Raw genomic sequence first — 57671 nt, 5'->3', positions numbered from 1 at the left:
AGCGGGCCGGGCGCGTGCCCGTGGGCCGGCTGGGCCGCCCCGAGGAGGTCGGCGACGTGGTGGCGTTCCTGGCCAGCGAGCGGGCCTCCTTCATGACCGGCGTCTCCGTCCTGGTGGACGGCGGGGAGAGCCGAGTGATCGCCTGAACCCGGACATGACATGCTTTGAGGCAATTGTCTGGTTATCCGGGAGAGGGCGGGAATGAACAAGCCGGTCATCGTGACGGTCGACGACGACCCGGGGGTCTCGCGCTCCGTGGCCCGCGACCTGCGCCGCCGGTACGGCCACGCCTACCGGATCGTCAGGGCCGACGGCGCCGCGCAGGGCATCGAGAGCGTCCGCGAGATGCGGCTGCGCGGCGACGACGTCGCGGTGGTCCTGGCCGACTACCGGATGCCCGAGATGAACGGCGTGGAGTTCCTGGAACAGGCCATGGACCTGTACCCCCACGCCCGCCGGGTGCTGCTCACCGCCTACGCCGACACCGAGGCGGCGATCCAGGCGATCAACGTGGTGGACCTCGACCACTACCTGCTCAAGCCGTGGGACCCGCCGGAGGAGAAGTTCTACCCGGTGCTGGACGCCCAGCTCGACGCCTGGCAGCGGACCGACCGGCGGGCCGCCGACGAGCTGCGCGTGGTGGGGGCGCGCTGGTCGGCCCGCTCCTACCGGGTCCGCGACTTCCTGGCCCGCAACCAGGTCCCCTACCGCTGGCTGCTCGCCGACGAGCCCGAGGGCGCGCAGCTGCTGGCCGCGGCCGGGCAGGACGAGAGCCCGGCGGCCCTGCCGCTGGTCGTCACCGCGCAGGGCGCGGTGCTCGCCGCGCCGACCACCGCCGCGCTCGCCTCGGCCGTGGGCCTGTCCACCGCCCCCGCCACCGACTTCTACGACCTGGTCGTCATCGGCGGCGGCCCCGGCGGGCTGGGCGCGGCGGTCTACGGCGCCTCGGAGGGGCTGCGCACCGTGCTGGTGGAGAAGCACGCCTCCGGCGGGCAGGCCGGCCAGAGCTCCCGCATCGAGAACTACCTGGGCTTCCCCGACGGCGTCTCCGGCGCCCAGCTCGCCGACCGGGCCCGCCGCCAGGCGCTGAAGTTCGGCGCCGAGCTGCTCACCGCCCGCACGGCCACCAGCCTGGAGGTCCGGGGCCAGGCCCGGGTGGTCGGCTTCGCCGACGGCGGCAGCATCGCCGCGCACACGGTGATCCTGGCGACCGGCGTCTCCTACCGGCGGCTGACCGCCCCCGGCCTGGACGACTTCACCGGCGCCGGCGTCTACTACGGCGCGGCGGTGACCGAGGCGCCGGAGTGCCGCGGCTGCGACGTCTACATCGTCGGCGCGGCGAACTCGGCCGGGCAGGGCGCCGTCCACCTGTCGGGATACGCCGACCGGGTGCACCTGATCGTCCGCGGCGACGGGCTGGAGAGCTCCATGTCGCACTACCTGATCGAGCAGATCGCGCAGATCCCGAACATCGAGGTGCACACCGGGACCGAGGTGGTCGCCGCCGAGGGCGGGGAACACCTGGAGCGGCTCACCCTCAAGGGCTCTGACGGCGAGCGCACGGTCGACGCCGAGTGGCTGTTCGTCTTCATCGGCGCCGCACCGCACACCGACTGGCTGGGCGACGCGGTCGAGCGCGACGAGCGGGGCTTCGTGCTGACCGGCCCCGACCTGACCGCCGTCGGGAGCCGGCCCCGCAACTGGCCGCTCCGGCGGGAGCCGTACCACCTGGAGACCAGCGTGCCGGGCGTCTTCGCCGCCGGCGACGTGCGCGCCGACTCGATCAAGCGGGTCGCCTCGGCGGTCGGCGAGGGGGCGATGGCCGTGGCACTCGTGCACCGCTACCTGGAGAAGGCATGATCGACCCCGATGTGCTCCGCGGTCTGTTCCTCTTCGAGGGGCTGGAGGAGGACCGGCTCGCGTGGCTGGCCGCCCACGCCCATGAGCGCGAGGCCGCCGCGGGCGAGCTGATCGTACGGCAGGGCGACCCGGCCGACTGCTTCATCGTGCTCATCGAGGGCGAGGTGGTCATGGTCACCGAGACCCCCGCCGGGCCGGTCTCGCTGACCCCCACCTCCCAGCCCGGGGTCTACGCCGGGGCCACCTCCGCCTACCTCGGCGAGCGCGCCCCGGCCTCCTACACCCACTCGCTCCGCGCCACCAGGCCCTCCCGGTTCATGGAACTGCCCGCCGGGAAGTTCGGCCGGATGATGACCGAGTGGTTCCCGATGGCGGTGCACCTGCTGGACGGGGTGCGCCTGGGCGGGCTGGCGCAGCGGGAGCTCATCGACCGGCGGCAGCGGCTGACGGCGCTCGGCACGATCACCGCGGGTCTCACGCACGAGCTCAACAACCCGGCGGCGGCGGCCGTGCGCGCCGTGGGCGAGCTCCGGGAGAAGGTCGCGTCCTCGCGGCGGCGGCTGGCCGAGCTGGCCGAGGCGGGCATCCCCCCGGACCGGCTGCGCGCCCTGATCGACATGGAGGAGCGGTGCTCCACCGGCGCGGCGGGCCTGCCCCCGCGCTCCCCTCTGGAGATCTCCGACGCCGAGGACGAACTGGGCGACGCGCTGGAGGAGGCGGGGGTCGGCGGCGGCTGGGAGGTCGCACCGCCGCTGGTCGCCGCCGGCTTCGGACCGGCGGGGCTGGAGAAGGTGCGGAGCGCGGCCGGGCCGGAGCACCTGGGGGCGGCGGTGCACTGGCTGGCGGAGGCGGTCGAGATCTCCCAGATGCTGGACGAGGTGACCGACGCGACCGGGCGGATCTCCTCGCTGCTGGCCTCGGCCAAGCAGTACTCCCAGATGGACCGCGCGCCGTACCGGACGGTGGACGTGCGGGAGCTGCTGGACAGCACGCTCACCATGTTCCGCGGCAAGATCCCGCCCGGGATCGGCGTGGCCACCGACTACGACCCCGCCCTGCCGCCGATCCCCGCCTACGCCGGGGAGCTCAACCAGGTGTGGACCAACCTGATCCACAACGCGCTGGACGCCATGGCGGGCGAGGGCACCCTGACCGTCCGCACCCGGCTGGAGCACGGGACCACCGCGCTGGTCGAGATCTGCGACACCGGTCCCGGCGTCCCGGAGGAGCTCCGGGAGCGGATCTTCGAGCCGTTCTTCACCACCAAGCCCGCCGGCGCGGGCACCGGCCTGGGGCTGGACATCTCCTTCCGCATCGTCGCCGGCCGGCACGGCGGCGACCTGCGGGTGGAATCGGCACCCGGCGACACCCGCTTCCAGGTCCGCCTCCCGGCCGCCGAGCAGCCGGAGACCGGGGAGGTCCCGGCCGCCGGGCGGCCGGAGCGGGCCGCCCCGCCGGTGGAGCAGACGGCGTAGCCGGCGCGTCCCCCGCCCCGCCGGAAGGCGACCGGCGGGACAGGGTGCGTCCTCACCGGAAGGCGTGGGCGTGGCGCCGGGCCCACTCGTCGAAACCGCGCGGCGGGCGGCCCAGGATCTGCTCCGTGTGCGGGCTGATCCGCCGCTCTTCCGGGGTCGGGTCGCCGAGGATGTCCAGGGTCCCGTCGGCCACCGGCTCCGGCATGAACCGCACCATCTGCGCGCGGGCCTCCGCACGCGTCTGGTCGACGAACCGGACCGGCCGGCCCAGTGCCTCGCCGATGATCCCGGCCCGCTGCCGGGGCGTGGTCAGGGCCGGCCCCGTCAGTTCGTAGATCCGGCCGGCGTGCCGGTCCTCCCGCAGGACGGCGGCCGCGACCTCGCCGATGTCGGCCGGATCGACGACCGGCAGGCCGACGTCGCCGAACGGCGCGGCCACCGTCCCCCGGGTCCGCACCGACTCCGCCCACGCGTAGGCGTTGGACGCGAAGCCGCCCGGCCGCAGGATCGTCCACGCCGCGCCGGAGCGCCGGACGGCGTCCTCGATGCCGCGCAGCGGCGCGTGCGAGACGGACCGCGGGCGCGTCCCGGCGGCCTGCGAGGAGAGCAGGACCAGGCGCGCGACTCCGCCGGCTTTCGCGACGTCGAGGATCGCGCCCGGGTCCAGATGCGCGCCGGCCCCCGCGACCAGCAGGAACAGCGCGCGGGCTCCGTCCACCACCGGTCGCAGGGTCTCCGGCTCGGCCAGATCGGCCTGCCGGTACCGCACCCCCTCCGGCACGGACACCGGCGACGTTCCCCGGGACACCGCGGTCACCCGCTCGCCGGCCGCGGACAGCGCCTCCACGAGCACCCTGCCGACGTTCCCGGTGGCCCCTGTTACCACGATCATGAAAGGTTCCTCCTCCTTCTCCGACGCCGCCCGCGCCTGCGCGGGCGGCCGCCGCCGGTCCGACCGCTTCGGCGGCGACTCCGGGAAGTTAGCATCGCCGGTATAGTAGGTACCTACAGGAAAGTGACTATGCTCAAGGGGCCCACATGCACGGCGAGCGGACAGCCTGGACGCCCTCGGCACCGGTCGACCCCGAGCAGGCCTGCCCCGTCGCCCCGGTCGTGGACATCGTCTTCAGCCGGTGGACCACCCCGATCCTGTGGACGCTGAACTACCAGGGACGGCAGCGCTTCGTCGAACTGCAGCGACGGATCACCACCATCACGCCGAAGGTCCTGACCCAGCGGCTCCGGCAACTCGAACGCGACGGACTCGTCGTGCGCACCTACCACCCCGAGGTCCCGCCCCGGGTCGAGTACGAGATCAGCGACCTCGGCCGCAGTCTCGCCCCGCTCTTCGCCCAGCTCGCCGAGTGGGCCACGGCTCACCTCGGCGACGTGGAACGGGCACGGCACGCCTACGACGACACCGGCACGGCGGCGGCACCGCAGCACACGCCTCGGCGATGAGGCGTCCCGCCGCGCTCCGCCCTCTCACAGGTGGGCGTTGGGCTCGCGGGCGAGATCGGCCAGCTCGGGCAGTTCCACCACGGTGACGCCCGCCGCCGTGAGCTCCTCGACGCCGTGGCAGTCGGCGAGGAGCACGGGCTCCCGCCAGGCCAGCACGACCCGCCGGATCCCGCTGCCGATGATCAGCCGGGTGCAGGTCCGGGGGCGGGAGCGGCGCACGCTGCACGGCTCCAGGCTGCTGTAGACCGTGGCGCCGGGCAGCCGGGGGTCACCTGCCGCGATCTTGGCGAGCGCGGCCTCCTCGGCGTGCACGTGGGGGTCGCCGCCCTCCCGGGAGTGGCCGCGCGCGAGCTCGGTGCCGTCGGCGGCGACCACGACGGCGCCGACGGAGAAGGCCGCCGGCGAGGGCGGGCAGAGCCGGGCCAGCTCGCAGGCCAGCCGGAGCCAGTCGCGGTCGTTCACCGGTCCCCCCGCTCCGGGGACCTCTCCCGGCGGATCAGGTATCTCAGCAGGACGACGTCGCCGAGCGCGCGGACCTCCGCGAGGTCCATCCGCCGCAGGGGGCCCTGCGGGAAGCGTCCGCCGCCGACGAACCGCGGCGCGGCGGGGTCGCCGACGAAGAACGGCGCGACGGCGAGCTGGATCTCGTCGGCGAGGTCCTCCAGGAGGAACCGGGTGTGCACCGAGCCCCCTCCCTCCACCATGAGCCGCCGGACCCCGCGCCCGGCCAGGTCGCGCAGGACCCGGCGGAGGTCCACGGGATCTCCCGCGTCGACCACGGTGGCGGCCGCGCCGAGCCGGGAGGCGAGCCCCTCCACCGCCCCCGACGCCGCGTACACGATCTTCTCCGCGTCCCCGGCGGTGAAGAACCGGCCCGCCGGGTCGAGGTCCCCCGTCGCGGTCAGCGTCACCTTGGCGGGGCAGGCCGGCAGGCCGCGCGCCACCCGCTCCCGCCGCCGGACCGGCGAGCGGACCAGCAGCCGGGGATCGTCCCGGCGCACGGTGCCCGCCCCGACCATGATCGCGTCGCAGCCGGCCCGGACCTCGTCGACCCGGTCGAAGTCCTCGTCCCCGGAGAGCAGCAGCCGCTCGGGGGCGCCGTCGTCGATGTGGCCGTCGACGGACATCGCGCAGCTGAGCAGCACGTAGGGGCGCCCGGCCGGTCCTTCCCGGCCGTCCGGCCCGCCCGATCCGCTCACGGCCCCCTCCCCCGAGTCCGTCGGAGGACGCACGCGCCCTCACCGGCAGTCGGCCGCGATGCTACGCCACGGGGGAGCCGGCGCACCGGCCGGGGTCGGCGCCACACCGCGTGGGCGGTACGCCACGTGAGCGTCACGCCGCGTGGGCGGTGCACCGCGTGAGCGTCACGCCACGTGGGCGGTACGGCGCGTGGGCGGTACGGCGCGCTCCCGATCGCTCCTCGATCACTTCCCGATCACTTCCCGTCGTCCCGTCCGGCGATCCGGCGCAGAGCCAGCAGCAGGCCGATCTGCTGTCCGCGGACGGCCGTACCCGCCCCCGGGTCCTCCCGCAGCTCCTTCACGAGCGCCGCGCAGAGCAGGAGCATGACGATCACGAACGGCAGCGAGACCAGGATCGTGGCCTGCTGCAGTGCCTTCAGCCCACCGGCCAGCAGCAGTACCATCGCCACCGCCCCGACCAGCACACCCCACATCACCACCAGGGGTCTGGGCGGCCGGAGTGAGCCCTCGGTGGACAGGGACCCGAGCACCAGGGAGGCCGCGTCGGCCCCGCTGACGAAGTAGAGCGCCACCAGGACCACCGCGATCACCGTGGTGAACAGGTCCAGCGGCAGGTTGTCGAGCAGCGTGAACATCGCCGCCTCGGAGCCCTCGGCGACGGCGCGGGTGAAGTCCGCCTCGCCCGACTGCTGGAGCCACACGGCGCTGCCCCCGCTGATCGCGAACCAGAGCAGGCTGGCTCCCGACGGGATGAGCAGCACGCCGACGACGAACTCGCGGATGGTCCGGCCGCGGGAGATCCGGGCGATGAAGGCGCCCACGAACGGCGCCCAGGACATCCACCACGCCCAGTAGAAGATGGTCCACTCCCCGAGCCAGGCCTTGTCCATGAACGCGCCCGTCCGTGAGGACATCGGGATCAGGTCGCTCAGATAGCCGCCGAGCGAGGCGGGGATCAGGTCGAGGACCGCGACCGTCGGGCCGAAGACGAAGATGAGCACGGCCAGCAGGGCCGCCAGGTGGACGTTGACGGTACTGAGCCACCGTACGCCGCCGTGCACCCCGGTGGCCGCGGAGACGACGAACGCGGCGGTCAGCACGATGATGACGATCACCTCCAGCCTCCGCCCGCCGATCCCGAACAGCTCGTTGAGGCCGTACTCCACCTGGAGCGCACCCAGGCCCAGGCTCGTGGCGGTGCCGAAGACGGTGGCGAGCATGGCCAGCAGGTCCAGCGCCCGCCCCGCGTTCGGCCGGGGCGTGCCGCCGAACAGCGGGGAGAACGCGGCGCTGAACTGGTTGCCCCGGCCCTTGCGGAAGGTGGAGTAGGCCAGGGCCATGCCCGTGACCGCGTAGACGGCCCAGGGGTGCAGGGTCCAGTGGAACAGGGAGTACTCCATCGCGGTGCGTGCGGCCTGGAGCGATCCCGGCACGAGATCCAGGTCGGGCGGCGGTCTGAGCAGGTGGGTCACCGGCTCGGCGACGCCGTAGAACATCAGCCCGATGCCCATCCCCGAGCTGAACATCATCGCGGTCCAGGCCAGGTTGGTGAACTCGGGGGTGTCGTCGTCCCCGCCCAGGCGGATCCGGCCGAAGCGGCCGAGCGCGAGCACGACGGCCAGGACCAGGAAGAAGTCGGCGGCCAGCACGAACAGCCAGCCGAGGTTCTCCAGCACCCAGGCGAGCGCGGTGTCACCGGCCGCGGCGAGCGATTCGGTGAAGACCGCGCCCCAGAGCACCACCGCCACCAGCAGGCCCATGGCGGCGGACAACAGCGGAACGTCGGGCTTTCGCGTGCGCATGGGACCCCCGAGGACGCTCACACAGAGTGATAACGATCCTGCCCTGCGTCAAAGCTCGCGAACCGTGACAACCGTCCCCCCGGGTGAGACCGTCGAACAGGCGACGGCGCTCGGAGGGGGACTGCATGGTTCCGGGATACCGCGAGGTTCGAGAGCTCGGCACCGGGAGCGGCGGCCGGGTGGTGCTGGCCACCTACACCGGCACGGGCGCCTACGTGGCCATCAAGTACCTGGACGCCGCGCTGCGGGACGACGGGCGGTTCACGGCGCGCTTCCGCGAGGAGGCGCGCGTCATGGTCGAGCTCGACGACCCGAACATCGTCAGGCTCTACGAGTACTACGAGGACGTGCTCGAAGCCGCCGTCGTCATGGAGTTGGTCGACGGCGTCCCGCTGCGCGGGATCCTCCGCGACCACGGCGCGATGGATCCCGAGGCGGCGCTGGCCGTGTTCAAGGGCGCCCTGCTGGGCCTGGCCCGGGCCCACTCGGCGGGCGTCCTGCACCGCGACCTCCGGCCGGAGAACGTACTGGTCCAGGCCGACGGGACCGGCAGGCTCACGGACTTCGGCATGGCCGCCCCCGGTACGGCCGGCGTCCCGGGCTACACGGCGCCCGAGCGGCGGGCCGGGGAGCCGGCGGGCGCGGCGGCCGACCTCTACGCGGCCTCCTGCGTGTTCTTCGAGTGCCTCACCGGGCGCCGGCCGTACCGGGCCGATCCCCTGACCGCGCCGGTGCCGTTGGAGGAGGTGCCCGCTCCGGTGCGGGGGCTGGTCGCGCACGGTATGGCCGACGACCCCAGGAACCGGCCGCCGACGGCCCGGGCGTTCGCCGCGGAGCTGGAGGTGGCCGCGCTGTCGGCCTACGGCCCGGAATGGGAGCGGCGCGGACGGCGGCGCCTGGCCGAGCTGGCCACCCTGCTCGCGCTGGCCTTCCCGCTGGCCCGGACGGCGCCGGGCACCGGGCCGGGGGCCGCGCCGGGGAGCGGCGCCCCGGCCGCGCGGGACACGGCCGGCCGGGTGGGCGGGCCGCGGCGTCCGCGGCTGCGCGCCAGGTTCCTGGCGGGGGCGGGCGCGGCGGCCTTCGCCGTCACCGCCGCCCTCGTCGCCGCGGGCCGCCCGGCCGGTCCGCTCGCCTCGGACAAGGTCTTCACCCCGCCTCCGGAGACGCCCGTGACCGGCCGGGAGCCCGCCGCGCGCTCCGGCGGGCCCGGATCCTCCGGGGCCTCGGACGCCCCGGCCCCGTCGCGGGACGCCGCCGGCGGCCGGGGCGCGCCCTCCCGGCGCGCCTCCGCCCCCGCGGCCCCCTCCGCCTCCGGTCTCCCCCGGCCCCCGCGCCTCCCCTCCACCGCGCCGTCACGCCCGGAGCCGGAGGCCTCCCGGCCCCCGGCTCCACCCCGGAGCGACGCCCCCGGCCCGTCCCCCTCCCGGAGCGACGCCCCCGGCCCGTCCCGGAGTCCGGAGCCCGGTCCCACCTCTCCCGGCGACCCGGCGCCGGGTCCGAGCGGCGCGCAGACCCCGCCCGCGCCGCCGCACGCGGTCGGCGAACTGGCCGTCACCGGGATCGACCCGGACGGGGCGACGATCAGCGTCCGCGCGTCGACCACGGCGGGCGTCGTGCTGACGGTCCGGTTCTCCGAGGGCCCGGCCGAGGACCGGCCGGTGGAGGCCCCGATGCGCGCCCTCATGCTCAGCGGCTCCACCGCTTATCTCCCCGTCGTCCCGCACGCCTTCACCGCCCCGCCCTGCGGCCGGACCGTCCTGTGGCGGGTCACGGCCGAGACCCGGCCCCAGGCCCCCGGCGGCGCGCGGAGCCGTACGGTGGCGGTCACCGGCGCGCCGTGCCCGGAGGCCGCCGGACCGGGCTCCGGGCCGCCCGAGGATCTGCCCGAGGACGTCTCGGAGGACGTCCCTGAGGACGCGCGGGAGGAGGCGGCCGGGGATGCGCCGGAGGACCCGGCGGGCCCGTCCGGCGCGCCCTGAGACGGCGACCGGTGGAACGGCGCCCCGGGTCCCGTCCCGGGGTCCGCGGCCGCGCCTTGCAGGCCAACCAAGCGCGCGCTAGGTTGGTGGCCGGTGACGCACCCCGCCCGTCGGGCGCCCGCCGTCCCGGCGGGACGGCCGCCCGGTCCGGCGCACGAGGCGGCACGAGCCCGAGAAGGAGCGTGGAATGGGTCTGCTGGACGGCAAGGTCGCCCTGGTCACGGGTGGCGCGCGGGGCATGGGGGAGGCGCACGTGCGGCTCTTCCTCGACGAGGGCGCGCGGGTCGTCTTCGGAGACGTGCTCGCCGACGAGGGCAAGGCGCTCGCCGAGGAGACCGGAGCGCTCTTCGTCCCCCAGGACGTGACGGACCCGGCCGACTGGGAGCGGGCGGTCGGCGCCGCCGTCGAGGCGCACGGCAGGCTCGACGTCCTGGTCAACAACGCCGGGATCCTCAGGTTCCGCCGGATCGCCGACATGACGCTCCAGGAGTACGAGCAGGTCATCGACGTGAACCTCAAGGGCACCTGGCTGGGCGTCAAGTCGGTGATCGAGCCGATGAAGGCCGCCGGCGGCGGCTCGATCGTGAACATCTCCTCGGTCGAGGGCTTCATCGGCGCCGAGGGCATGTCCGCCTACGCCGCCTCGAAGTTCGGCGTGCGCGGCGTCACCAAGGCCGCCGCCCGCGAGCTCGCCCGCTTCGGGATCCGGGTCAACTCCGTCCACCCCGGGTCGATCGACACGCCCATGGTCAGGACACCGGAGGTCGCCGCCGAGGTGGACGGCGAGGCGTTCTTCAAGTCCATGGTGATCAAGCGGTTCGCCCGGCCGGTCGAGGTCTCGCACGTGGTGGCCTTCCTGGCCTCCGACCGGGCGAGCTACTGCACGGGCAGCGAGTTCACGGTGGACGGGGGCATGCTCACCGGCGCCGGCTACTGAACCGCCCCGCCCCTCCCGGCGGCGCCGCACCGGCGCGGGGACCAGGGCGGGCGCCCCCGGCCCCGGCGCCGGACCGGCGCGCACGGGCCCGCCATCGGGTCCTACCGCTCCCGGACCGGTGCTTGACCGGACTTTGACCCGGTCTCATCGCCCGCCCCCCGGCCGAGCCACCCGGCGGGGGTGACGAACAGCCCGCTCGCCTCGGCCAGCGCAGTGCCGTCCGGAAGGGCGATGCGGCCCTCGGCCCAGGTCTTGCGCCCTTCCGACCCCGTGTACTCCGCGGTGGCGACCAGCGGCTCGCCGTACGGCACCGGCCTGCGGTAGCGCAGGGTCAGCGTCCCGGTCACGCCGGGGAAACCGGCCGCCGCCACGGCCTCGCCCAGCAGGTGGTCGAGGATCATCGCGCTGACGCCGCCGTGCACCGAGGCGGGCGGGCCCGCGTGGACCGGTCGGAAGCTCAGCTCGGCGCGGACCGTGCGCTCCGGGGTGACCCGGACGACCAGCGGGAGGGCGTGCGGGTTGGCGGAGCCGGTGACCGCGTTGCCCACGTTCCTGGGGACGCCTCCGGGACCGAGCTCGAACGACCGGGGGGACTCGCGCCGCAGCGCGCCGAGCCGCTCCGTGAGGGCGGCCAGTTCGGCGGCGACGGCGGCGACCTCACTCTCCGGGACGTCCGTCAGCACGACCGCGTCGGCCAGGGCGCGGGCCCGGCGGCTGAGTTCGACCAGGGCGGCGAGGCGGGCCTCGGCGTCCTCCGTGGGGGTGACGTCGATCGTCATGGCAGCATATTAGAACACGTTCTATAGAATCTCATTCGGATCCGGCCGGGACTTCGCCACGCCCGGGTTACGTAGATTTTTTCGTTGGACCGGTTTACCGGAAGAAATCCCCAAAAGCCCGCTGACGTCGGACTTTCTGCCCCCCAGGGCGTCCCCGCGGGCTTGATGTCCGCTTGGGGTGGTCTTGACCTGTCCTTATCTGCGGGTAGCCTCCCTCGTCACGGAAGACCACCGACCAATGGTGCCGCCACACGCACCCCGCTCCTCTCCCCTGAGGTGCGCGCGTGAACGCGCCATCGTCCGACCTGACCTCCCGTAAGCCCGGTCGCGGGGCGGCGCGACCATGCCCCCATGGCTTGCGGAGGGTCCCCCACTTCCATATGACACCTGAGATCGAAAAGTTCATCGAGCTGCTCGAGAGCCAGCTCGGCTACGCCGAGAAGAGCAGCGGCTACACCAAGTTCGGCGACTGGTACGGCAGCACCGTCGACATCGACGAGGACTTCGCCAACGCCCCCTGGTGCGACATGTACCTGTCGTGGGCGGCCAAGAAGCTCGGTTACGAGGACTGGATCGGCCAGTTCGCCTACACCGTGTACCACGCCCAGTGGTTCAAGGAGCAGGACGCCTGGGGGACCACCCCCAAGCCCGGCGCCATCGTCTTCTTCGACTGGACGGGCACGAACAAGATCAGCCATATCGACCACGTCGGGATCGTCACCCGGGTGGACGGCGGGACCATCCACACCATCGAGGGCAACATCGACGGCGGCGTCGCCAAGCGCAAGGAGCGCGACACCAGCAAGGTCGTCGGCTACGGCTACCCGGAGAAGATCAAGGCCCGGCTGGACAGGGAGGCCGCCGAGAAGCAGGCGGTCAACACCTCCGCCGACGTGTCAGGGGGCAACTCCGTCTTCCTGGAGCCCCCGACCAGCCTGTTCTCCGTCATCCCCGCCCCGGTCCCCCTCCCCTTCGGTAAGGAGGACGCCTCGTCCGAGAAGGCCGTCCAGGCCGCGGCCGAGCCCGCCCGGAAGGCGCAGGCCGCCCAGCCCCCCCGGAAGGCCACCCCGAAGGCCGGCACGGAGAAGGCGCCCGCGAAGGCCGCGGCCGCCCCGGAGGAGACCGCTTCCTCCGGCACGACCGCCGAGGCCGCCGCCACGGCCCCGGTCACGGCCTCCGCCCCCGCTCCGGCCGCCGCCGGCCGTACCGCCCCGGGCAAGCACGCCAAGCCCGCCGCCGCCGACACCCAGGCGATCGCCACGGCTCCGGCCGCCGCCGGCGGCCTGACCCCCGCCACCCCCGACCTGTCGAGCCCCACCGTGCTGGCCCCGGTCCTGCTCGCCGCCGCCGCGATCATCGCCCACACCAAGATCAAGCAGTCGGGGCTTCGCCTGGCCTTCTCCACCGGAGGCTCCGAGCGCCCGTCCCGCCGCGCCGCCGGTTCCCACCGCACCGGGGGCCGCCGCCGCGCACCCGGCCGCCGCAGGCTCACCGCGGGCGCCCCGCTCACCCGGAGGTCCTTCGCCTCGCAGGAGTTCTCCGCCGCCCGCGAGACGCCCGCCACCAGTGGGGTCCCCGTCCTCCCCTCCGTGCCCGAGACCACCGTGGCAGCCGGGCTCGCGCCGGTCCCGACCTCCGAGTTCCCCTCGGTCACGACCCCCGTGGCCCGCATCGAGGAGACGGTCTCCGCCGAGCGGCCCCGCCTCCCCTACCAGGGCAGGCGCCGCCTCCGGGAACGCCCGGTGGTGGAGTCCTCGACCTTCGTCCAGGACGCGCCGCTGCGCGGCCGCCGCCACCGCAGAGCGGAGTCCTCGACCTTCGTCCAGGACGCGCCGCTGCGCGGCCGCCGCCACCGCCGGACCGAGCCGGCCGTCAGCACGACCATCCCGGCCGCCCTGCCCGCCGAACACGGCGACCTGCTCGCCCCCGCCGGTCCGGACCTCCTCGACGCCCCGCCCTCCGGCGGGTACCGGGGCCGTCGACGCCGGGAGGCCGTACCGGTCTGACCGGCCCGCCGGGACGGCGGGGCGCTCCCCGGCCCGTCCCGGCGGCGGGGCGGACCGGGGACGCTCACGCGTGGGCGGGTCCGGACCCGCGCACGTTCAGCATGATCGAGTAGACGGAGGTCGAGGCGGTCACGAACAGCCAGTTCCGCTTCAGCCCGCCGAAGACCAGGTTGGAGGTCTTCTCCGGGAGGCGGAGCCTGCCGATGAGGGTGCCGTCCGGGGCGAGGCAGTGCACGCCCTCGTGCGTGGCGGCCCAGATCCGGCCGGTGTCGTCGAGCCTGATCCCGTCCAGCCCTCCCGCGGCGCACTCGGCGAGCACCGCGCCGCCCGACAGGGTGCCGTCGTCGCGCACGTCGAAGGACCTCAGGTGCCCGCGCCTGGTGTCGGCGACGTAGAGCAGCCTTTCGTCGGGGGAGAAGGCCAGCCCGTTGGGCCTGGCGAAGTCGCCTGCCACGACGCGGACCTCGCCGGTGATCGGATCGACGCGGTAGACGTTGTCCGCGCCGATCTCGCTGTCCGCCCGGTGCCCCTCGTAGTCGCTGGTGATGCCGTAGGAGGGGTCGGTGAACCAGATCGAGCCGTCGGACCTGACCACCACGTCGTTGGGGCTGTTGAGCCGCCTGCCCTCCCAGCGGTCGGCGATCACGGTGATCGAGCCGTCGTGTTCGGTGCGCGTGACCCGGCGGTTGCCCTGTTCGCAGGAGACCAGCCGGCCCAGCGTGTCGAGGGTGTGGCCGTTGGTGTGGCCCGCGGGGGCGCGGAAGGGGCCGACCGCACCGGTCAGCTCGTCCCACCGGAGCATCCGGTCGTTGGGGATGTCGCTCCAGAGCAGATAGCGGCCCGCGGGAACGTAGACGGGTCCCTCGGCCCACCGGCAGCCCCGGTGGATCCGCTCGACGCGCTCGTCCCCGCCGACCGCGGCGAAGCGCTCGTCCAGGACGTCGAACTCGGCGGGAATGGTTTCGGTCATGAGAAGAGCAAAGCTGACCGAATGCCATCATGTCAAACAGGATTTGATCTTGATATGATCCTGTCGTGGACGATGTAGACAAGATGCTGATCGGCCTTCTCCAGGAGGACGCCACCCAGTCGTACGCCGCGCTCGGCGCGGCCGTGGGCCTGTCGGGCGGCGCGGCGCACGAGCGGGTCAGGAAGCTGCGCGAGCGCGGGCTGATCCGGCGCACCACCGTGGAGATCGACGCCGCGGCGGCCGGCCGGCCGGTGCTGGCCTACGTGATGGTCGACGGGAACACCTGGATGGGCGGCACCGCCGAGGCGCTCCGGGCCATCCCCGAGATCGAGGAGGCGCACGTGATCGCAGGCCCGGCCTCGCTCCTGGTCAAGGTCCGCACGTCGAGCACCCGGGAGCTGCAGGAGGTGCTGCGCAGGGTGTTCGGGGTCGACGGGGTCTCGGCGACGCAGACGGTCGTCGTGCTCGAGACCTTCTTCGAGCGCGGCGTCCACGTCCCGGGACCCCAGCGGCCGGGGTGAGCCGGCCAGCCCCCGGCACGGCGCCCCTCCGGCGCGGGCGGCCCCGGTCCGGCGCCGCTCAGGCGCGTGCACCGCTCAAGCGCCGCACCGCTCAGGCGCGCGCGGCGCCGACGAGATCCCGCTCCCGGCCCTGGCCCGGGTCCTCCTCGTCGTGGCCCTCGATGGAGAGGTCGGGCAGGATCCGGTCCAGCCAGGCCGGGCACCACCAGTTGTAGCGGCCGAGCAGGACCATGGTCGCCGGGACCAGGAAGCCCCGGATGATCGTGGCGTCCACCGCCACCGCCACCGCCAGGCCGACGCCGAAGATCTTGACCATGGGGTCGGGGTAGGCGATGAAGGCGACGAACACGGAAACCATGATCAACGCTGCCGAGGTGATCACCCGGCCGGTCGAGCCCAGCCCCTCCGCCACGGCCCTGCGGTTGTCGCCGTGCCTCAGGTAGGCCTGCCGCACGGCGGTCAGCAGGAACACCTCGTAGTCCATCGACAGGCCGAACAGCACCGCGAACAGCATCAGCGGGATGTAGCTGTCGATCGGCACCGAGAAGAACAGCGTGGTCAGGTAGGACATGTCCACGCCGGCCGGCGGGTCCATGCCGACCAGCCCGCTGCCCAGCCCGAGGGAGAAGACCAGGGAGAGCGCGCCGAAGGCGGCGCCGAGCGAGACCAGGTTCATCAGCGCGGCCTTGATCGCCACCACCGGGGAGCGGAACGCCAGGAGCAGCAGCAGCGCGCTGAGCAGCACCACGACGCCGACGACCGTCGGAGTGCGGTCGGCGATCCTGGCGCCGGCGTCGGCCATCCCCGCCACCTCGCCGCCCACGTGCACGCTCGCCCCCTCGATGCGCAGCCCGCGCACCGCCTTGACGACGTCCAGGGCCCGGGGGTCGCTGGGCGCGAACTCCGGGACGACCTGGAGCATCACGGCGGTCCCCGCGGAGTTGAGCACCGGCTCGCCCGCGTGCGCCACGCCCTCGACCGCGCCGACCCGCTCCTTGAGCGTCCGGAGTACGGCGGGCGCGGGCTCCCGGTCGGCGACCGGCTCCCGCAGATCGGCGACCACGACCAGCGGCCCGTTGCTGCCCGGCCCGAACCCGGCCTGCATGAGCTCGTAGGAGCGGCGGGCGTCGGTGCCCCGGTCGCCGTAGCCCTCGTCGAGCGGGCCCAGCTTGAGCGCGAGGGCCGGCGCGGTGAGCGCGGCCAGCACCGCGACGCTGAGCGCGAGCACGCGCCAGGGCCGCCGGGAGACCCACCTGCCCAGCCCCGTCCAGCCCGAGGAGCCGTCCGCGGGCCGGCGGCGGCCCGCCAGCGGCAGGCGCAGCGCGTCGACCCGGTGACCGAGCAGGCCCAGCAGGGCCGGGACCAGGGTGATCGAGGTGAGCACCGCGCAGACGACCGAGATGCCGGTGATCCAGCCGAGTGTCTGCAGCATCGGGAACCCGCCGAGCAGCAGCGCGCTGAGCGCGATGATCACCGTGCCGCCGGCGAAGACCACGGCGCCGCCCGAGCCCGCGGCCGTCCGGCGGACCGCGTCGCGCACCGCCAGCCCGTCGTCCAGCAGCTTGCGGTGCCTGCTCAGCAGGAAGAGCGCGTAGTCGATGCCGACGCCGAGCCCGATCATCGTCGCCATGATCGAGGCCTGCTTGGGCACGTCCACGAGGTGGCCGAGCAGGCTGATCACGCCCAGACCGGTCGCGATGCTGACCAGGGCGGTGAAGATCGGGATCATCGCGGCGACCAGCGTTCCGAAGGCGAACAGCAGGACGAGCAGCGCGCAGGCGACGCCGATGACCTCGCTGGCGCCGGTCTTGATCTCCTTGTCGGCGGGCGTCCCCGAGTCGGCGGGCACCGCCTCGATGCCCAGCCGCCGGACGGGCTCGGCCGCGGCGGACAGCGCCCTGGTGGTCTCGGCCAGCCGGGAGACGTCGTGGCCCTCCAGCCGGACCGTGATCAGGCCGATCTGCAGGCTGGGGGCCAGGCCGCCGATCCGGTAGGGCGTCAGCACCTCGGTGACGTGCGGGACCCGCCGGATCGCGTCCACGGCGCGCTGCACGGCGCTCTTGCGCCGCTCGTCGACCAGCGGGCCGTCGGCGGAGTAGAGCACGATCTGGACGGTGCCGCCCCGCTCGTAGCCGGGACCGAAGCCGTCGCGCATCAGGTCGTGGGCGCGCTGCGCGTCCGTGCCGGGGATCGCGACGTTGTTGTTGACCGGCCCGGGGAACAGCAGCGACCCCGCGGTCAGCGCCGCCGCCAGCAGGATCCAGAGTGCCAGCACGACCGCACCGCGCCGTGCGCACCATCCACCCAGTCGCCCCAGCAACCCAGACATCGGGACCGCCCTATTGAGATCTCAGTCGTACACGCGGGGCACCGCCCGGCACCGGTATGTACGGGAGTGCTTACCGAAAGCCTAGGGGTGAACCTCCCGCAGCATCCTCTGTGACGGATAAATGAGACGATGGCCACATCGGGTCAGGAACGCCGTTTCCGCTCACGGGGTCTCCGCGGATCCCGGGATCGCCGAACCCGCCGTGCTCGTCGGCTCGGCGGGCTCCCCGGGGTCCGGCGCGGCGGTCGGCTCCTCCCCCGGACCGGGCCCGCTCTGCGCCCCGACCCCGACGGTGATCACCACCGTGGCGCCCGGCCGGACGCACCCGCCCGGGCCCGCGCTCTGCGCCAGGACCGTCCCGGCCCGCGCCCCGTCCACCAGCCGCGCCCGCGCCCGTACGGCGAAGCCCGCCGCGGCCAGCGCACTGCGCGCGTCCGCCTCGGCCGAGCCGACCACCGAGGGCACCTCCGCCCCGCGCCGCGACACCGTGATCGCGACCGCGTCGCCCGAGGAGGCACGCTCGCCCGCCCCCGGTCTGGTCGCGACCACCTGCCCGGAGGGCCGGTCCGAGCAGAGCGCCGTCACCGCCCCGGCACCCAGCCCCGCCGCCCGGAGCACCTCCCCGGCCGCCTTCCTGCGCAGTCCCACCAGCTCGGGGACGGGCACGCCCGCCGAGACCCTCAGCCGGACCCTGGTGCCCCTGGCCACCAGGGTCCGCGCCTCCGGCAGGCTCCCGAGCACCCGGCCGATCCGTTCCGCGGAGTCGACCTGGACGACGCTCCCCGCGGCCAGCCCGGCGCGTTCGAGGACACGGCGCGCCTCGGAACGCTCCAGGCCCGCCACCGCCGGCACCGCGACCCCTCCGGCCGGGACCGTGGCCGGTCCCCCCGCGCCGGGGATGTTCCTGGCCGGCACGGTGTCGTGCTCCCTGCGGGGGACCGCCGGACCGGACTCCGTACTGGTCTCCGCCCGCTCCGCGAGGACCGACGCCCCGGACTCCGCCGGCGGCACCGGCGTCCACCCTCCCCCGGCGGGTCCCCCGTTCCCGCTCAGGGCCGGGACCAGCACCCCCACCAGTACGGCGGCGCTGACCAGAAGCGATCCGGAGACCGCCACCGACGCCCTGGTGGCCGCCCTGCCGGGGTGCGTGCGCGTCCCGGCGGGTTCCTCCTCCGCGAGGCTCCGCACGGCCCCGGTCTCCCGCCAGGGAGCGGGGATCGCGCTCGCCGGGACGGCGCTCGCCGGGAACGGGCTCGCGGGAAACGGGCGGGCGGAGACCGAGCGGATGGAGACGGGCCCGGCCGGGACGGAACGGACGGGGACCCCGTCCAGGGGGAGCGGCCGCTCTCCCGTCCCCCGCCCCTCTCCCCCGCTGCCCCCGCCGGCCCGGGCGGCGGCGCCGTCCTCACCGCCCGGGCCGGCGGAGGCGGGGCCGTCCCCGCCGTCCCCGCCGGCCTCGGCACCGGCTGCGGGCCCGGTGCCGTCGCCGGGGTCGGCGCCGTCACCGTCGCCGAGCAGCGTGAGCAGGAGCTCGCGGCTCGTGGGCCGGTTGCGGGGGTCCTTGTCCAGGCAGGCGGCGACCAGCGCGGCGAGCCAGCCGTCGAGGTCGCCCAGCTCCGGCTGCGCGGTGAGGATGCGGTGCAGCACGGCCGCGATCGAGTCCTGCCCGAACGGCGCCTGGGCGTTGGCCGCGAAGCACATGGTCGCTCCCCAGGAGAAGACGTCGGCGGCCGGGTCGATCTCGGCCCCCTCCACCTGCTCCGGCGCCATGTAGGCGGGGGTGCCCGCGCCGCGCCCGCTCTGGGTGGCCGCCGCGTCCAGCGCCCGGGCCAGCCCGAAGTCGATGACCCGGGGCCCGTCGGGACCGAGCAGCACGTTCTGCGGTTTGAAGTCCCGGTGGACGATCCCCGCCCGGTGGATCGCGGTGAGCGCGGTGGCCGTGCCGATCGCCAGCCGCTCCAGCGCGCCGTCCCTCCGCGGCCCGCCGACGGCGACCTCCCGGTGCAGGGACGGCCCGTCGACGAACTCGCTGACGATGTAGGGGCGGTCGTCGGCCAGCCCCGCGTCGATCACCTGCGCGGTGCAGAACCGGGCCACCTGCTTGGCCAGGCCCACCTCGCGCAGGAACGCCTCCCGCTCGTCGGTGATCCGGCCGTGCAGCAGCTTGACCGCGTACGGCTCGGGAGCGGTGTCGGGACGCATCCCGAGGTACACCGATCCCTGGCCGCCCTCGCCCAGACGGCCGACGATCGCGTACGCGCCCAGCCTTTCGGGATCCCCCGGTCTGAGCGGCTGCGCATACGGCACACGGGCCTCCCCTCGCCGCCACTCCTCCACTCAGGAGAAGGCATCCCCCGCAGTCGCCGCAAGTCAATCCCCCGTGCCCATGACCGTGACACTCATGTGATGCTCAGGCCAGGCCCATCTCCGACAGGGCCAGGTCCATGAAGGCGCCGATCGGCTCGTCCACCGCGCCGACCCGGTGCAGGGCGGCCATCCCGAGGTAGACGCTGTAGCCGGCGACCGCGCGCCCCCGGGCGAGGTCCGGCGGCTGCCCGGCCTCCTCCAGCGTCGCCCCCATGAACTCCAGCCGCCGCATGCTCACCCGCCGGGCCGTCTCGGCGGCGAGCGGGTCGTCGGCCGCGCTGACGAGCTGGAAGGCGACCTTGGAGTCCGCCGGGTCGCCGAAGGCGAACTCCAGCAGCGTGCGCATGCGCAGCACCGGGTCGGAGACCTGCAGCAGCCCTTCGATGATCTCCTCGGTGCCGGACTCCCAGAGCGCCAGCGCCGCCTCGACCAGCGCCCGGCGGTTGGCGAAGTGCCAGTAGAAGCTGCCCTTCGTGGTGCCGAGCCGTACGGCCACCGGCTCCACCGCCACCGCCGCCAGGCCGCCCTCGGCCAGCGCCTCCAGCGCCGCCCTCGCCCAGTCCCCCGCATTCAGCCGACCCACCCGCACAGTCTTCCATACGGGGGCGTACAGTCGGACCGTACGCAACCGTATGGAGGAACCCCGTGGTGTACAACATGCACGAACGCCTCATCCCCGCCTCGCCCGAACGCGTCTGGGACCTGCTCATGGGGCTCGGCGGCGAGGGCGACCGGCTCTGGCCCCAGGAGAAGGGCCGCTTCCACCTCCCCGAGGGCGTGCGCCCCGGCGCCCCCGTCGAGCACGGGCCGATGCACTACCGCGTCGGCGCCGTCGAGCCCCGCCGCCGCCTGTGGTTCGACACCCGGGAGATGACCGGCGGGCACGGCTTCACCCTCCACCCCGCCGAGGGCGGCACCCTCGTCCGGCACGAGATCAAGGGCCGGACCACCGGCCTGTTCCGGCTCCTGTGGCCGGTGCTCATCCGCTGGCAGCACGACGCGGTGCTCGAACGGCTCCTCGACAACCTGGAGCGCGAGGCCGGGCGCGCCGTCGCGGGGTGACCCCCGGGCCGCCGGCCCCCCGGCCCGGCGGGCGGGGCGCCCCGGCGCGAGCCGGTAACCTGGCCGGGTGCTGGAAGAGATCGCGGCGACCCGCTACGTCACGCCCCTGCGGGAGGGCGGATCGCTGCCCGGTGTGATGGAGGCCGACGACCTCGGCACCTACGCCGTGAAGTTCCGGGGCGCCGGGCAGGGCCGCCGGGTGCTCGTCGCGGAGGTCCTCTGCGCCGAGCTGGCCAGGCGGCTCGGCTTCCGCACCCCCGAGCTCAAGGTGATCGACGTCGACCCGCAGCTCGGCGCCCGCGAGCCCGACGAGGAGATCCAGGACCTGCTCAAGGCCAGTGCCGGGCGCAACCTCGCCGTCGACTTCCTGCCCGGCGCGCTCGGCTTCGAGCCGCTCGCCTGGCCGCCGGACCCCGCCCTCGCCTCCCGGCTGCTCTGGTTCGACGCGCTGATCCACAACGTCGACCGCAGCTGGCGCAACCCCAACCTGCTGCTCTGGCACGGCGACGTCTGGCTGATCGACCACGGCGCGGCCCTGTGGTTCCACCACAACTGGCGCACCGCCGACCCCCAGCGCGGCTTCGACGCCGGCGACCACGTCCTGGCCCCCTTCGCCACCGAGATGGCCGCCGCCGACGCCGAGCTGAGCGAGCTGATCACCCCGGACCTGCTCGACGCCGTGACGGGCGAGGTGCCCGGCGAGTGGCTGGAGGACGAGCCCGGGTTCGCCGACGCGCAGGCCGTACGGCGGGCCTACGCCGAGCACCTGCTGGCCCGCGCGCACGGCCCGAGGGCCTGGCTGCCCGGGCCCGCCGCCGGACCGCCGCAGGACCGGCGGGAGCAGAAGACCGGCTCGATCGGCACGTTCTGGAAGGGCGCCCGGTGAAAGACGTCTACGAGTACGCCGTCATCCGGGTCGTCCCGCGCGTCGAGCGCGGCGAGCTGATCAACGCGGGCGTGCTGCTGTACTGCCAGCCGCGCGGCTACCTGTGCGCCCGCGTGGAGCTGGACGAGCCGCGGCTGCGCGCCCTGGACACCCGCACCGACGTCGAGGCGGTACGGCACGCGCTCGACGCCTACCGGCTCTCCTGCACCGAGGACGCGGGCCCGCTGGCCGCGGAGTCGCTCGGCAGCCGGTTCCGCTGGCTGACCGCGCCGCGCAGCACCATCGTGCAGGCCGGCCCGGTCCACGCGGGCCTCACCGCCGACCCCGAGGCCGAGCTGGACCACCTGATGTCCCGCCTGGTCCGCGCGGCCTGAGCATGTCCCGCCGGCTCCGCCCGGTTTGAGCATGCCCCGCCCGATCCGCGCGGCCTGAGCGCAGCGGCGGGGCGGATCCCGCCGGCGCCTAGAACAGCACCGACATGAAGGTGCCGACCTCCGTGAAGCCCGCCTTCCGGTAGGCGGCCCGGGCGGGGGCGTTGTAGTCGTTGACGTACAGCGAGACCACCGGGGCGAAGCAGGCGAGGGCCTGCTCGACCACCGCGGCCATGCCGGTCGCCGCGTGCCCCCGGCCGCGCCAGGCGGGATCGACCCAGACCCCCTGGATCTGGCAGGCCTGCGGGGTGACCGCGCCGATCTCGGCCTTGAAGACGACGGTGCCGTCGTCGATCCTGGCGTAGGAGCGGCCGATCCGGATCAGCTCCGCCACCCGCGACCGGTAGAGCGCGCCGCCGTCGCCCGCCTCGGGCGAGATGCCCACCTCCTCGGTGAACATCGCCACGCAGGCGGGGAACAGGGTCTCGAACTCCTCCGGCCGCACGCGCCGCACCAGCGGGTCGGACGGGATCGGGGAGGGTGCGGCGGTGGCCATCAGCGGCTGGGCCCAGCGGACCGCGCGGGCGGGTCCCCAGTAGGGCTCCAGCCGTTCCCAGAGCGGCTCGACCGCGTCGGCCGGGCCGACGATGGAGGAGCAGCGGCGGCCCTGCCGCCGGGCCCGGTCGGCGAAGGCGTGCACGGCCTCGGGACCGGCGTGCACCGGGACGAGGTTGGCTCCGGCGTAGCAGAGCGAGGTCAGGCCGCCGCGCGGCCCGAACCCCCACATCTGGCCGCCGAGCCGGGCCGGATTGAGTCCGACGGACCGGACCCTGGAGGCGACGAACACATTGGCGACGGGGTCGGTGTCGAGAAGCGCCAGGACCTCGTCGCGATCGTTGTCGTCGAGCACGCGCGACGCCGTTGTGCGCAGCATCACGGGCCCAGCCTACGCGAGACCCCCGGGTTTGACAGGACCGGCTCGCAGATCGGTATCTACCTGCCCAGATCCGCAGTCATCGGTATACGTTCGGCCTGAGTCGCGGGCTGGGGTCCGGGACCGGCGGCGCAGCGCGCGTCGACCCCCGCCCCGGTGCGCCCGGCGCGCCCGGGCAGCGTCCCGTCCCGCAGGTAGGCGGCCAGGTGCCCGTCCACGCAGCGGTTGCCCTCGAAGAGCGCGACGCCGTGGTCGCCGCCGCCCTCGACCACCAGCCGGGAGCGGGTGAGGATCCGGCGCAGCTCCAGCGCGCCGGGGTAGGGCGTGGCGGCGTCGCGCCGGGACTGGATCAGCAGCGCGCCCGGCAGGGCCCGGTCCTGCCGGATCCGCACCGGGACGCCGCCCCGCCCGGGCCAGAACGCGCACGGCGCGTTGTACCAGGCGTTCTGCCAGGCGAGGAAGGGCGCCCTGGCGTGGATCGCGGCGGTGTCGGTCCGCCACCTGTTCCAGTCGCGGGGCCAGGGCGCGTCCGCGCACTCCGTCGCGAGGTAGACGGCGTAGCCGTTCTCGGTCGCGGCGTCGTTCTTTGCGTGCTTGCGGTAGGCCGCCAGCAGCGGCGCGGTGTCGCCCCGCCTGACGTACGCGGAGAAGGCCCGGGCGAGCTCCGGCCAGATCATGTCGGAGTAGCCGCCGACGGTGTAGAGGTCGTCGAACTCGCTGGGGCCGACCACGCCGCCCGCCGGGCGGGTGCGCAGCCGCTCCCGGGTGGCGTACCAGGCGAAGGAGGCGGCCTTGGTCGTCGCGCCCAGCCGGTAGACGCGGTTGTGGCGGGCCGTCCACGCCAGGAAGTCGCGGTGCCGCCGGTCGAAGTAGGCGTTCTGCTTGAGGTTGGAGGCGTACCAGATCCCGCGGGGGTCGACCACGCTGTCCAGGACCAGCCGCTTGACCCGCCGGGGGAAGAGCGTCGCGTAGACCGCGCCGAGGTAGGTCCCGTAGGAGTAGCCCAGGTAGCTGATCCGGGGCTCGCCCAGCGCCGCCCTGATCATGTCCATGTCCCGGGCGGAGTTCTCCGTGGTCAGGTGGGGCAGGAACCAGCTCCACCGCCTTTCGCACGCCTCGGCGTACTCACGGGCCCGGCCGACCAGCACGGCCTCCTCCTGCGCGGTCTTCGGGACGTAGTCCGGGCGCGGCGGCGCGTAGTACTCGCCCGGGTCCACGCACCGCAGCGCGGGCGTGCTCTCCCCCACCCCGCGCGGGTCGAAACCGATCACGTCGAACCGGTCCGCCAGCCCGCCGGGGAGCGCCGCCGCGACGTACTTGGCCAGGTCCCGGCCGGAGGCGCCGGGCCCTCCGGGGTTGACCAGCAGGACGCCCAGGTGGTTCCCGCTCCGCGGGGTCCTCCCCTTGATGCGGTTCAGCGCGATGCCGACCGTCCGGTCCGGCCGCCGGTAGTCGAGCGGCACCCTGAGCGTGGCGCACTCCACCGCCGGGGCCGCCGAGGCGCTCCCGCGCCCCGCACCCGCCCCCTCGCAGGCCCCCCACACGAGGTCCTGCCTGACGTGCGCCATCGCCTGAGGCGGCACCCCGACGGCCACGACGAGCATCCCGACGCCCGCGACAACCCCGACGACCCTCTTCACTGGGACTCCCTCTCCTCGATCGGCAGGGAGATCGTCCCCCGGAGAGTCGCCGCACCACCGGCCACCAGGCCGGATGCTTACCATCGCCTAGTCAATTGATTGCGGCGCGCGGCCGTCCGGCCGGCCCCGGACGCGACACGGGCCGGAGACACCCCGAAGGACCGGGGCGTCCCGGACGATCCTGCGGGACACCGCGGGACACCGCGGGGTCGGCGCAGGGTCAGCGCACGACGACCTCGGGGCCGGGGGCGTCGTCGTCGAGGTCGACCTCGACGCCCATCTCCTCGGCCAGCCGCAGGGCCTCCTCGATCAGGGTCTCCACGATCTGCGACTCGGGGACGGTCTTGATGACCTCGCCCTTGACGAAGATCTGGCCCTTGCCGTTGCCGGAGGCCACACCCAGGTCCGCCTCGCGGGCCTCGCCGGGGCCGTTGACGACGCAGCCCATGACCGCCACGCGCAGCGGGACCTTCAGCCCCTCCAGCCCGGCCTGGACCTGCTCGGCCAGGGTGTAGACGTCGACCTGGGCCCGGCCGCAGGACGGGCAGGAGACGATCTCCAGGCCGCGCTCGCGCAGGTTCAGCGACTCCAGGATCCCGATGCCGACCTTGATCTCCTCCACCGGCGGGGCCGACAGCGACACCCGGATGGTGTCGCCGATGCCCTCGGCCAGCAGGGCGCCGAACGCCACGGCCGACTTGATCGTGCCCTGGAACGCCGGGCCCGCCTCGGTGACGCCGAGGTGGAGCGGGTAGTCGCACCTGGCCGCGAGCAGCCGGTAGGCCTGGATCATCACGACCGGGTCGTTGTGCTTGACCGAGATCTTGATGTCCCGGAAGCCGTGCTCCTCGAAGAGCGAGCACTCCCACAGCGCCGACTCCACCAGCGCCTCGGGGGTCGCCTTGCCGTACTTCTGCAGCAGGCGCGGGTCGAGCGAGCCGGCGTTGACGCCGATCCGGATCGGCACCCCGTGGTCGGCGGCGGCGCGCGCGATCTCGCCGACCTTGTCGTCGAACTTCTTGATGTTGCCCGGGTTGACCCGGACCGCCGCGCAGCCCGCCTCGATCGCGGCGAAGACGTACTTCGGCTGGAAGTGGATGTCGGCGATCACCGGGATCTGCGACTTCTTCGCGATGATCGGCAGCGCCTCGGCGTCGTCCTGGGACGGCACGGCGACCCGGACGATCTGGCAGCCCGCGGCGGTCAGCGCGGCGATCTGCTGCAGGGTGGCGTTGACGTCGGCGGTGACCGTGGTGGTCATCGACTGCACCGAGACCGGCGCGTCACCGCCCACCGGCACGGAACCGACCATGATCTGACGGGAACGGCGTCGCTCGGCGATCGGCTTGGTCCTCACCGAGGGGATACCGAGAGCCACAGAAGTCATTTTCCCAGCCTTTTTGAAAAGTCGACGGCCGCTCCAGTCTAGGCAGTCGCGGTGAGCTCCCGCGCCCGGATCCGCGCCCACCCGTCGGCGGCGAGCACCTCCTCGACCGAACCGGCCTCGCCGGGGACGTGCTCGGCGACGACCGCGGCCACGGTGTCCACGATGCCGGGGAACGGCAGCCGCCCGCCCAGGAACGCCTCCACGCAGACCTCGTTGGCCGCGTTGTAGACCGCCGGGGCCGTGCCGCCCGCGGCGCCGACGTGCCGGGCGAGCGCGACCGCGGGGAAGGCCTCGTCGTCCAGCGGCTCGAAGGTCCAGGTGTGGGCCCGGGTCCAGTCGACGGCGGGGGCCGCTCCGGCGACCCGCTCGGGCCAGCCGAGGGCGAGCGCGATGGGCAGCCGCATGTCCGGCGGGCTGGCCTGGGCGATGACCGACCCGTCGGTGAACTCCACCATGGAGTGCACGACCGACTGCGGGTGGACCACGACGTCGATCCGGTCGAAGCCGACGTCGAAGAGCAGGTGGGCCTCGATGACCTCCAGGCCCTTGTTGACGAGTGTGGCCGAGTTCACGGTGATGACCGGCCCCATCGACCAGGTCGGGTGGGCCAGGGCCTGCTCCGGCGTCACCCCGCCGAGCTCCGCGCGGGACCGGCCGCGGAACGGCCCGCCGCTGGCGGTGACGACCAGCTTCCGTACGGCGGAGGCGTCGGGGCCGGTGGGGCCGGCCGCCCACAGGCACTGGGCGAGCGCGGCGTGCTCGGAGTCGACCGGGAGCAGCTGCCCGGGCTTGGCCAGGCGCTTGACCAGCGGCCCGCCGACGATCAGCGACTCCTTGTTGGCCAGCGCGAGCGTCCGGCCCGCCTCCAGCGCGGCCAGCGTCGAGGTCAGCCCGAGCGCGCCGGTGATGCCGTTGAGCACGGTGTCGCACGGCCAGGCCGCCGCCTCGGCGACCCCCTCGGGCCCGGCCAGGACCGTCGCGGTCACCCCGCGGGCGGCCAGGGCCTCCTTCAGCGCGGGCAGGGCCGCCGGGTCGGCCACGGCCACCGCCTCGGGCCGGAACTCGGCCGCCTGGCGGGCCAGCAGGTCGATCCGGCCGCCTCCGGCGGCCAGCGCCGCCACCCGGAACCTGCCGGGGTTGCGGGCGATGACGTCGAGGGACTGGGTCCCGATGGAGCCGGTCGAGCCGAGCAGGACGACGGAGCGGGTGATGTCTGTCTGCACCGTCCCATTCTGACGGCCGTCCGGCGTGCGGCGAACCGGTCGGAATCCGTGACCGGAGAAACACGCGATGAAAATCGTGATTTACGTCCGAATTCCGCCATATCAATAGTTGTAAATCTTGAGAAATGCGGATATCTGGCGCACTAGCTTCCCGAGTCAGCATCCAGGTCTCGGGAGGTACACATGCGCCGCACGGCACGCCTCGTCCCCCTTCTCGCCCTCGTCTCGGGAGGCGCCCTGCTGCCCCCGGCCGCCGCCCACGCCGCCGGGGGCCCCGCCGCGGCGCCCGCGACCCCCGCCCCCGTCGAGGAGGAGGCCGCCGGCACGGGGACCGAGCAGCGCGCCGTGCGGCGCTACTGGACCGAGGCGAAGATGGAGGCGGCCCGGCCACTCGACGCCCTCGCCCCCCGGAAGAAGGGCGTCCGGCTCACCGGCTCCGCGGCCGCCGCGCAGTCCGCGGCCGCCCCGGCCTCCGTTCCCCCGACCGCCCCGGGCGGGCGGGACGCCGCGGACGGCAGGGGCACGACCGGCGACGGGAGCACGGCCGCCGGCAGGGGCACGACCGGTGACAGGGGCACGGCGACCACCCCGGCCCGGGCGGCCCGCGCCGTCGACGGCTCCCCCTGGACCCGCGGCGGAGCCGTCACCGGGACCGCCGGGCGGGTCTTCTTCACCTACCAGGGGCGGAACGCCTCCTGCTCCGGCAACGCGGTGACCAGCGAGAACAGGAGCACGGTGATCACCGCCGGGCACTGCGTGAAGATGGGCGGCGCGTTCCACACCAACTGGGTCTTCGTGCCGGGCTACGACGGCGGCGAGCGGCCGCACGGCACCTGGGTCGCCACCGCGCTCTACACCACCCCGCAGTGGAACGACGCCGAGGACATCGACCACGACGTGGCCGCCGCCGTGGTGGCCCCGCTGAACGGGCGGTACCTGACCGACGTGGTCGGCGGCCAGGGCGTCGCCTTCAACCAGGCCCGCAGGCGGCAGATGCACGCCTTCGGCTACCCCGCCGCCGCCCCCTACGACGGCTCGGAGCTGGTCTACTGCAGCGGCCGGGCGTTCGACGACTTCCTGATGTCCCGCGACCTCGGGCTGAACTGCGACATGACGGGCGGGTCGAGCGGCGGGCCGTGGTTCCTCGACTTCGACGAGGCCACCGGGCTGGGCACGCTGAACTCGGTGAACAGCTTCAAGTACGGCTTCGCGAGCGGCTGGATGTTCGGCCCCTACTTCGGCGTGGAGGCCCAGGCCGTCTACCGGGCCGCCCAGGGCACCGACGCTCCTTGACGCGCTCCCCGGCCTGAAGGCCGGAGCACTGCGGACGAGCCTGGTGGCTTCACGCAAAGTAGCCACGTGGAAACCTTGGGTAGTGCAAACTCGGGGCCATGACCCCGAGCCTCGCCCTGCTTGCGGCCGCCCCCCTCGTCATCGGGCTGACGGGCGCCCCCCTCACCGGCGCGACCACCACCGAGCACGGACGCGGCCTCGCCGGCGCCGGCGTGGTGGCCGCGGCCCTCCTCCGGCCTCCCGCGCACACCCCCGGCAGGGCCCTCCGGACCGCAGGGGGCACCGGCGGTCCCGACATCGTCGAGCACGCGGCCGCCCGCAGCGCGGCGGAGCAGCGGCGCGTGCTCGGTTACTGGACCCCCCGCCGGATGGCGGAGGCCGTCCCGCTCGGCCTCCTCGATACGCTCACCGGCGCCCTGGGCCCGGTCACGGCGCTCACCAGGCGGCCCGTCGGCGCGCCGGGCCCCGCAGGCGCCGCGGCCCCGGCCGGCTCGGCCCCGCATCGGCCGACCGACTCGGCGGGGCCGGCCGGCGCCGCGGGACCGGTCCGCGCGCTACCGGGCCGACAGGAGCCGGCCGCGGGACCGGCCGCCGCGCGCCACCGGGCCGCCCCCGCCGGAGCCCCCGCCCGCCGCCGGGCCGCCGCCCCGGCCACCGCCGTGACCAGCGGGGCCCGCTGGACCGCGGGCGGCGCGGTGCGCAGCACCACCGGACGCGTGTTCCTCACCCTCAACGGGGTCGACTTCGTCTGCTCGGCGAGCTCGGTGCGGAGCGGGAACCGCGACCTCGTCGTCACCGCCGGGCACTGCGTCAAGGACGGGACCGGCGCGTGGGCGGAGAACTGGACCTTCGTGCCCGGCTACGACCAGGGCAGCCAGCCGTACGGGCGCTTCACCGCCCGCCGCATGTTCGTCGCGGGCCCCTGGTCGCGCAGCGCGGACGACAGCCACGACCTCGCCATGGTCGCGCTCAACACCAGGAACGGCAGGCACCTCGCCGACGTGGCGGGCGCACAGGAGATCGCCTTCGGCACGGCCCGCGGCCGCCACGCCTACGGCTTCGGCTTCCCCGTCGACCCGCCCTACGACGGCGAGCACATGATCTACTGCGCCGGCCCGGTCCGCGAGGACCCGTACGGCCAGACCCGCGACCAGGGCCTGCGCTGCAACATGACGGCCGGGTCCAGCGGCGGCCCCTGGTTCAACGACTTCGACCCCGCGACCGGCCGCGGCACCATCACCTCGGTGAGCAGCTTCAAGTACAGCGACGACCACGGCACGATGTACGGCCCCTACTTCGGCGACACCGCCAAGGAGCTCTACCTCACGGCCCAGCGGTCCTGACCCGCTCCTCCGCTCCGGCCCCGTACGGCCCCGCGCTCCGGAGCGCGGGGCCGTACGTCCTGCGGATCGAACCCGGGATCCCGGGCACGGCCCTACAGGCTCAGCCCGGTCAGGACCATGACCTTCTCGTAGGTGTAGTCGGCCATCGCCGAGCGGACGCCCTCGCGGCCGACCCCGGACTCCTTGACGCCGCCGTAGGGCATCTGGTCGGCGCGGTAGGACGGCACGTCCCCGATGACCACGCCGCCGACCTCCAGCTCCCGGTTGGCCCGGAAGGCCAGGTCGAGGCTCCGGGTGAACACGCCGGCCTGCAGGCCGTACTTCGAGTCGTTGACCGCGGCGAAGGCCTCGTCCGGCCCGGAGACGCCCTGCACGACCATCACGGGGCCGAAGACCTCCTCGCAGGAGACCCTGGCCCCGGCGGGCGCGTCGGCCAGGACGGTCGGGGCGACGGTGGCGCCGTCGCGGGTGCCCCCGGTCAGCACGCGGGCCCCGCCGGCGACGGCCTCGGCGACCCACTGCTCGACCCGCTCGGCGGCCTCGACGGAGACCAGCGGCCCGACCTGGGTCTTCTCGTCGGCCGGGTCCCCCGTCACCAGCGCCTCGACGGCCGGGACCAGCCGGGCCAGGAAGTCGTCCCGCACCGACTCCTCGACGATCACCCGCTGGACCGCGATGCAGCTCTGCCCGGCCTGGTAGTTGGAGAACAGCGCCACCCGGGAGGCGGCCCAGTCGAGGTCGGCGTCGGCCAGGACGACCGCGGCGGCGTTCCCGCCGAGCTCCAGGGTGACGTGCTTGCGCGGCACACTTTCCATGATCGCGTAGCCGACCGGGCCTGAGCCGGTGAACGAGACCACCGGCAGGCGCGGGTCCTCGACCAGCGCGGCGGCGCGCTCGTTGGGCACCGGGAGCACGGAGAACATGCCCGCGGGCAGGTCCGTCTCGGCGAGGATCTCACCGAGCAGCAGCGCCGAGAGCGGCGTCGCGGGGGCGGGCTTGACGACGACCGGGGCGCCGACGGCGATGGCCGGGGCGACCTTGTGGGCGACCAGGTTGAGCGGGAAGTTGAACGGCGTGATCGCCAGGATCGGCCCGCGCGGGACGCGGGAGACGTAGGCGAGGCGACCGGCCGCGGCGGGCTCGGTGTCCAGGCGCATCGCCTCACCGCCGGAGCGGCGGGTCTCCTCGGCGGCGAAGCGGAAGGTGGAGACCGCGCGGCCGACCTCGCCCCGGGCCCAGAAGACCGGCTTGCCGTTCTCCTCGGTGATCAGGCGGGCGATCTCGTCGGCGCGCTCGGCCAGGCGGCGCGAGACGTGGGCCAGGGCCTCGGCCCGCACGTGGACGGGGAGGGCCGCGGCCTCCTTGCGCACGGCCTCCGCCGCGGCGACGGCCTCCTCGACCTGGTCCGGGGTCGGCACGGAGCAGACGCCGACGACGCGGCCGTCATGCGAGTTGGTCACGGTGAGCTCGGCGTCCCCGGTGGCGGGGCGTCCGGCGAGCCAGAAGGGGCGCACGTCCATACCTCCGACGCTATGCCACCCGGCCGGGTCCGGCGCCCCTCCACTCCGCACAAGGCCTCCCGGCGGACGCGCCGATCCGGATAAAATGACCCATCCTGATTCCCTCCTTAAAACAGGTTTATTCGCGATATTTCTCTCCGGCTAGCGGTTTGAACGATCTTCACCATGGCTAAGTCATCCGGTGCGAGTCCCCCCGAGCGGAAAGGCGTGGCCCCATTGACCTCCTCGGCCCCGCTCGGGCTCCAGGGCGCCTACCTCTCCGGTGACCGCGCCGCACAGGACGAGCTCCGCGCCAAGCTCCTCGACGTGGCGAACCACCTCCTGCTCACCATCGGCCCGGAGAGCCTTTCGATGCGGCGCATCGCCGCCGAGGCGGGCTGCTCCACCACCGTCATCTACACCATGTTCGGCAGCAAGGAGGGCCTGGCCGAGGCGCTCTACCTGGAGGGCTTCGAGCGCTTCCGGCGCCGGCTGGAGGCCGTGCCCGCGCATCCGGACTCGCTGGAGCGCCTCACCGCGCTGGGCACCGCCTACCGGGAGGCCGCTCTGGCCGAGCCGGGTTACTACAGCCTGATGTTCGAGCGGGCCATCCCCGGTTTCACCCCCAGCGAGCGGGCCAGGACCCTGGCCCGGGCGGCGCTCAACATCTTCGACCGGGTGATCGCCGACTGCATCTCGGCCGGTCAGCTCGTCCCCACCCAGCCCCGCAGGATCGCCGACGCGCTCTGGTCCGCGGCCCAGGGGGCGATCAGCTTGGAACGTGCCGGGCACCTGCGCGACGGCTCCGCCTTCGACGCCGCCACCCGGGCCATCATCCACCGCTACCTCGCGACCGGCACCGGCCGTCCGGACCCGCCGGGCGCCGTCTAGCCACCGGACGGCCGGGACACCCCGACCCGCCGGACACCGTCCGGCCACCGGACACCGAGGCGTCGGACACCCGCTCTCCGGGCCCCGGCGCCGGCCCGCTAGACGCTCAGCGCCACCCACAGCTCGGCGCGGACCGCGGGGTCGTCCAGGTCGCGGCCGAGCAGCTCGGCGACCCGGCGCATGCGGTAGCGCAGGGTGTGCCGGTGCACCCCCAGCCGCTGGGCCGCCGCGTCCCAGTGCCCGTTGCAGGCCAGGTAGGCGCGAAGCGACTCCACCAGGTCGGCGCGGGAGCCGTACTCCCGGAGCGGGGCGAGCAGCGCCGAGGAGAACGCCGCAGCCACGTCGGCGTCCAGCAGTGCCAGCAGCCCCCGGCCCGCCAGGTCGGCGAAGCGCACGACCGGGCCGGCCGGGCCCCGGGCCGAGGCGAGCGCCCGGTCGGCCTGCTCGATCCCGGTCCGCAGCTCCTCCGGGCCCACCGGCGCGCCGACCCCGAGCGGGCAGGCCCCGGCCCGGGCGGCGAGGGCCGCGGCCGCCTCCTCCGCCCCGGCCGCGGGGACGAGGACCAGCACCCGGTCGCCGTCGGCCACCGCGACCTCCTCCCCCGCCGCCTCCAGCGCCGCCTCGCGGTCGCCTCCGGCGGCCAGCACCACCAGCGGCCCGTCGGGGAACCGGTCGCCCAGCCGCTCCAGCGTCTCCCGGCCGGCCTCCACCTGGCCGGCCAGCAGCAGCCGGAGCGCCGCGGCGCGGACCCGGCGCTCGGCGGCCAGGTGCTCGCGGCCGTGCTCCAGCGCGAGGGTGAGCAGGGAGCCCGCCGCGTTGACCACGGTGTGCTCGACCGGTGTGAACGGCTTGCCGAGGCCGACCGCGAAGAACCCCCCGGTGCGGCGCGCGCCGACCGGCTGGACGACGACGTGCTCCCCGGGGGTGGAGAAGGCGAGGCTGGCGGGGCTCCCGCCCTCCCGCGCGCGCCCGCGCAGGCGGCCGAGCTCGGGCAGGATCCCGCCGACGGCGGCCGCGCCCCGCCCCGCCGCGTGCCGTACGGCTCCCGCCTCGTCGAGCAGGACCGCCCAGCCGCCCAGCTCGCGGGCGAGGCGGTCGACCACGGCCCGAGCCCCCTCGGGCCGCAGCGCCGCTCGGGTCAGGCGGCCCTGCGCGGCGAAGGCCCGGGTGATCTCCTCGTACTGCTCGGCGGCGAGCAGGTCGCTGACCGCCTTGCCGATCGCGACGAACGGGGTCTCGCGCGGCACCTCCAGCAGCGGCAGCCCCGCCCGGTCCGCGGCGGCCAGCAGCTCGGCGGGGATCTCCCCGTGCCCCAGTCCGACGCCGAACCCCAGTCCGCTGACCCCGCGGGCGACCAGGCGCCCGACGTACGGCCCGGCGCCCGCGGCGTCCAGCCGCATGCCGGTGGTCAGCACCAGCTCGCCGCCCTCCAGGAACGGGGTGGGGTCCTCCAGCTCGCTGACCGCGACCCAGCGCACCGGCCGGTCGAGCGCGTCGCGGCCGGTGAGCACGGAGAGGCCGAGCGGCGCCCGGTGCACGACGGTGCGGAGCGTCGGAGCCACGGCGACCTTCCCCTTTTGTACGTCACGGCCATACGGGTCCCGGCGATTTTGCCATAGTGCATCATCGGCACGTCGGCCCGGCCCGCATACCGTCACAGCATGAGCACCGTCACCCAGGGCGGCCCGTCCCTCCCCCAGGAGCGCCGCGTCGTCACCGAGATCCCCGGCCCGAGGTCCCGCGAGCTGTTCGCGCGCAAGCAGTCGGCCGTCCCGCCGGGCATCGGCACGACGCTGCCGGTCTTCGTGACCCGCGCGGGCGGCGGCGTCGTCGTCGACGCCGACGGCAACTCCCTGATCGACTTCGGCTCGGGCATCGCGGTGACGAGTGTCGGCAACTCCGCGCCGCGCGTGGTCGAGCGGGTGCGGCGGCAGGCCGCGGACTTCACGCACACCTGCTTCATGGTCACCCCGTACGAGTCGTACGTGCAGGTCGCCGAGAAGCTCAACGAGATCACCCCCGGCGACCACGCCAAGCGCACCTTCCTGCTCAACAGCGGCGCCGAGGCCGTGGAGAACGCGGTCAAGGTCGCCCGGCACGCCACCGGCCGCCCCGCGGTCGTGGTCTTCGACCACGGCTACCACGGCCGGACCCTGCTGACGATGTCCCTGACGGCGAAGAACATGCCGTACAAGCACCGCTTCGGCCCGTTCGCCCCCGAGGTCTACCGGGTGCCGCTGGCCTACCCGTTCCGCTGGCCCACGGGCGCGGAGAACTGCGCCGAGGAGGCGGCGGCGCAGGCCATCGACCAGATCGACAAGCAGGTCGGCGCCGGGAACGTGGCGGCGGTCGTGATCGAGCCGATCGCCGGCGAGGGCGGCTTCATCGAGCCGGCCAAGGGCTTCCTGCCGCGGATCGCCGAGTACTGCCGGGCCAACGGCATCGTCTTCATCGCCGACGAGGTGCAGACCGGCTTCGCCCGCACCGGCCACATGTTCGCCTGCGAGGACGAGGGCATCGTCCCCGACATCATCGTCACCGCCAAGGGCATCGCGGGCGGCCTGCCGCTGGCCGCCGTCACCGGCCGGGCCGAGATCCTCGACAGGGTGCACGTGGGCGGCCTGGGCGGCACCTACGGCGGCAACCCGCTGGCCTGCGAGGCCGCGCTCGGGGTGCTGGAGACCATCGAGGCCGAGGACCTGGTCGGGAAGGCCCGCCGGATCGGCGAGGTCATGCTGCCCCGGCTGCGGGCCCTCGCCGAGCGCGCCCCGATCGTCGGCGACGTGCGCGGCCGGGGCGCCATGACCGCCATCGAGCTGGTCGTCCCGGGCACCCTGGAGCCGCACCCCACCGCCGCGGCCGAGATCGCCCGGCGCTGCCACGCCGAGGGCCTGCTCGTGCTGACCGCGGGCACCTACGGCAACGTGCTGCGTTTCCTGCCTCCGCTGGTCATGCCCGAGCACCTGCTCCAGGAGGCGCTGGAGATCCTGGAGAAGGCGGTCTGCGAGGTCTGACCGTTTATCACGATCCAAAAGGGGCACCCGGCTTGATGCCGTGTGCCCCTTTTTGTCGTCGCTCAACCCGCTCCCGGAAGGCGATTTAACCGCAGCTTGGGACTCAGCAAAGCGATCACTGAGGGTGGCGAGGTTATAACGGTTCCGACGGGAGACTGCGTGATCAGGACGGGAAGCGCGATGCACTGGAGGCCGACCGCGACGGCACGGCTCATTATGTTCGACCCGGAGGGCCTGACCCCCGCCCAGTGCGAGGGGGACGCCTGCGTGGCCTGCCACAAGAGGTGGCCCCGCCCCAGGGTCCGGATCGGCCGCCTCCCCAGCGAAGCGGTCGTGCTCGCCTGCCCGGACTGCGCCGAGGCGCTGCTCCCGCAGCGGGCGGGCAACGTCTACCCGCTGTCCCGCAGCGTGGCCTTCTCCTGACGGGCCCGGGACGAACCGGGAGAAGGCGGCGCCCTCCCCCGCCGGAGCGGGGAAGGGCGCGGTGGCGCGCAGGGCCTACTTGGTGAAGCCGACCGCGGTCCAGTCCTTCGGGTCGGCGAAACCGAAGGAGCCGTAGTTGGCCAGGTTCTTCTTGGTCCCGTAGATGTCCGGACGCTGGTACAGCGGGATGGTGTGGACCAGGTCCCAGATCAGCTTGTCGGCCTGGTTGCCCAGCTCGATCGCCTTCTGCGGGTCCATCTCACCGGCCGCCTGCTCGATCAGGACGTCGAGCTCGGGGGTGCCGGTGCGCGGGAAGTTGCTGCCGTAGTTGTCCGGCCCCGTCGGCGTCCTGTAGATCTGCGGCAGGGCGCCGTTCGGGAACGGCGTGCCCAGCCAGGAGAACGGCACCAGGTCGAAGTTGCCGGGGATGATGTAGTCGTCGAAGAACTTGTCGTCCGGGACCGCCTCCACGGTGACCTTGACGCCGATCTCCTTCAGCATCGCCTGGGTGAGCTCACCCTCCTGCTTGGCCACGGGCAGCGAGGCCGGGACGGTGAAGCGGACGGCGAACTCCTTGCCGTCCTTCTTGCGGTACTCGCCCTCCTGCTTCCAGCCGGCGGCCTCCAGCAGCTGCTTGGCCTTTTCCGGGTTGTACTTGCCGACCTCGCCGGAGTTGTCCACGTAGCCCTTGTGGGTGTTCATGTACAGGTGGTTGCCGAGCGTCTGGATCGGCCAGTCCATGTCCTTGAGGTCGGACGCGGCGATCGTCTCGCGGTTGATGCCCATCGCGACGGCCTGGCGGACCGACTTGTCCTTCAGCAGCTCGCTGGAGCCGTTGACGGTGATGTGGCGCCAGTTCGGGGCCGCGGCCTTGCGGATGTCGGAGTTCGCCACCTCCTTGACCCGCTTGAGGCCGGCGGCGTCACCCGCGGCGATCTCGACCGCGTCGAGCTCGCCGTTGACGAAGGCGTTGATCGTCGCGCCGGTCTCCATGGCGCGGAAGATCACCTTGTCGAGCTTGGCCTTGCGGCCCCACCACTTGTCGTCGCGGACCAGGGTGACGGCCTTGGTGGTCTCGTTGATGGACTCGACCTTGAACGGGCCGGCGGTGACGGGGATCTTGCCGACCCAGCCCTTGTTGAAGACCTCGGGGTCGTCGTTGGTGGAGGCCGGGTAGAGCGGCGCGAACATGCCCTTCCAGTCCGGGTACTGCTTGGCGAAGGTCACCACGACGTCTTTGTCGGTGGCGCCCTTCTCCACGGACTTCACGCGGTCGTAGCCGTCGGTCGAGGAGACCTGGTACTTCTTCTCCTTGCCGTTCAGGGCCTTCCACTGCGCCTGGAAGTCCTTGTAGGTGATCGGCGTCCCGTCCGACCAGGTCGCCTTCTCGTGGATCTTGTAGGTGACGACCTGGGTCTCGCCCTGCAGCTCCATCTTCCACTCGGTGACGTAGTCCGGGTGGTTGACGACGTCGGCCTTGTCGTCGGAGCGGAAGGCGCTCGGCATGAGCGCCTCCATCACCTGGTCGGTGTTGTCGTGGGTGCCGTTGACCTGGTTGTAGTTCCAGTTCGCCTGCCAGGAGCTGGTGGCCAGGGTCACGGTGCCGCCCTCGGCGACCTGCTCGTAGGCGACCGGGTTGATGGAGATGCCCGGCAGCTGGGCGGCGGCCTGCTGGGCCTCCTTGGCGGCCTCGGTCGAGCCGGCCTTGGGCTTGTCGGCACCGCCGCCGCAGGCGGTGAGGGCCATGGCCAGGAGCGCGGCCCCGGCGGCGGCCTTGTGGGCGACCTTCACGTGTTCCTCCAGGGAATCTCTACGGACGCGGGGCCGGGACGGCCTCGACGCCTTCGGGGTAGTGGCAGGCGGCGCCGTGGTCGGCGCCGGACGCGAGCCGTACGACGGAGGGCTCCTCCTCCGCGCACCTGCGCGCCTCCGGCTCGCCCAGCAGGGCGCGCTTCGGGCAGCGGGTGCGGAACCTGCACCCCGACGGCGGGTCCGCCGGGCTGGGCAGGTCGCCCTCGAGCAGGATGCGCGTGCGCGTGCGCTCCTTCTCGGGGTCGGGCAGCGGGATCGCCGAGAGCAGCGCCCGCGTGTAGGGGTGCGCCGGCGCGCCGTACACCTCGTCGACCTCGCCGATCTCGGCGATCTTCCCGAGGTACATGACCGCGACGCGGTCGGCGATGTGCCGGACCACCGACAGGTCGTGCGCGACGAACAGGTAGGACAGGCCCAGGCGGACCTTCAGGTCCTCCAGCAGGTTGATCACGCCCGCCTGGATGGAGACGTCCAGTGCCGAGACCGGCTCGTCCAGCACGATCAGCTTCGGTTCCAGCGCCAGGGCGCGGGCGATGCCGATGCGCTGGCGCTGGCCGCCGGAGAAGCGCTGCGGGTAGCGCTCGGCGTGCTCGGGCGCCAGGCCCACCAGGGTGAGCAGCTCGGCCACCCTGCTCTTGACGGCCTTGGCGTCCTTGCGGCCGTGCGCGCGCAGCGGCTCGGCGAGGATGTCGCCGACCGGCATGCGCGGGTCGAGCGCGGCCATCGGGTCCTGGAAGACGATCTGCAGGTCCTGGCGCAGTCCCCTGCGCTCGGCCTTGGCGAGCTTCGCGCTGTCCTTGCCGAGCACCACGACCGTGCCGCCCTGCGGGGCCGACAGCTGCATGATCTGCTGGAGCGTGGTCGTCTTGCCGCAGCCGGACTCGCCGACCAGGGCCAGCGTCTCGCCCTCGCGGACGTCGAAGCTGATCCCGTCCACCGCGTACACGGTGCCGACCCGGCGCTTGAACACCGCGCCCTTCATCAGCGGGTAGTGCCGGATCAGGTCGCCGACCTGGAGCACGGTCTCCCGCTCCTCGCGCGGCCCGGGCTCCTCCGCCTCGGCCGCCGGCTCCGGCACCGGGTAGACGTCCGCGCCGTCCAGGCCCTTGAGGTCGATCTCGTGCGCGCGGATGCACGCCGCCATTCGGCCGCCGGCGCCGATCCGCTCCAGTTCCGGCTCGGCGTCGTCGCACGCGTCGACCCTGAGCGGGCAGCGCGGCGCGAACGGGCACCCCGGCGGGAGGGCCGCGGGCGACGGCGGGTTGCCCTCGATCGGGATCAGCCGCGCGGTCGGCCGGTCCATCCGCGGGATCGAGGCGAGCAGGCCCATCGTGTACGGCATGCGCGGGCGGTAGTAGATCTCGTCCACGGCGCCCAGCTCGACCGGCTTTCCGGCGTACATCACCAGCACCCGGTCGGCCAGCCCGGCGACCACGCCGAGATCGTGGGTGATCATGACGATCGCGGCGCCGGTCTCCCGCTGCGCGGTCTTGAGGACCTCCAGCACCTGCGCCTGGATCGTCACGTCGAGCGCGGTGGTCGGCTCGTCGCAGATCAGCACGTCGGGGTCGTTGGCGATGGCCATGGCGATCATCGCGCGCTGGCGCATGCCCCCGGAGAACTCGTGCGGGAACGCCTTGGCCCGCGCGTGCGGGTGCGGGATGCCGACCAGGTCGAGCAGCTCCACCGCCCGCTTGGCGGCGGCGTCCCCGCTCACCTTCTGGTGCACGCGCACGGCCTCGGCGATCTGGTCGCCGATCGTGTAGACCGGGGTGAAGGCGGAGAGCGGGTCCTGGAAGATCATGCCGATGCCCTTGCCGCGGAGCCGGGTCAGCTCCTCCTCCGGCGCACCGATCAGTTCCCGGCCGTGCAGCCGCACCGAGCCGCTGACCTCGGCGCCCTCCGGGAGCAGGCCCATCACGGCGAGCGAGGTCACCGACTTGCCGGAACCCGACTCGCCGACGATGCCGAGGATCTCGCCCCGGTCGAGCCGGTAGCTCACGCCGCGCACGGCCTTGACGCCGCCGCGGAAGGTGACGTTGAGGTCGCTGACCTCGAGGACGGGCGCGCCGCGCCCGGTGGTCGGCTCGTTCACTGGTTGCTCCCCGGGTCGAGGGCGTCGCGCAGGCCGTCGCCGACGAGGTTGACGCTGAGGACGAGCAGCACGAGCAGGCCCGCCGGGAAGGCGAAGAGCCACGGGTAGCCGATGGCCTTGGCGCTGCCGTCCGCGATGAGCGTGCCGAGCGAGACGTCGGGCGGCTGGATGCCGAAGCCGAAGAACGACAGCGCCGCCTCGCCGATGATCGCCGCGCTGACGTTGAGCGTGGCGTCGATGATCAGAAGTGAGGAGATGTTCGGCAGGATGTGCCGCAGGATGATCTTCCAGGCGGGGATGCCCATGTACCGCGCGGCCGCCACGAACTCGCGCTCCCGCAGGGAGAGCGTCATGCTCCGCACCATCCGGGAGGTGATCATCCAGGAGAAGAGCGCGAGCAGGACCACGAACCAGAGCCAGGATCCGCCCTTGAGCCGGGGCGAGACGATCGCGATGATCAGGAAGCTCGGCAGCACGAGCAGCAGGTCCGTCGCCCACATCAGGGCCTTGTCCACCCAGCCGCCGACGTAGCCGGCGGTGGCGCCGACCAGGGCGGCCAGGCCGGTGGAGAAGAGCGCGACGAGGAAGCCGATGACGATCGACTTCTGCATGCCGCGCAGTGTGACCGCGTAGACGTCCTGGCCGATCTGGGTGGTGCCCCACCAGTGGCCGTCCTCGTCGAACGAGGGCGGCTCCATGAAGGCCAGGAAGTCCTTGTCGGTCCAGTCGTGCGGGCTGAGGAAGGGGCCGGCGTAGGCCAGCAGCAGGAGCAGGGCCAGCGCCAGCAGGCCGTAGCGGGACTGCGGGTTCCGCAGCATGCGGGCAAGAACGATCTTGGAACGCATCCCTAGCTCACCCGCACCCGGGGGTCGATGGCGGACACGATCAGGTCCGACAGGAAGCCCGCGACCAGGACGCAGACGGCGGCGAACAGGCTCACCGCGGCGACCGAGTTGACGTCGTGGCTCTGGATCGAGTCGACCAGCCAGGCGCCCATGCCGTGCCAGCCGAAGATCTTCTCGGTGAAGGTCGCGCCGGTCAGCATCGTGCCGAACGAGAAGGCGAAGTAGGTCGCGACGGGGACCAGCGAGGTCCGCAGCGCGTGCCTGAACAGCGCGTTCCTGCGGCTGAGCCCCTTGGCGCGGGCGGTGCGGATGAAGTCCTGGCCCAGTACGTCGAGCATCATGTTCCGCTGGATCCGGCTGTAGTAGGCGATCTGACCGAGGGTGAGGGAGATCGTCGGCAGGATCAGGTGGTTGAGCCGGTTGGTGAGCTGCTCCCAGCCGCTCAGTGCCGGGTTGTACTCGCCGGTGTACTCCAGGAGGGTGAAGCCCAGGACGCCGTTGAGCCCGGCCGCGGCGACGGTGAGGAGCGTGGCGAGCACGAAGACGGGGATCGCCATGACGACGAACGCGCCCACCCCGATCGCCCGGTCGCTGATCCTGTACTGCTTGACCGCGGCGTAGGCGCCGACGCTCACCCCGACCGCGGCCCCGAGGATCGTGCCGACCAGCAGCAGCCGCAGGCTCACCCCGACCCGGCGGCCCAGTTCCTCGTTGACCGGCTTGCCGTCCCAGGTCCTGCCCAGGTCGCCCGTGGCGACTCCGGCGACCCAGGTGACGTAGCGCTGGAAGACCGGCGTCTTGTCGTTGAGGTTGTACTGCTCCAGCGTCGCGTCGATGACGGCCTCGGCCACCGGCGGCTGACGGCCCTCGTACTTGTAGCGCGGGTTCAGGCTCGTCGCGGCGAGGAAGTAGGCCATGCTCGCGGCGATCGCCACCAGCAGCACATTGCTGACCAGCCGTTTGAACAGGTAGGCGCCCATCATCCTCCCCTCGGGGAACGTGCGGGAGTGCGCGGGGCGTCGGGCGGCCCGATAACCGAGCACGCCAAAATCGCCATTAACGCACGGTTTGTACCGGGTTAAGGGATTTAGTCCGGGATAAGCGAAACCATACCTGCGCCCGAGGGGCGGGCCAGAGCAAGTGCCATAACAATTGACGACACATATGTTCGCTTTTCGTAACATATGTCTTGATTTAGTGACATAAAGCAGCGCGCCCGATGACCGCCGCAGGAACGGCGCAGGTGAACGGCCCAGGTGAACGGCCCCGGCGCGAGCCGCTTCCGTGGAGACGACGAGGGGCGGCCTCCGGAGGTCCGGAGGCCGCCCCTCGGGCGATCACGTGCGGGCGGTCAGGCGGAGAGCAGCACCTCGCGGCTCTCCACGGGCTCGCGGATCGGCTCGACCTTCGCCTCGTCGCGCATCCCCCACGGCGAGCCGTAGGCGTTGAGCAGCTCCAGGAACGGCACGGCGTCGAACGCCTCCGGCCCGAGCACACCCGTGCCCGACCACACGCCGGTGGCCAGCAGCTCCAGCGCGACCACGGGGTGCACGGCCGTCTGCCAGACCACGGCCTGGCAGCCGTACTCGCTCATGGACCACTCGTTGTCGACCACGTGGTACAGGTAGACCTCGCGCGGCTCGCCGTCCTTGCCGACGCCCTTCACCCAGGTGCCGGCGCAGGTCTTGCCGCGCATCCGGTCGCCGAGGGTGGCCGGATCGGGCAGCCTGGCCGCGACCACGTCGCGCGGCGAGGCCTCGACCCCGCCCACCTTGATCTTGTCAGCGCTGTCCAGGCCGAGCTTGCGCAGGGTCTTCAGCACGCTGATGAACTCCTCGCCGAGGCCGTACTTGAACGTCACCCGCCGGGCGTCGATCCAGCGCGGCACGAGCAGGACCTCCTCGTGCTCGACGTTCACGCACTCCACGGGGCCGATGCCCTCGGGGAAGTCGAACACCTCCGGCTCGCTGAACGGCTCGGTGGTGCGCCAGGCCCCGTCCTCCCAGACCACCGGCGGGTTGAGGCACTCCTCGATGGTCGTCCAGATGGAGAAGGTCGGCGCGAAGTCGTAGCCGTCCACCACCAGGTTGGACCCGTCGCGGACGCCGATCTCGTCGATGCTCGAGAACAGGTGGTCGGCGGCGTAGCGGGCGAAGACGTCGGCCAGGCCCGGCTCCACGCCCATGCCCACCAGCGCCAGGGAGCCCCTGGCCCGCCACTCGCCGTCGAGGGCGAACTGCTCGTCGCCCAGCTTCACGCCCGGCAGTTCGTACGGCCGGAGCGGATGGGGGCGCGACAGCGACATCGCCATGTCCAGGTAGCGCGCCCCGGTGTTCAGCGCGGCCCGGAACAGCGGCATGGTGAAGCGCGGGTCCACCGCGTTGAAGAGCACGTCGCAGCGATGCTCGGTGAGAGCGGCCTCGACCGCTCCCTGGTCGGAGGCGTCCAGCGCGACGGCGCTGAAACGCGGGTCTCCGATCTTGGCCACGACCTCGGCGGCCCGGCTCTGTTTAGAGTCCGCCACCACGATGTGTTCGAAGAAATCTCGGCGCGCGGCGATCGGGACGACGGCGGAGCCGACGCCGCCGGCCCCCACAAGAAGGATTCTCATGGCGGGACTCTATCCACTGACTGGTCGACCAGTCGATAGCGGGGGCGGAGTTTTCCCACCGAATCCACGGTTGAAAATGGTGATCACCGCGAAAACCGTCGTGATCCGGGCGTCCGGCCCGGGCAGGGAGTCCGGGAGCAGGTCCGGGCGCTCCGGCGCGGGTGTCGTCCGGACAGGGAGCGGGGCGCCCCGGTGCCGGGGGAAGCACGCGGGAGCGCCCCTGAAGCAGGCGCGCCCGGCGGGGGAACCGGACAGCGCCCGCGGCTCGTCAATCGCCGACCGGGAAGTCCCCGTCTACTTCACGAGGGCCTTCCAACGGCTCGCCCAATCGGCGTAGTCAGTGCATTCCCCGCCCACGCCGCCGCAATCGCGCGATGGGCGAACGGCAAAGAAAACCCCCTCCGGCCGCTTCCCGTCCCGGGCGTCGTGGACGTCGCAGACGTGGCGGGCGCGGCCCGTGCAGGCCTCGGGGTTGGCCGGAGCCAGCCCGGTCCAGGCGGCGGCCCACCGCTGCGCCTCGGCGGAGCTCATCCAGTCGAGCCATTTGTAGGCGCAGTTCGGGCTCGCGGCGGCGGCGGAGATCATCCAGGAGTCGGCCCAGCCGGTCGCCGGCGCCTTGCCGAACGTCTCCAGCGGCCTGCCCGCGCGCTCGAAGAGGTCGGCGTGGTACGGCCAGGCCTGGGCCAGGCGCACGGAGCCGCCCGCGACCGCCCGGACCACCTCGACCGGGTCCTTCCAGTAGACCCGGTCCGGCCCGTCCCGCTCGGCGAGCAGCCCGACCGCCGCGTCGAGCTGGGCGGGGGTGAGCTGGAACGGGTCGGAGACGTCCAGGTCCCGCCCGGCCCCGGCGAGCGCCAGCGCGGCGTCGGCGATGCTCAGCGGGTCGTCCCTGATCGCCACGGGACTGGTCGTGTAGAGGTCTCCGGGACCGTCGTAGCCGCCGTCACGGGCACCGTCGCGGGACCCGGCGTGGACGACCCGGTTGACCCCCCACAGGTAGGGGACGCCGTAGACCTCGTCCTTCCGGCGCAGCCCGGGCAGCTCGCGCAGCCACCCGGGGATGTCGTCGTACGCCTCGATCAGCGAGGTGTCCACCGGCGCGACGCTTCCGCCGGCCATGAGCGCCCCGGCCAGCTCCGGCGGAGGCGAGACGACGTCGTAGGAGCCGTCCTCGAACCTGGCGGCCATCTCCTCGCCCGTCCGCACCCGGTCCAGCGCCACGACCCGGCATCCGGTCCGCTTCTCGTACGGGGTGACCCAGTCGACCTTCGTGCTCGTCCCGCCGTACTCGACGCGGCCCTGCAGCGCCAGCACGCGCAGGGTGCCCTCCGACTCGCCGATCGACGCCGAGGGCGAGGGCGAGGGGCTCGCGGCAGGCGAGCCGGTGGGCTTCGCGGTGGCCGTCACACTGGGCGTCGCCGGGGCCGCGGGCGTCACCGCCGGACCGGCCGCGAGCCGGACGGCCGGCGACCCCGTGCCGGCGCAGGCCGCGAGCGCCAGGAGACCCGTGCCCGCCATCCCCGCCAGCCTCGTACGGCGGAGCCGGTCCCTACCCACGATGCCCCCTCGAACGCCGCTGCCGACCTGCTCGGAGCCTACCGGCCGCGGCCCCGTCGCGGGCCGGGAGGACCGCCGGGGACTACACGCTGGTCGGGAAGCCGAGGTTGACCCCGCCGTGGCTCGGGTCGAGCCAGCGCGAGGTGACGACCTTGCCCCGGGTGTAGAAGTGCACGCCCTCGGTGCCGTGGACGTGCGTGTCCCCGAAGAGCGAGGCCTTCCAGCCGCCGAAGCTGTAGAACGCCGTCGGCACCGGGATCGGCACGTTGATGCCGACCATGCCGGCCTCCACCTCGTTCTGGAAGCGCCGGGCGGCGCCGCCGTCGTTGGTGAAGATCGCGGTGCCGTTGCCGTACTCGCCCCCGTTGATCAGCGCCAGGCCCTCCTCGTAGGAGGAGACCCGCACCACCGCCAGCACCGGGCCGAAGATCTCCTCGGTGTGCACCCGGGATCCGGGCGGGACGCGGTCGAGCACGGTGGGCCCGAGCCAGAAGCCGGGGGTCTCCGCCGCGGCGCCGCCGCCCAGGACCGGCGTCAGCCTGCCGTCCACCACCAGCTCCGCGCCCTCGGCGACGCCCACCTCCAGGTAGGAGGCCACCTTGTCGCGGTGGGCGGCGGTGACCAGCGGGCCCATCTCGGAGCGGGGGTCGTCACCGGGGCCGACGGTCAGCTTCCCCACCCGGGAGACGATCTTCTCCACGAGCTCGTCGCCGACCGGGTCCACCGCCAGCACGACGGAGATCGCCATGCAGCGCTCGCCGGCCGAGCCGAAGCCCGCCGAGACCGCGGAGTCGGCGACGAGGTCGAGGTCGGCGTCGGGCAGGACCAGCATGTGGTTCTTGGCCCCGCCGAGCGCCTGGACCCGCTTGCCGGCGGCGGTCCCGGTCTCGTAGACGTGGCGGGCGACCGGGGTCGAGCCGACGAACGAGACGGCCTTGACGTCCGGGTGCTCCAGCAGCCGGTCCACCGCCTCCTTGTCCCCCTGGACCACGTTGAAGACCCCGTCCGGCAGTCCCGCCTCCGTCCAGAGCCGGGCCAGCAGCAGCGAGGCCGACGGGTCGCGCTCCGACGGCTTGAGCACGAAGGTGTTGCCGCAGGCGATCGCGACGGGGAACATCCACATCGGGACCATGGCCGGGAAGTTGAACGGGGTGATCCCGGCGACCACGCCCAGCGGCTGGCGGATCGAGTAGGAGTCGACCCGTGTGGAGACGCCCTCGGAGAAGCCGCCCTTGAGCAGGTGCGGGACGCCGCAGGCGAACTCCACGACCTCCAGCCCCCGGGCGACCTCGCCCAGCGCGTCGGAGTGGACCTTGCCGTGCTCGGCGCTGATCAGCGCGGCGAGCTCGTCGCGGTGGGCGTGCACCAGCTCGCGGAAGCGGAACAGCACCTGCGACCGCTTCACCAGCGAGGTGTCCCGCCAGCCGGGGTGGGCCGCGGCGGCCGCCGCCACGGCCGCGTCGACCTCGGCGGCCGAGGCGAGCCGTACCCGCCCGGCGACCTCGCCCCTGGCCGGGTCGAAGATGTCCGCCGTGCGGCCGGCGCCCTCGACGGCGGTTCCGTTGATCCAGTGAGTGACGTTCTTCACGATCCCGTGCTCCCTGCGCGCCCTGCGGCGCGCCTCCTCCCGCGCCCTGCGGCGCGATGCCTCCCGCACGCCTGTCCGGCACGGCGCTCCCGCGTACCGGCGTGCGGCGTCCTGCCCGTGTGCGGCGTCCTGCCTGCGCGCCTACGGCGCGGCGACCTCCGCGGCGACGGTCTCGAGCGCGGCGACGACGATCCCGAGGCCCTCGGCGGCCTCCTCCGCCGTCAGGGTGAGCGGCGGGGCCATGCGCAGCACGTTGCCGTACAGGCCGCCCTTGCCCACGAGCAGACCCGCCTTCCTGCTCTCCTCCATGAACCGGGCCGCGAGCGCCGGGGCGGGCGCGCCGGTGGCCGGGTCGACCAGCTCGACGGCGAACATCAGGCCCTTGCCGCGCACGTCCCCGACGATCGGCAGGCGGGGCGCGGCCTCGCGCAGGCCGTCGATGATCAGCGCGCCGGTCCGGGCCGCGTTCGCCTGCAGGTCGTGGTCGAGCACGTAGTCGAGGGTCGCGTTGGCCGCGGCCATGGAGACCGGGTTGCCGCCGAAGGTGGCCAGGCCGGTCGCGTGCAGGGCGTCCATCAGCTCGCCGCGGGCGACGACGCCGCCGACCGCGAAGCCGTTGCCGAGCCCCTTGGCGAAGGTCATCATGTCCGGCGTGACCCTGTGGTCCTGGATGCCGAAGAACGCCGAACCGGTACGGCCCCAGCCGGTCTGCACCTCGTCGGAGATGAACAGGATCCCCTCGGCGTCCAGGACCTCCTTGTAGGCCGCGAACAACCCGTCGGGCGCCATGGTGAACCCGCCCACGCCCTGGATCGGCTCGGCGATCAGCGCGGCGACGTCGCCGCCGGCGGCGGTGGCGAGCACGTGGCGCAGGTCCTCGACGCAGGCCGCGATGTAGTCGGCGTCCGACATGCCGCGGAACTGGGCGAGGTGCCGGTCCGCGCCGTGCAGGAAGTGCACGTTCAGCGGCGAGAGCGAGTTGTTCTTCCACGCCCGGTTGCCCGTCACGCCGACCGCGCCGAAGCTGCGGCCGTGGTAGCTCTGCCGCATGGCGAGCACCTGGTCGGACCTGCGCGCGTAGGTGGCCAGCAGCAGCGCCGTCTCGTTCGCCTCGGTGCCGGAGTTGGTGAAGAAGACCTTCGCGTCCTCGATGCCGGAGAGCCGGGCGATCTTCTCCGCCAGCTCGACCTGCCCGCGGAGCAGGTAGACGGTGGAGGTGTGCACCACGCCGGTGGCGAGCTGCCGCTCGACGGCCTCGCGCACCTCGGGCACGTCGTAGCCGATCATGTTGGTCAGGATGCCCGCGAAGAAGTCCAGGTAGGTCTTCCCCGACGCGTCGACGACCCGGTTGCCCTTGCCGCCGACGATCTCGATGGGCTCGTTGTAGTAGAGGGCCAGCCAGTTGGGCATGACCGCCCGGTGACGCGCGAGAAGGTCCGACATGCATCGAGTATCCCTGCCCGCGCTCACCGCTCCTACCGGCAGACTGTCGGGGAAACCGGCGGTCGCCCGTCAGGGTGTAAACCCCGCGCCCACCCCCTGCTCCTCCCCTTCCGCCTCGGCCCGGGCCCCCGCCCTCGGCGCGGGACGGACCACCGCCAGGGCCAGGGCCGCGGCCGCGGCGCAGAAGCCGATGCCGACCCAGGAGCCGAAGGACATGGCCGAGACGAACGCCTCCCGCGCGGTCCCCATCAGGGCCGGGTCCCCCAGCAGGGCGGCGCCCGCGATGGACTCGCGCGCGGCGGCCGGCGCCCCGGCGGGCATCGACGAGGTGTAGACCCCGGCGAGCACGCTGCCGAGCACGGCGACGCTCAGCGCCATACCGACCTGCTGGACGGTGTCGTTCAGCGCCGAGCCGACCCCCGCGTGGGCGGGCGGCACCGCACCCATCAGCGTCGCGTAGGCCGCCGGTCCCGCGAGACCGCCGCCGACGCCCATGACCATGAGGCCGGCGATCAGCGTGCCGTACCCGCTGCCGGCGGACAGGAAGGCGAGCACTCCGAAGCCGAGGCCCATGACGCCCAGCCCGGCCGCGATGAGCGCCCGGTTGCTGACCTTCTGCCCCAGTCCGGCGCCGACCGCGTTGAACAGCGCCGCGGCCACCGCGTACGGCAGTAGCGCGAGTCCCGCCTTCATCGGGTCGTAGCCCAGCACGAACTGCAGGTACTGGGTGAGCATCAGCAGCAGCGCGCCGGTGCCGAACGACATCAGCACGATCGAGAACGACGCCCCGCTGAAGTTGCGGTCGCGGAAGAGCTCCAGCGGCAGCATGGGATGGTCGGAGCGGCGCTCCCAGAGCACGAAGGCGCCGAGCGCGAGCGCGGCCAGTGCCGCGACGGCCGGCACCGGGCCTCCGGTCAGCCCCTCGGAGGGCAGGGAGATGACCACGAAGACCAGCGCGCTCATGCCCGTGGTGGACAGGACCACGCCGGCCGGGTCCAGCCGCCGCGCCGGGCCGCGCGACTCGGGCATCAGCACGACCGCCGCCGCGGCGGCCACCACCGCGACGGGCACGTTCAGCAGGAAGATCGACCCCCACCAGTAGTGCTCCAGCAGGAAACCGCCCAGCGTGGGACCGGCGATCACCCCGACCATCGCCACCGCGCTCCACGCCGCGATGGCCTTGCGGCGCTCGCTCTCGTCGAAGACGGTGATCAGGATCGACAGTGTGCTCGGCATCAGGATGGAGCCGCCGACGCCCATCAGCGCGCGGGCCGCGATGAGCTGCCAGGGTTCGGTGACCACCACGGCGACCAGCGAGGCCCCGCCGAACAGGATCAGGCCGATGATCAGGAAGCGCCTGCGGCCGTACCGGTCGGAGAGGCTGCCCGCGGTGAGCAGCAGACCGGCGAAGACCAGGATGTAGGCGTCCAGGATCCACTGGATGTCCGCCGGTCCCGCGCCGAGATCGGTCATCAGGGACGGGATCGCCAGGTTCAGGACGGTGTTGTCCACCACCAGGACCAGCAGGCTCAGGCACAGGACCCCGAGGATCCACCAGCGCCGCGGATCACGCTCTTCTCGTACAGTGTTCGATTTCACTCGCACACTGTACGACAAAAATCGCACGGTGTGCGAGTGCATTTATGCTGGAAGGGTGCAGCAGCCCATCGACTCGGTCTGGACCCGCGAGCCCAGGACCTCCAAGAGCCCGACGCTCAGCCGCGGGCAGATCGTCCGCACCGCGATGGAGCTGCTCGACGCCGAGGGGGTGGACGCGCTGAGCATGCGCCGCCTGGGCGCGAAGCTCGGCGCGGGGGCCACCAGCATCTACTGGCACGTGGCCCACAAGGAAGAGCTGCTCGAACTCGTCATGGACGAGGTCTACGGCGAGGTCCCGCTGCCCGACCCGGAGGTCGCGGGGTGGGAGGACGCCGTCACGGTCTTCGCGTACGGCCTGCGCGACGCGCTCTTCAAGCACCCCTGGGCGGTCTCCCTCATCACCACCAGGCCGTCCCTCGGTCCCAACGCCATGCGCCTGTCCACCCGCATGGCGGCCGCCTTCGGCCGGGCCGGCTTCACCGGCCTGGAGGTGGACTACGCGGGTGCCGCCCTGCTCTCCTACGTCCTCGGCGCCACCGCACCCGAGATCGCCTGGCGGAGCATGGTGGACCGCTCCGGGCTCAGCGGCGAAGAGCTGGCGGAAGCCCTGCACGAGACGGTGCGCCGGGCGGCCCGCGACCACCCCGACCTCATCAGCCGCCATGAGAGATACCGCGCCCAAGACGCGGACGTCACCCGCGCGGTCGGCTTCGACTTCGGTCTCACCTGCCTGCTCGACGGGCTGAGGGCGCGCCTGGCGCGGGACGTCGGCCCCCTCACCGGGATCGACAGGGAGTCGCGGACATAACGTAAAACGTCAAGCAGGCATATTTACACATTGATCGGTTATTCTCGGTTCGTGCTGCCCACCATCGCCGATGTGCTCGCCCTGGACACCGTCCGCCGGGGGAACCCGCGGGTCGTCGCGGGCGCCGACCGGCTGGACACGCGAGTGCGCTGGGTCCACGTCGGCGAGGTCACCGACATCGCCCACCTGCTGCACGGCGGCGAACTGGTGCTCACCACCGGCATCGCCCTGCCCGACGACCCCGACAAGCTCACCGGCTACATCACCGGCCTGGCGGCCGTCGGCGCGGCCGGGCTGATCGTGGAGCTGGGCCGCAAGTTCATCGGGGAACTCCCCAGGTCGGTGGTGGCCGCCGCCGAGGAGCACGGCCTGCCGCTGGTCACACTGGCCCGCGAGACCCCGTTCGTGCAGATCACCGAGGCGGTGCACGCCCGGATCATCGACCGGCAGCTGGAGGAGCTGCGCGCCTCGGAACAGCTCCACGAGGTCTTCACCGCCCTCTCCGTCGAGGGCGCCTCCCCCGCGGAGATCCTCGCCCAGGTCTCCCGCCTCTCCGGCCGGCCGGTGCTGCTCGAGAACCTCGCCCACCAGGTGCTCGCCTGCGAGTCCGCCGGGCAGGACACCCGCACCCTGCTGTCCAGCTGGGAGAGCCGCTCCCGCGCCGTCACCTCCGATCAGCGCACCTCCTACGACACCGCCTCCGGCTGGCTGGTCACCATGGTCGGCGCCCGGGGCCAGGACTGGGGCAGGCTGATGCTGCTCTGCGAGGCCGAGCCGGGTCCCCGCGACATCGTGCTCGCCGAGCGCGCCGCCACCACGCTGGCCCTGGGCCGCCTGCTGGAGCGGCACCAGGAGTCCCTGGAACGGCAGGCCCACGGCACGATCATCTCCGGCATCCTCAGCCACGCCTACGCCGATCCCGACGAGGCCGCGGCCCGCGCCCGCGCGGTCGGCGTACCGCTCACCGGCCGCAAGCTGATCAGCGTGGTGCTCCGCCTCGCCGAAGCGCCCGAGAACCCCCCGGACGGCCCGGAGCAACTCGCCAGGCTCGTCGAACTCGCCGACGCCGCCGCCGCGGCCTGCCGCGCCGCCCGCTTCCCCGCCCTGGTCGGAGCCCTGGACCAGAACCGCGTCGGCGTCCTGCTCCCCCTGCCCCCGCGCGCCCTGGCCGAGCCCACGCTGACCACGCTCTCCGACCGCCTGCGCGCCGCCTTCACCGTGCCGTTCGTGCTCGCCGCCGGTTCGGTCGTCGAAACCGTCCGCGACGTACGGCGCAGCTTCCTCGAGGCCGAGCAGGTCGCCGACGTCGCCGTCCGGCAGCCCGACGGGCGGGCCTTCTACCGCCTGCCCGACCTGCACCTGCGCGGCCTGCTCCACCTGCTGCGCGACGACGCCCGGCTGCAGACCTTCGCCGAGCGCGAGCTCGGCCCCCTGCTGGCCCACGACGCCCAGCGCGGCGGCGACCTGGCCCGGATCCTCCGCGTCTACCTGGACTCCGGGCGCAACAAGGCGGTCGCGGCCCAGAAGGCCCACCTGTCCCGTCCCGCCTTCTACGACCGGCTCCGGCGCCTGGAGCGCATCCTCGACGCCGATCTGGACGACGTCGAGACCTGCCTCTCCCTCCACGTCGCGCTGCTGGCGCTGGAGTCCTTCCGCAGGGACGTCCCGCGCTCCTGAGACCCCGGCGTCCGCCCCGTATCGGCCGTCGATGGCGCGGATACGTGTGATCTCATACCAGAAACATCACTTTCTCCGGCTCTTTCCTGCGTTTCACCGTCAATGACAGGTAGATCTCGGCACCATGGTGCACCGAAGTCAGGTCACCAACGGGGAGAGATATACATGTCACGACGTCTCATCGTCGGGCTCACGGCCGTGGCGATCGCGGCCACGGCGATTCCGGCGGAAGCCGAGCAGGCGGGGGCCGCCTTCCCCTCCTCGGCGTTCCCGCTCGGCGAGCCCGGGGCGCCGGTCAAGAACCAGCGCGCGGTGGCTCCCGGGGTCGACCTCTTCAGCGTGACGCACGGCACGCCCACCCAGGGCTGGACCGTCTCCCTGCTGATGCCCAACGGGCACGACAACGGCCCGCTGACCACCGCCCAGGCGAAGGCCGCCGAGGCCGAGTCGGCCGGTTTCACCCCGAGCGTCCTGAGGATCGTGCAGCCCGCCGCCGCGGACGCTCCCCCCGTCGAGCGCTACATGGTGCGGATCGGGCTGTGGACGTTCAAGCAGCGGGCCAAGGCCGACAAGGTCGTCAAGGAGCTCAAGGCCGCCGGGATCCGCGCCAAGACCGACTTCCTCGGTGACGACGGCGACCAGACCACCGGCCCGTGGGACATGCGGGTGGTGATGGTCGACCCGAAGGTCTTCAAGGGTTCCTACCGGACCAGCGTCGGCACCAGCGTGGCCAAGCGCGAGACGACCTCTTCGATGTCCAAGCTCAACAAGGCCATCGCGGGCGTCAACGGCGGCTTCTTCAACATCCACACCGCCAGGGCGCTCCAGGGCGACCCCGTGGGCGTCTCGGTGGTGGGCGGGAAGCTCCTCAGCGAGGGGACGCCGGGCCGGAGCGGGCTCGTCATCACCGGCAGGAAGGCCTGGATCACCGAACTGCGGTCGGCGGTCACCGCGGTCTCCTCCGACGGGACGAAGGTCGAGGTCAAGGGGGTCAACAGAGCCGCCGCCGCGGACGAGCTGGTCCTCTACACCGAGGAGTTCGGCGCCAAGACCGCCGCGGACGGCGGCTCCGAGGTCGTCGTCGACGCCCAGGGCAGGATCGTGAAGGCCCGCGCCGCCGGCGGCGTCGTCCCCCGCGGGCACTACGTGCTCCACGGTACCGGCGTCATGGCCGACTGGCTGCACGAGCACGCCTGGGAGACCTGGACCATGAAGCTCATCACCAAGGTCATCGACCTGCGAACGGGAAGAGCCGTACGGCTCACCCCCCAGACGTACGTGATGGGCGGCGGGGTCGGCCTGCTCAGGAACGGCCGGGTCCGGATCAGCGCGGCGGCCGACGGGCACGCCTCGGTCAACATGATGCTCCGGCGCCACCCCCGCACGATCGTCGGCGTCAACAAGTCGGGCGGGCTCATCCTGGTCACGGTCGACGGCCGCAATCCGGGCGTCTCCGTCGGCGCCTCGATGGTGGAGGCCGCGCAGATCATGCGCTGGCTGGGCGCCAAGCAGGCCATCAACTTCGACGGCGGCGGCTCGACCGCGATGGTCGTCGGCCACAAGGTCGTCAACCGGCCCTCCGACGGCCGGGAACGGACCATCGGGGACGCGCTGTTCATCACCCCCTGACCCACCGGCCCCCGTGTCCCGCCCCCGGGGCGGGGCACGGGGGCGGGACACGGTACCGCCGCGGAGCGTGCCGTAGACGTACTCGTCGACGTCGAACGTGGTGACACGACCACCCGTAGCGGGGTGGGCAGGCCAAGCCGACATCCTTCTTCTCCGAACCGGCCGAAAGTACGGCTCCGCCTGCCGGGAACCCTGCTTTCGACCCATGCCGCTCTCGGCCCGGGCTCGCAGAATGTGTCCCCATGTCACGTGAAGAACCACCCCCGGCACAGCAGACCCGGCATCGGCCCAGCACCCCCGACCATCCTCCCGGTCCCTTGCCGGGGCCGCCCAGCCGCACCTCCCCGGCACAGCGCCCCGCCACCGCTCCGGGGAAGCCGCACCCGGCCACCCGCCCTCACATCGCCGCGCTCGACGTCATCCGCGGGTTCGCCCTGTGCGGCATCCTGCCGGCCAACGTCAAGCCGATCGCCCACATGGCCGGCACCGGAGCGGCGGCCCAGCCGGTGGTGACGGCGAGCCAGGACGGCGCCTGGCTGGACCTGGGACTCTTCGTCGACCAGCGCTTCTTCCCGATCTTCTCTCTGCTGTTCGGCATCGGTTTCTCGCTGCTGCTGGACTCCGCGGGAGATCGCGTCCCCCGCCCACGGCTGCTCCTGCTGCGCCGGCTCCTGGCGCTGCTCGCCATAGGCCTGGCTCACATGCTCCTGCTGTGGCGGGGCGACATCCTGACCGTCTACGCCGTCGTCGGCCTGCTGGTGCTGCTGCCCTCGACCTGGCTGCCGCGCCGGGCCGTAGCCGGACTCGCCGCCGTCCTCATCGTGTTACCGCCGGTCCTCGGCAGCAACGGTGTGCCGCTGGTACCCGGGCTGTTCCTGCTGGGGTCAGCGCTGACCCGGTACGCTGTGGTCCAGCGGATCGAGCGTTCGGCCCGTGTCCCGGCCGTGCTGGGTCTGGTCTTCGCCACGGGGGCGGTGCCCGCCGTATGGCTGCAGATCGAGTCCGGGGCCGCCGGTGCGGACGGTTTCAGCTCCTGGTTCGCCCTCGCCGGACTGCTGATGGCGGGTGCCTACGTGTGCGCCCTGCTGCTTCTGCTCAGAACACCGCTCAGGCCTGTGCTTCAGGGAATTTTCACGCCGCTGGGCCGAATGGCGCTGACCAACTACCTGTCCGCCACGGTCCTCGTCCTGATCGCCACCCGCCTCGTCGGTGGCTCGCCGGACGGGTGGTCCTCGGCGACGGTGCTCCTGATCTCCGGAGCCGTTCTCGTCCCCCAATGGCTGGTGTCCACACTCTGGCTGCGCCGCTACCGCCAAGGACCCCTGGAATGGCTCTGGCGCTGGGCCACCTGGCTCAGCCGTCCGCCCCTGCGCCGCAGTCCCTGACCGAAGACTTCCGCCGGCGTACCCTCGCCTCCCCCGCCACAGCAGAGAAGAGCCCGCCCTCCAGGTGAGCCCCGGGATAACGGGGCAACGAAAGAAAGGGCGCGATCGAAGGACGGCCCGCCCCGTCCCGGGACCGCCCCCGGCTCCCGGGACCACACCCCGGAAACACCCCCGCGAAAACAAGAAAGGGCCGCCCCGAAGGGCGGCCCTCACTCAACAAATGTCCGGCGGCGACCTACTCTCCCACACCCTCCCGAGTGCAGTACCATCGGCGCTGAAGAGCTTAACTTCCGGGTTCGGAATGTAACCGGGTGTTTCCCCTTCGCCATAACCGCCGTAACCCCATGAAACACACAAGCAGATGCCTGTTGTCTCAGAATTGCCTAGTGGACGCGAGCAAGAACCCCGGTTTCGCGCTGCTCCGGACCCGGCGAGGATACAGAGCGCTGCAGAAACCAAGCATAAACTTTGAGGTCAAGTCCTCGGCCTATTAGTACCGGTCAGCTCCACACATTACTGCGCTTCCACCTCCGGCCTATCAACCCGGTCGTCTACCGGGAGCCTTACCCCTCACGGGTGGGAGACCTCATCTCAAGGCGAGCTTCCCGCTTAGATGCTTTCAGCGGTTATCCCTTCCGAACGTAGCCAACCAGCCGTGCTCCTGGCGGAACAACTGGCACACCAGAGGTTCGTCCGTCCCGGTCCTCTCGTACTAGGGACAGCCCCTTTCAAGTCTCCTGCGCGCGCAGCGGATAGGGACCGAACTGTCTCGCGACGTTCTAAACCCAGCTCGCGTACCGCTTTAATGGGCGAACAGCCCAACCCTTGGGACCTACTCCAGCCCCAGGATGCGACGAGCCGACATCGAGGTGCCAAACCATCCCGTCGATATGGACTCTTGGGGAAGATCAGCCTGTTATCCCCGGGGTACCTTTTAGCCGTTGAGCGACGGCGCTTCCACATGCCACCGCCGGATCACTAGTCCCAGCTTTCGCTCCTGCTCGACCCGTCGGTCTCACAGTCAAGCTCCCTTGTGCACTTACACTCGACACCTGATTGCCAACCAGGCTGAGGGAACCTTTGGGCGCCTCCGTTACCCTTTAGGAGGCAACCGCCCCAGTTAAACTACCCACCAGACACTGTCCCTGATCCGGATCACGGACCGAAGTTAGACGTTCAAAACGACCAGAGTGGTATTTCACCAATGACTCCACCCGAACTAGCGTCCGAGCCTCATAGTCTCCCACCTATCCTACACAAGACGCTCCAAACGCCAATGTCAAGCTGTAGTGAAGGTCCCGGGGTCTTTCCGTCCTGCTGCGCGTAACGAGCATCTTTACTCGTAGTGCAATTTCGCCGGGTCTGCGGTTGAGACAGCGGGGAAGTCGTTACGCCATTCGTGCAGGTCGGAACTTACCCGACAAGGAATTTCGCTACCTTAGGATGGTTATAGTTACCACCGCCGTTTACTGGCGCTTAAGTTCTCAGCGTCGCAGGCTTGCGCCCGCTAACCGGTCCCCTTAACGTTCCAGCACCGGGCAGGCGTCAGTCCGTATACATCGTCTTACGACTTCGCACGGACCTGTGTTTTTAGTAAACAGTCGCTTCCCCCTGGCCACTGCGGCCCCCACCAGCTCGGGGAGCAAGTCCCGTCACCAGCGAAGGCCCCCCTTCTCCCGAAGTTACGGGGGCAATTTGCCGAGTTCCTTAACCACAGTTCACCCGATCGCCTTGGTATTCTCTACCTGACCACCTGAGTCGGTTTCGGGTACGGGCCGCACTGATGCTCGCTAGAGGCTTTTCTCGGCAGCATAGGATCACCCACTTCGCCACAATCGGCTCGGCATCACATCTCAGGATACATGAGAGGCGGATTTGCCTACCTCTCTCCCTACCTGCTTACCCCAGGACTACCATCGCCTGGGATGGGCTACCTTCCTGCGTCACCCCATCGCTTACCTACTACCAGATCAGGCCAGGCGTTCACTCTGACACCATCCCCGAAGGGACGATCGAGTTAAGGACCCTTAGTATCACTGGATTCGATATGGGCGCATCACCACGGGTACGGGAATATCAACCCGTTGTCCATCGACTACGCCTGTCGGCCTCGCCTTAGGTCCCGACTTACCCTGGGCGGATTAGCCTGGCCCAGGAACCCTTGGTCATCCGGCGCAGAAGTTTCTCACTTCTGATTCGCTACTCATGCCTGCATTCTCACTCGCACGGCCTCCACAACTCGATCACTCGGCTGCTTCGCCGGCCGCACGACGCTCCCCTACCCATCCACACACCCAGACAGCTCACGCTGCCAGGCTCAATGTGTGAATGCCACGACTTCGGCGGTGCACTTGAGCCCCGCTACATTGTCGGCGCGGAATCACTTGACCAGTGAGCTATTACGCACTCTTTCAAGGGTGGCTGCTTCTAAGCCAACCTCCTGGTTGTCACTGCGACTCCACATCCTTTCCCACTTAGCACACGCTTAGGGGCCTTAGTCGGTGGTCTGGGCTGTTTCCCTCTCGACTACGGAGCTTATCCCCCGCAGTCTCACTGCCACGCTCTCACTTACCGGCATTCGGAGTTTGGCTGACGTCAGTAACCTTGTCGGGCCCATCGGCCATCCAGTGCTCTACCTCCGGCAAGAAACACGCGACGCTGCACCTAAATGCATTTCGGGGAGAACCAGCTATCACGGAGTTTGATTGGCCTTTCACCCCTAAACACAGGTCATCCCCCAGGTTTTCAACCCAGGTGGGGTCGGTCCTCCACGCAGTCTTACCCACGCTTCAACCAGCCCATGCCTAGATCACTCCGCTTCGGGTCTACAGCAGGCGACTCAAACGCCCTATTCAGACTCGGTTTCCCTACGGCTCCCCCACACGGGTTAACCTCGCCACACACCATAACTCGCAGGCTCATTCTTCAAAAGGCACGCAGTCACATCACGCACAGCAAGCTGTGCACG

The 57671-nt window shown here is 72.6% G+C and carries 44 protein-coding genes and 2 rRNA genes (2 of these 46 cut by a window edge); 20 read left to right on the top strand and 26 right to left on the bottom strand.

The features are described 5' to 3' along the window. The 3 genes in view from HS048_RS12020 to HS048_RS12010 are tightly spaced (at most 55 nt apart) and all read left to right on the top strand, a layout consistent with a single transcriptional unit that may run on beyond the window. Positions 1 to 146 carry the 3' end of an SDR family NAD(P)-dependent oxidoreductase gene (locus tag HS048_RS12020; protein ID WP_068897023.1) on the top strand. The gene continues 616 nt to the left of window position 1, outside the view, so 146 of the gene's 762 nt are visible here — the last part of the coding sequence; the start codon falls outside the window, past its left edge; it ends in the stop codon at positions 144 to 146. A 55-nt stretch (positions 147 to 201) separates the two neighbouring features. Then, on the top strand, positions 202 to 1860 hold the full coding sequence (locus tag HS048_RS12015) for an FAD-dependent oxidoreductase (protein ID WP_196466981.1): 1659 nt from the start codon (positions 202 to 204) through the stop codon (positions 1858 to 1860). Continuing rightward, positions 1857 to 3335: an ATP-binding protein gene (locus HS048_RS12010; protein ID WP_196466980.1), complete on the top strand. Its 1479-nt coding sequence runs from the start codon at positions 1857 to 1859 to the stop codon at positions 3333 to 3335. Before HS048_RS12015 ends, HS048_RS12010 begins: the two co-directional genes overlap by 4 nt. Before the next feature lie 52 nt (positions 3336 to 3387). Here the strand turns inward: HS048_RS12010 and HS048_RS12005 are convergent, their stop codons facing one another. Then, positions 3388 to 4227 (bottom strand): NAD(P)H-binding protein, encoded by an 840-nt coding sequence (locus tag HS048_RS12005; RefSeq protein ID WP_068897026.1) that lies wholly within the window; start codon positions 4225 to 4227, stop codon positions 3388 to 3390. Between the two features lie 146 nt (positions 4228 to 4373). On the opposite strand from HS048_RS12005, the gene HS048_RS12000 reads away from it, so the two are divergent. After that, the gene (locus HS048_RS12000) at positions 4374 to 4796 is read left to right on the top strand and encodes a helix-turn-helix domain-containing protein (protein ID WP_068897027.1); all 423 of its coding nucleotides are present in this window, start codon (positions 4374 to 4376) and stop codon (positions 4794 to 4796) included. A gap of 24 nt (positions 4797 to 4820) precedes the next feature. Here HS048_RS12000 and HS048_RS11995 read toward each other — a convergent pair whose 3' ends face one another. The 3 genes from HS048_RS11995 to HS048_RS11985 form a co-directional block, all read right to left on the bottom strand. Further along, entirely contained in the window at positions 4821 to 5258 is a 438-nt protein-coding gene (locus HS048_RS11995) for a deaminase (RefSeq protein ID WP_231647314.1), read from the bottom strand. After that, positions 5255 to 5923 (bottom strand): dihydrofolate reductase family protein, encoded by a 669-nt coding sequence (locus tag HS048_RS11990; protein ID WP_196467875.1) that lies wholly within the window; start codon positions 5921 to 5923, stop codon positions 5255 to 5257. The genes HS048_RS11995 and HS048_RS11990 overlap by 4 nt, the downstream gene beginning before the upstream one ends. Before the next feature lie 308 nt (positions 5924 to 6231). After that, positions 6232 to 7800 carry a BCCT family transporter gene (locus HS048_RS11985; protein ID WP_196466979.1) on the bottom strand — a complete coding sequence of 523 codons (1569 nt, stop codon included), beginning with the start codon at positions 7798 to 7800 and terminating at the stop codon, positions 6232 to 6234. A 125-nt stretch (positions 7801 to 7925) separates the two neighbouring features. Between HS048_RS11985 and HS048_RS11980 the strand changes: the two genes are divergently transcribed. Both HS048_RS11980 and HS048_RS11975 read left to right on the top strand, forming a co-directional pair. Next, the gene (locus tag HS048_RS11980) at positions 7926 to 9779 is read left to right on the top strand and encodes a serine/threonine-protein kinase (RefSeq protein WP_196466978.1); all 1854 of its coding nucleotides are present in this window, start codon (positions 7926 to 7928) and stop codon (positions 9777 to 9779) included. 187 nt (positions 9780 to 9966) lie between these two features. After that, positions 9967 to 10716 (top strand): glucose 1-dehydrogenase, encoded by a 750-nt coding sequence (locus HS048_RS11975; RefSeq protein WP_068897029.1) that lies wholly within the window; start codon positions 9967 to 9969, stop codon positions 10714 to 10716. A 101-nt stretch (positions 10717 to 10817) separates the two neighbouring features. Here HS048_RS11975 and HS048_RS11970 read toward each other — a convergent pair whose 3' ends face one another. After that, positions 10818 to 11495, bottom strand: a complete 678-nt coding sequence (locus tag HS048_RS11970) for a PaaI family thioesterase (protein WP_196466977.1) — start codon at positions 11493 to 11495, stop codon at positions 10818 to 10820. A 380-nt stretch (positions 11496 to 11875) separates the two neighbouring features. On the opposite strand from HS048_RS11970, the gene HS048_RS38085 reads away from it, so the two are divergent. Next, positions 11876 to 13501 carry a CHAP domain-containing protein gene (locus HS048_RS38085; RefSeq protein WP_196466976.1) on the top strand — a complete coding sequence of 542 codons (1626 nt, stop codon included), beginning with the start codon at positions 11876 to 11878 and terminating at the stop codon, positions 13499 to 13501. 64 nt (positions 13502 to 13565) lie between these two features. Here the strand turns inward: HS048_RS38085 and HS048_RS11960 are convergent, their stop codons facing one another. Next, positions 13566 to 14471, bottom strand: a complete 906-nt coding sequence (locus HS048_RS11960; protein WP_196466975.1) for an SMP-30/gluconolactonase/LRE family protein — start codon at positions 14469 to 14471, stop codon at positions 13566 to 13568. A gap of 65 nt (positions 14472 to 14536) precedes the next feature. Between HS048_RS11960 and HS048_RS38805 the strand changes: the two genes are divergently transcribed. Further along, positions 14537 to 14992, top strand: a complete 456-nt coding sequence (locus tag HS048_RS38805) for an Lrp/AsnC family transcriptional regulator (RefSeq protein ID WP_196466974.1) — start codon at positions 14537 to 14539, stop codon at positions 14990 to 14992. Between the two features lie 91 nt (positions 14993 to 15083). Here the strand turns inward: HS048_RS38805 and HS048_RS11950 are convergent, their stop codons facing one another. The 3 genes from HS048_RS11950 to HS048_RS11940 form a co-directional block, all read right to left on the bottom strand. Next, the gene (locus HS048_RS11950) at positions 15084 to 17267 is read right to left on the bottom strand and encodes an MMPL family transporter (RefSeq protein ID WP_307832436.1); all 2184 of its coding nucleotides are present in this window, start codon (positions 17265 to 17267) and stop codon (positions 15084 to 15086) included. A gap of 216 nt (positions 17268 to 17483) precedes the next feature. After that, positions 17484 to 19628 (bottom strand): PASTA domain-containing protein, encoded by a 2145-nt coding sequence (locus HS048_RS11945; RefSeq protein ID WP_196466972.1) that lies wholly within the window; start codon positions 19626 to 19628, stop codon positions 17484 to 17486. Between the two features lie 103 nt (positions 19629 to 19731). Further along, positions 19732 to 20271, bottom strand: a complete 540-nt coding sequence (locus tag HS048_RS11940) for a TetR/AcrR family transcriptional regulator (protein ID WP_231647317.1) — start codon at positions 20269 to 20271, stop codon at positions 19732 to 19734. 62 nt (positions 20272 to 20333) lie between these two features. On the opposite strand from HS048_RS11940, the gene HS048_RS11935 reads away from it, so the two are divergent. From HS048_RS11935 to HS048_RS11925, 3 genes are all read left to right on the top strand, one after another. Next, complete coding sequence (locus HS048_RS11935; RefSeq protein WP_153054205.1) at positions 20334 to 20750, top strand: SRPBCC family protein; 417 nt, start codon at positions 20334 to 20336, stop codon at positions 20748 to 20750. Between the two features lie 67 nt (positions 20751 to 20817). After that, positions 20818 to 21636: a HipA family kinase gene (locus tag HS048_RS11930; RefSeq protein WP_068897038.1), complete on the top strand. Its 819-nt coding sequence runs from the start codon at positions 20818 to 20820 to the stop codon at positions 21634 to 21636. Further along, on the top strand, positions 21633 to 22010 hold the full coding sequence (locus HS048_RS11925; protein WP_191895764.1) for a DUF3037 domain-containing protein: 378 nt from the start codon (positions 21633 to 21635) through the stop codon (positions 22008 to 22010). The genes HS048_RS11930 and HS048_RS11925 overlap by 4 nt, the downstream gene beginning before the upstream one ends. An 88-nt stretch (positions 22011 to 22098) precedes the next feature. On the opposite strand, the gene HS048_RS11920 is transcribed toward HS048_RS11925, so the two are convergent. The 4 genes from HS048_RS11920 to dxr form a co-directional block, all read right to left on the bottom strand. Then, on the bottom strand, positions 22099 to 22941 hold the full coding sequence (locus HS048_RS11920; protein ID WP_068897039.1) for a GNAT family N-acetyltransferase: 843 nt from the start codon (positions 22939 to 22941) through the stop codon (positions 22099 to 22101). A gap of 59 nt (positions 22942 to 23000) precedes the next feature. After that, positions 23001 to 24581, bottom strand: a complete 1581-nt coding sequence (locus tag HS048_RS11915) for an alpha/beta hydrolase (RefSeq protein WP_196466971.1) — start codon at positions 24579 to 24581, stop codon at positions 23001 to 23003. Between the two features lie 220 nt (positions 24582 to 24801). Next, on the bottom strand, positions 24802 to 25968 hold the full coding sequence (gene ispG, locus HS048_RS11910; protein WP_068897041.1) for a flavodoxin-dependent (E)-4-hydroxy-3-methylbut-2-enyl-diphosphate synthase: 1167 nt from the start codon (positions 25966 to 25968) through the stop codon (positions 24802 to 24804). A 38-nt stretch (positions 25969 to 26006) separates the two neighbouring features. Then, entirely contained in the window at positions 26007 to 27191 is a 1185-nt protein-coding gene (gene dxr / locus HS048_RS11905) for a 1-deoxy-D-xylulose-5-phosphate reductoisomerase (RefSeq protein ID WP_068897042.1), read from the bottom strand. A gap of 183 nt (positions 27192 to 27374) precedes the next feature. Between dxr and HS048_RS11900 the strand changes: the two genes are divergently transcribed. Both HS048_RS11900 and HS048_RS11895 read left to right on the top strand, forming a co-directional pair. Next, positions 27375 to 28484, top strand: a complete 1110-nt coding sequence (locus HS048_RS11900) for a serine protease (RefSeq protein ID WP_196466970.1) — start codon at positions 27375 to 27377, stop codon at positions 28482 to 28484. 98 nt (positions 28485 to 28582) lie between these two features. Further along, positions 28583 to 29827 (top strand): serine protease, encoded by a 1245-nt coding sequence (locus HS048_RS11895; RefSeq protein WP_230880811.1) that lies wholly within the window; start codon positions 28583 to 28585, stop codon positions 29825 to 29827. Between the two features lie 92 nt (positions 29828 to 29919). Here the strand turns inward: HS048_RS11895 and HS048_RS11890 are convergent, their stop codons facing one another. After that, the gene (locus HS048_RS11890) at positions 29920 to 31347 is read right to left on the bottom strand and encodes an aldehyde dehydrogenase family protein (RefSeq protein ID WP_191895771.1); all 1428 of its coding nucleotides are present in this window, start codon (positions 31345 to 31347) and stop codon (positions 29920 to 29922) included. A 207-nt stretch (positions 31348 to 31554) separates the two neighbouring features. Between HS048_RS11890 and HS048_RS11885 the strand changes: the two genes are divergently transcribed. Next, positions 31555 to 32217, top strand: coding sequence for a TetR/AcrR family transcriptional regulator (locus HS048_RS11885; protein WP_307832435.1), 663 nt, complete (start codon positions 31555 to 31557; stop codon positions 32215 to 32217). A 98-nt stretch (positions 32218 to 32315) separates the two neighbouring features. Here HS048_RS11885 and HS048_RS11880 read toward each other — a convergent pair whose 3' ends face one another. Further along, complete coding sequence (locus HS048_RS11880) at positions 32316 to 33779, bottom strand: PucR family transcriptional regulator (RefSeq protein WP_191895772.1); 1464 nt, start codon at positions 33777 to 33779, stop codon at positions 32316 to 32318. A gap of 99 nt (positions 33780 to 33878) precedes the next feature. Between HS048_RS11880 and gabT the strand changes: the two genes are divergently transcribed. After that, positions 33879 to 35231 (top strand): 4-aminobutyrate--2-oxoglutarate transaminase, encoded by a 1353-nt coding sequence (gene gabT, locus HS048_RS11875; RefSeq protein WP_068897046.1) that lies wholly within the window; start codon positions 33879 to 33881, stop codon positions 35229 to 35231. 159 nt (positions 35232 to 35390) lie between these two features. Then, positions 35391 to 35654, top strand: coding sequence for a hypothetical protein (locus HS048_RS11870; RefSeq protein ID WP_307729026.1), 264 nt, complete (start codon positions 35391 to 35393; stop codon positions 35652 to 35654). Positions 35655 to 35729: 75 nt separating this feature from the next. On the opposite strand, the gene HS048_RS11865 is transcribed toward HS048_RS11870, so the two are convergent. The 9 genes from HS048_RS11865 to HS048_RS11825 all read right to left on the bottom strand — a co-directional run bounded on the left by HS048_RS11865 (position 35730) and on the right by HS048_RS11825 (position 49204). After that, entirely contained in the window at positions 35730 to 37445 is a 1716-nt protein-coding gene (locus tag HS048_RS11865) for an ABC transporter family substrate-binding protein (RefSeq protein ID WP_196466969.1), read from the bottom strand. A gap of 19 nt (positions 37446 to 37464) precedes the next feature. Further along, positions 37465 to 39561, bottom strand: coding sequence for an ABC transporter ATP-binding protein (locus HS048_RS11860; RefSeq protein WP_196466968.1), 2097 nt, complete (start codon positions 39559 to 39561; stop codon positions 37465 to 37467). Continuing rightward, a complete protein-coding gene (locus HS048_RS11855) occupies positions 39558 to 40406 on the bottom strand; it encodes an ABC transporter permease (protein WP_068897050.1) in 849 nt (282 codons plus the stop codon). Before HS048_RS11855 ends, HS048_RS11860 begins: the two co-directional genes overlap by 4 nt. A 2-nt stretch (positions 40407 to 40408) precedes the next feature. After that, positions 40409 to 41386, bottom strand: a complete 978-nt coding sequence (locus HS048_RS11850; protein WP_068897051.1) for an ABC transporter permease — start codon at positions 41384 to 41386, stop codon at positions 40409 to 40411. 371 nt (positions 41387 to 41757) lie between these two features. Next, complete coding sequence (locus tag HS048_RS11845) at positions 41758 to 43017, bottom strand: saccharopine dehydrogenase family protein (protein WP_068897052.1); 1260 nt, start codon at positions 43015 to 43017, stop codon at positions 41758 to 41760. Between the two features lie 294 nt (positions 43018 to 43311). After that, entirely contained in the window at positions 43312 to 44574 is a 1263-nt protein-coding gene (locus HS048_RS11840; protein WP_196466967.1) for an extracellular solute-binding protein, read from the bottom strand. A gap of 82 nt (positions 44575 to 44656) precedes the next feature. After that, positions 44657 to 46162: a CoA-acylating methylmalonate-semialdehyde dehydrogenase gene (locus HS048_RS11835; RefSeq protein ID WP_196466966.1), complete on the bottom strand. Its 1506-nt coding sequence runs from the start codon at positions 46160 to 46162 to the stop codon at positions 44657 to 44659. A 141-nt stretch (positions 46163 to 46303) separates the two neighbouring features. Further along, entirely contained in the window at positions 46304 to 47605 is a 1302-nt protein-coding gene (locus HS048_RS11830; RefSeq protein WP_196466965.1) for an aspartate aminotransferase family protein, read from the bottom strand. A gap of 69 nt (positions 47606 to 47674) precedes the next feature. Beyond that, positions 47675 to 49204 carry an MFS transporter gene (locus HS048_RS11825; protein WP_196466964.1) on the bottom strand — a complete coding sequence of 510 codons (1530 nt, stop codon included), beginning with the start codon at positions 49202 to 49204 and terminating at the stop codon, positions 47675 to 47677. A gap of 55 nt (positions 49205 to 49259) precedes the next feature. Between HS048_RS11825 and HS048_RS11820 the strand changes: the two genes are divergently transcribed. The 4 genes from HS048_RS11820 to HS048_RS11805 all read left to right on the top strand — a co-directional run bounded on the left by HS048_RS11820 (position 49260) and on the right by HS048_RS11805 (position 54703). Then, on the top strand, positions 49260 to 50012 hold the full coding sequence (locus HS048_RS11820) for a TetR/AcrR family transcriptional regulator C-terminal domain-containing protein (RefSeq protein ID WP_307832434.1): 753 nt from the start codon (positions 49260 to 49262) through the stop codon (positions 50010 to 50012). 51 nt (positions 50013 to 50063) lie between these two features. After that, complete coding sequence (locus HS048_RS11815; protein ID WP_068897056.1) at positions 50064 to 51689, top strand: PucR family transcriptional regulator ligand-binding domain-containing protein; 1626 nt, start codon at positions 50064 to 50066, stop codon at positions 51687 to 51689. A gap of 165 nt (positions 51690 to 51854) precedes the next feature. Then, positions 51855 to 53318 (top strand): phosphodiester glycosidase family protein, encoded by a 1464-nt coding sequence (locus tag HS048_RS11810; RefSeq protein ID WP_068897057.1) that lies wholly within the window; start codon positions 51855 to 51857, stop codon positions 53316 to 53318. Between the two features lie 242 nt (positions 53319 to 53560). Further along, positions 53561 to 54703: a DUF418 domain-containing protein gene (locus HS048_RS11805; RefSeq protein WP_196466962.1), complete on the top strand. Its 1143-nt coding sequence runs from the start codon at positions 53561 to 53563 to the stop codon at positions 54701 to 54703. 222 nt (positions 54704 to 54925) lie between these two features. On the opposite strand, the gene rrf is transcribed toward HS048_RS11805, so the two are convergent. Next, positions 54926 to 55042, bottom strand: a 5S ribosomal RNA gene (gene rrf / locus HS048_RS11800). A 131-nt stretch (positions 55043 to 55173) separates the two neighbouring features. After that, a 23S ribosomal RNA gene (locus HS048_RS11795) occupies positions 55174 to 57671 on the bottom strand (it continues 626 nt past the right edge of the window).

The sequence above is a fragment of the Planomonospora sp. ID91781 genome, from assembly GCF_015711595.1.
GTDB classification, from domain to species: domain Bacteria; phylum Actinomycetota; class Actinomycetes; order Streptosporangiales; family Streptosporangiaceae; genus Planomonospora; species Planomonospora parontospora.
This window is presented reverse-complemented; position numbering and strand designations above follow the sequence as displayed.

Excerpts from the sequence above, each read along its gene's own strand:
- HS048_RS12015 (WP_196466981.1), top strand. The coding sequence starts at position 202 with ATGAACAAGCCGGTCATCGTGACGGTCGACGACGACCCGGGGGTCTCG.
- HS048_RS12010 (WP_196466980.1), top strand. The coding sequence starts at position 1,857 with ATGATCGACCCCGATGTGCTCCGCGGTCTGTTCCTCTTCGAGGGGCTG.
- HS048_RS12005 (WP_068897026.1), bottom strand. The coding sequence starts at position 4,227 with ATGATCGTGGTAACAGGGGCCACCGGGAACGTCGGCAGGGTGCTCGTG.
- HS048_RS12000 (WP_068897027.1), top strand. The coding sequence starts at position 4,374 with ATGCACGGCGAGCGGACAGCCTGGACGCCCTCGGCACCGGTCGACCCC.
- HS048_RS11990 (WP_196467875.1), bottom strand. The coding sequence starts at position 5,923 with ATGTCCGTCGACGGCCACATCGACGACGGCGCCCCCGAGCGGCTGCTG.
- HS048_RS11985 (WP_196466979.1), bottom strand. The coding sequence starts at position 7,800 with ATGCGCACGCGAAAGCCCGACGTTCCGCTGTTGTCCGCCGCCATGGGC.
- HS048_RS11980 (WP_196466978.1), top strand. The coding sequence starts at position 7,926 with ATGGTTCCGGGATACCGCGAGGTTCGAGAGCTCGGCACCGGGAGCGGC.
- HS048_RS11975 (WP_068897029.1), top strand. The coding sequence starts at position 9,967 with ATGGGTCTGCTGGACGGCAAGGTCGCCCTGGTCACGGGTGGCGCGCGG.
- HS048_RS11970 (WP_196466977.1), bottom strand. The coding sequence starts at position 11,495 with ATGACGATCGACGTCACCCCCACGGAGGACGCCGAGGCCCGCCTCGCC.
- HS048_RS38085 (WP_196466976.1), top strand. The coding sequence starts at position 11,876 with ATGACACCTGAGATCGAAAAGTTCATCGAGCTGCTCGAGAGCCAGCTC.
- HS048_RS11960 (WP_196466975.1), bottom strand. The coding sequence starts at position 14,471 with ATGACCGAAACCATTCCCGCCGAGTTCGACGTCCTGGACGAGCGCTTC.
- HS048_RS11920 (WP_068897039.1), bottom strand. The coding sequence starts at position 22,941 with ATGCTGCGCACAACGGCGTCGCGCGTGCTCGACGACAACGATCGCGAC.
- ispG (WP_068897041.1), bottom strand. The coding sequence starts at position 25,968 with ATGACTTCTGTGGCTCTCGGTATCCCCTCGGTGAGGACCAAGCCGATC.
- HS048_RS11900 (WP_196466970.1), top strand. The coding sequence starts at position 27,375 with ATGCGCCGCACGGCACGCCTCGTCCCCCTTCTCGCCCTCGTCTCGGGA.
- HS048_RS11895 (WP_230880811.1), top strand. The coding sequence starts at position 28,583 with ATGACCCCGAGCCTCGCCCTGCTTGCGGCCGCCCCCCTCGTCATCGGG.
- HS048_RS11890 (WP_191895771.1), bottom strand. The coding sequence starts at position 31,347 with ATGGACGTGCGCCCCTTCTGGCTCGCCGGACGCCCCGCCACCGGGGAC.
- gabT (WP_068897046.1), top strand. The coding sequence starts at position 33,879 with ATGAGCACCGTCACCCAGGGCGGCCCGTCCCTCCCCCAGGAGCGCCGC.
- HS048_RS11855 (WP_068897050.1), bottom strand. The coding sequence starts at position 40,406 with ATGCGTTCCAAGATCGTTCTTGCCCGCATGCTGCGGAACCCGCAGTCC.
- HS048_RS11850 (WP_068897051.1), bottom strand. The coding sequence starts at position 41,386 with ATGGGCGCCTACCTGTTCAAACGGCTGGTCAGCAATGTGCTGCTGGTG.
- HS048_RS11845 (WP_068897052.1), bottom strand. The coding sequence starts at position 43,017 with ATGAGAATCCTTCTTGTGGGGGCCGGCGGCGTCGGCTCCGCCGTCGTC.
- HS048_RS11830 (WP_196466965.1), bottom strand. The coding sequence starts at position 47,605 with ATGTCGGACCTTCTCGCGCGTCACCGGGCGGTCATGCCCAACTGGCTG.
- HS048_RS11810 (WP_068897057.1), top strand. The coding sequence starts at position 51,855 with ATGTCACGACGTCTCATCGTCGGGCTCACGGCCGTGGCGATCGCGGCC.
- HS048_RS11805 (WP_196466962.1), top strand. The coding sequence starts at position 53,561 with ATGTCACGTGAAGAACCACCCCCGGCACAGCAGACCCGGCATCGGCCC.